Source organism: Rhodovarius lipocyclicus (assembly GCF_009900765.1).
GTDB classification, from domain to species: domain Bacteria; phylum Pseudomonadota; class Alphaproteobacteria; order Acetobacterales; family Acetobacteraceae; genus Rhodovarius; species Rhodovarius lipocyclicus.
In genome coordinates this window covers 1-50,966 of the sequence record NZ_JAAABL010000026.1, presented here as the reverse complement: position 1 = coordinate 50,966, position 50,966 = coordinate 1, and the positions used below count along the sequence as shown (strand labels likewise).

At 69.6% G+C, this 50,966-nt stretch carries 66 protein-coding genes and 1 pseudogene; 44 read left to right on the top strand and 23 right to left on the bottom strand.

Annotated elements, in window-relative coordinates; translation table 11 throughout:
• From GT007_RS15610 to rplQ, 28 genes are all read left to right on the top strand, one after another.
• The coding region (locus GT007_RS15610; RefSeq protein ID WP_457852343.1) for an EF-Tu C-terminal domain-related protein at positions 1 to 143 on the top strand (143 nt) is incomplete at its 5' end.
• 11 nt (positions 144 to 154) lie between these two features.
• Positions 155 to 463 (top strand): 30S ribosomal protein S10, encoded by a 309-nt coding sequence (gene rpsJ, locus GT007_RS15605; protein WP_127789263.1) that lies wholly within the window; start codon positions 155 to 157, stop codon positions 461 to 463.
• 13 nt (positions 464 to 476) lie between these two features.
• The gene (gene rplC / locus GT007_RS15600) at positions 477 to 1,160 is read left to right on the top strand and encodes a 50S ribosomal protein L3 (RefSeq protein ID WP_160122552.1); all 684 of its coding nucleotides are present in this window, start codon (positions 477 to 479) and stop codon (positions 1,158 to 1,160) included.
• A gap of 10 nt (positions 1,161 to 1,170) precedes the next feature.
• Complete coding sequence (rplD, locus tag GT007_RS15595) at positions 1,171 to 1,785, top strand: 50S ribosomal protein L4 (RefSeq protein WP_160122551.1); 615 nt, start codon at positions 1,171 to 1,173, stop codon at positions 1,783 to 1,785.
• Between the two features lie 32 nt (positions 1,786 to 1,817).
• Positions 1,818 to 2,114: a 50S ribosomal protein L23 gene (locus tag GT007_RS15590; protein ID WP_201451941.1), complete on the top strand. Its 297-nt coding sequence runs from the start codon at positions 1,818 to 1,820 to the stop codon at positions 2,112 to 2,114.
• 4 nt (positions 2,115 to 2,118) lie between these two features.
• Positions 2,119 to 2,952, top strand: coding sequence for a 50S ribosomal protein L2 (gene rplB / locus GT007_RS15585; protein ID WP_160122549.1), 834 nt, complete (start codon positions 2,119 to 2,121; stop codon positions 2,950 to 2,952).
• Between the two features lie 5 nt (positions 2,953 to 2,957).
• Entirely contained in the window at positions 2,958 to 3,236 is a 279-nt protein-coding gene (gene rpsS / locus GT007_RS15580; RefSeq protein ID WP_127789258.1) for a 30S ribosomal protein S19, read from the top strand.
• A 1-nt stretch (position 3,237) separates the two neighbouring features.
• Positions 3,238 to 3,627: a 50S ribosomal protein L22 gene (rplV, locus tag GT007_RS15575; protein ID WP_160122548.1), complete on the top strand. Its 390-nt coding sequence runs from the start codon at positions 3,238 to 3,240 to the stop codon at positions 3,625 to 3,627.
• Between the two features lie 3 nt (positions 3,628 to 3,630).
• On the top strand, positions 3,631 to 4,308 hold the full coding sequence (rpsC, locus tag GT007_RS15570; protein WP_160122547.1) for a 30S ribosomal protein S3: 678 nt from the start codon (positions 3,631 to 3,633) through the stop codon (positions 4,306 to 4,308).
• 11 nt (positions 4,309 to 4,319) lie between these two features.
• On the top strand, positions 4,320 to 4,742 hold the full coding sequence (gene rplP, locus GT007_RS15565; RefSeq protein WP_160122546.1) for a 50S ribosomal protein L16: 423 nt from the start codon (positions 4,320 to 4,322) through the stop codon (positions 4,740 to 4,742).
• A gap of 2 nt (positions 4,743 to 4,744) precedes the next feature.
• Positions 4,745 to 4,951 (top strand): 50S ribosomal protein L29, encoded by a 207-nt coding sequence (rpmC, locus tag GT007_RS15560; RefSeq protein ID WP_160122545.1) that lies wholly within the window; start codon positions 4,745 to 4,747, stop codon positions 4,949 to 4,951.
• Between the two features lie 19 nt (positions 4,952 to 4,970).
• Positions 4,971 to 5,276 carry a 30S ribosomal protein S17 gene (gene rpsQ / locus GT007_RS15555; protein ID WP_160122544.1) on the top strand — a complete coding sequence of 102 codons (306 nt, stop codon included), beginning with the start codon at positions 4,971 to 4,973 and terminating at the stop codon, positions 5,274 to 5,276.
• Positions 5,273 to 5,641 (top strand): 50S ribosomal protein L14, encoded by a 369-nt coding sequence (rplN, locus tag GT007_RS15550; RefSeq protein WP_160122543.1) that lies wholly within the window; start codon positions 5,273 to 5,275, stop codon positions 5,639 to 5,641. Before rpsQ ends, rplN begins: the two co-directional genes overlap by 4 nt.
• A 2-nt stretch (positions 5,642 to 5,643) precedes the next feature.
• Positions 5,644 to 5,964 (top strand): 50S ribosomal protein L24, encoded by a 321-nt coding sequence (gene rplX, locus GT007_RS15545; protein WP_160122542.1) that lies wholly within the window; start codon positions 5,644 to 5,646, stop codon positions 5,962 to 5,964.
• Complete coding sequence (gene rplE / locus GT007_RS15540) at positions 5,961 to 6,626, top strand: 50S ribosomal protein L5 (RefSeq protein ID WP_160122541.1); 666 nt, start codon at positions 5,961 to 5,963, stop codon at positions 6,624 to 6,626. The genes rplX and rplE overlap by 4 nt, the downstream gene beginning before the upstream one ends.
• A gap of 73 nt (positions 6,627 to 6,699) precedes the next feature.
• Complete coding sequence (rpsN, locus tag GT007_RS15535; RefSeq protein WP_160122540.1) at positions 6,700 to 7,005, top strand: 30S ribosomal protein S14; 306 nt, start codon at positions 6,700 to 6,702, stop codon at positions 7,003 to 7,005.
• Between the two features lie 11 nt (positions 7,006 to 7,016).
• Complete coding sequence (gene rpsH, locus GT007_RS15530) at positions 7,017 to 7,415, top strand: 30S ribosomal protein S8 (RefSeq protein WP_160122539.1); 399 nt, start codon at positions 7,017 to 7,019, stop codon at positions 7,413 to 7,415.
• A 13-nt stretch (positions 7,416 to 7,428) separates the two neighbouring features.
• Entirely contained in the window at positions 7,429 to 7,962 is a 534-nt protein-coding gene (gene rplF, locus GT007_RS15525; RefSeq protein ID WP_160122538.1) for a 50S ribosomal protein L6, read from the top strand.
• Positions 7,962 to 8,324, top strand: a complete 363-nt coding sequence (gene rplR, locus GT007_RS15520) for a 50S ribosomal protein L18 (RefSeq protein WP_160122537.1) — start codon at positions 7,962 to 7,964, stop codon at positions 8,322 to 8,324. Before rplF ends, rplR begins: the two co-directional genes overlap by 1 nt.
• Before the next feature lie 12 nt (positions 8,325 to 8,336).
• Complete coding sequence (gene rpsE / locus GT007_RS15515) at positions 8,337 to 8,963, top strand: 30S ribosomal protein S5 (RefSeq protein ID WP_160122536.1); 627 nt, start codon at positions 8,337 to 8,339, stop codon at positions 8,961 to 8,963.
• A complete protein-coding gene (rpmD, locus tag GT007_RS15510) occupies positions 8,956 to 9,144 on the top strand; it encodes a 50S ribosomal protein L30 (RefSeq protein WP_160122535.1) in 189 nt (62 codons plus the stop codon). The genes rpsE and rpmD overlap by 8 nt, the downstream gene beginning before the upstream one ends.
• 1 nt (position 9,145) lies before the next feature.
• Entirely contained in the window at positions 9,146 to 9,634 is a 489-nt protein-coding gene (gene rplO / locus GT007_RS15505) for a 50S ribosomal protein L15 (RefSeq protein ID WP_160122534.1), read from the top strand.
• A 103-nt stretch (positions 9,635 to 9,737) separates the two neighbouring features.
• Entirely contained in the window at positions 9,738 to 11,093 is a 1,356-nt protein-coding gene (gene secY / locus GT007_RS15500) for a preprotein translocase subunit SecY (RefSeq protein WP_160122533.1), read from the top strand.
• Positions 11,093 to 11,740 (top strand): adenylate kinase, encoded by a 648-nt coding sequence (locus GT007_RS15495; protein WP_160122532.1) that lies wholly within the window; start codon positions 11,093 to 11,095, stop codon positions 11,738 to 11,740. Before secY ends, GT007_RS15495 begins: the two co-directional genes overlap by 1 nt.
• A gap of 151 nt (positions 11,741 to 11,891) precedes the next feature.
• Positions 11,892 to 12,269 carry a 30S ribosomal protein S13 gene (rpsM, locus tag GT007_RS15490; protein WP_160122531.1) on the top strand — a complete coding sequence of 126 codons (378 nt, stop codon included), beginning with the start codon at positions 11,892 to 11,894 and terminating at the stop codon, positions 12,267 to 12,269.
• A 1-nt stretch (position 12,270) separates the two neighbouring features.
• Positions 12,271 to 12,669 carry a 30S ribosomal protein S11 gene (gene rpsK, locus GT007_RS15485; RefSeq protein WP_160122530.1) on the top strand — a complete coding sequence of 133 codons (399 nt, stop codon included), beginning with the start codon at positions 12,271 to 12,273 and terminating at the stop codon, positions 12,667 to 12,669.
• Positions 12,670 to 12,721: 52 nt separating this feature from the next.
• A complete protein-coding gene (locus tag GT007_RS15480; RefSeq protein WP_160122529.1) occupies positions 12,722 to 13,738 on the top strand; it encodes a DNA-directed RNA polymerase subunit alpha in 1,017 nt (338 codons plus the stop codon).
• Between the two features lie 19 nt (positions 13,739 to 13,757).
• Positions 13,758 to 14,177 (top strand): 50S ribosomal protein L17, encoded by a 420-nt coding sequence (gene rplQ, locus GT007_RS15475; protein WP_160122528.1) that lies wholly within the window; start codon positions 13,758 to 13,760, stop codon positions 14,175 to 14,177.
• Between the two features lie 76 nt (positions 14,178 to 14,253).
• Here the strand turns inward: rplQ and GT007_RS15470 are convergent, their stop codons facing one another.
• A complete protein-coding gene (locus GT007_RS15470) occupies positions 14,254 to 14,685 on the bottom strand; it encodes a hypothetical protein (RefSeq protein WP_160122527.1) in 432 nt (143 codons plus the stop codon).
• The gene (locus tag GT007_RS15465; protein WP_236571690.1) at positions 14,669 to 15,631 is read right to left on the bottom strand and encodes a Bug family tripartite tricarboxylate transporter substrate binding protein; all 963 of its coding nucleotides are present in this window, start codon (positions 15,629 to 15,631) and stop codon (positions 14,669 to 14,671) included. The genes GT007_RS15470 and GT007_RS15465 overlap by 17 nt, the downstream gene beginning before the upstream one ends.
• 97 nt (positions 15,632 to 15,728) lie before the next feature.
• Between GT007_RS15465 and GT007_RS15460 the strand changes: the two genes are divergently transcribed.
• A complete protein-coding gene (locus GT007_RS15460; RefSeq protein ID WP_160122526.1) occupies positions 15,729 to 16,265 on the top strand; it encodes a flavin reductase family protein in 537 nt (178 codons plus the stop codon).
• Here the strand turns inward: GT007_RS15460 and GT007_RS15455 are convergent.
• Complete coding sequence (locus tag GT007_RS15455; protein ID WP_160122525.1) at positions 16,262 to 18,169, bottom strand: phosphatidylglycerol lysyltransferase domain-containing protein; 1,908 nt, start codon at positions 18,167 to 18,169, stop codon at positions 16,262 to 16,264. The genes GT007_RS15460 and GT007_RS15455 overlap by 4 nt on opposite strands.
• Positions 18,166 to 19,776, bottom strand: coding sequence for a lysine--tRNA ligase (locus GT007_RS15450; protein WP_160122524.1), 1,611 nt, complete (start codon positions 19,774 to 19,776; stop codon positions 18,166 to 18,168). Before GT007_RS15450 ends, GT007_RS15455 begins: the two co-directional genes overlap by 4 nt.
• Positions 19,777 to 19,873: 97 nt before the next feature.
• On the opposite strand from GT007_RS15450, the gene GT007_RS15445 reads away from it, so the two are divergent.
• The gene (locus GT007_RS15445) at positions 19,874 to 20,509 is read left to right on the top strand and encodes a protein phosphatase CheZ (RefSeq protein WP_201451939.1); all 636 of its coding nucleotides are present in this window, start codon (positions 19,874 to 19,876) and stop codon (positions 20,507 to 20,509) included.
• Between the two features lie 7 nt (positions 20,510 to 20,516).
• Here the strand turns inward: GT007_RS15445 and GT007_RS15440 are convergent, their stop codons facing one another.
• Both GT007_RS15440 and GT007_RS15435 read right to left on the bottom strand, forming a co-directional pair.
• Positions 20,517 to 21,893: an ATP-binding protein gene (locus GT007_RS15440; protein ID WP_236571689.1), complete on the bottom strand. Its 1,377-nt coding sequence runs from the start codon at positions 21,891 to 21,893 to the stop codon at positions 20,517 to 20,519.
• 3 nt (positions 21,894 to 21,896) lie between these two features.
• Positions 21,897 to 23,084: a penicillin-binding protein activator gene (locus GT007_RS15435; protein ID WP_160122523.1), complete on the bottom strand. Its 1,188-nt coding sequence runs from the start codon at positions 23,082 to 23,084 to the stop codon at positions 21,897 to 21,899.
• Between the two features lie 17 nt (positions 23,085 to 23,101).
• Between GT007_RS15435 and rsmI the strand changes: the two genes are divergently transcribed.
• The 6 genes from rsmI (at position 23,102) to GT007_RS15405 (ending at position 29,038) form a co-directional block, all read left to right on the top strand.
• On the top strand, positions 23,102 to 24,001 hold the full coding sequence (rsmI, locus tag GT007_RS15430) for a 16S rRNA (cytidine(1402)-2'-O)-methyltransferase (protein ID WP_160122522.1): 900 nt from the start codon (positions 23,102 to 23,104) through the stop codon (positions 23,999 to 24,001).
• Between the two features lie 144 nt (positions 24,002 to 24,145).
• Entirely contained in the window at positions 24,146 to 25,561 is a 1,416-nt protein-coding gene (locus GT007_RS15425) for a transglycosylase SLT domain-containing protein (RefSeq protein ID WP_160122521.1), read from the top strand.
• A 75-nt stretch (positions 25,562 to 25,636) separates the two neighbouring features.
• Positions 25,637 to 26,287, top strand: coding sequence for a glutathione S-transferase (locus tag GT007_RS15420; RefSeq protein ID WP_160122520.1), 651 nt, complete (start codon positions 25,637 to 25,639; stop codon positions 26,285 to 26,287).
• The gene (locus GT007_RS15415) at positions 26,284 to 27,171 is read left to right on the top strand and encodes a VOC family protein (protein ID WP_160122519.1); all 888 of its coding nucleotides are present in this window, start codon (positions 26,284 to 26,286) and stop codon (positions 27,169 to 27,171) included. Before GT007_RS15420 ends, GT007_RS15415 begins: the two co-directional genes overlap by 4 nt.
• Positions 27,168 to 27,926, top strand: coding sequence for an FkbM family methyltransferase (locus tag GT007_RS15410; protein WP_160122518.1), 759 nt, complete (start codon positions 27,168 to 27,170; stop codon positions 27,924 to 27,926). The genes GT007_RS15415 and GT007_RS15410 overlap by 4 nt, the downstream gene beginning before the upstream one ends.
• 95 nt (positions 27,927 to 28,021) lie before the next feature.
• Positions 28,022 to 29,038 carry a Bug family tripartite tricarboxylate transporter substrate binding protein gene (locus GT007_RS15405; protein WP_201451938.1) on the top strand — a complete coding sequence of 339 codons (1,017 nt, stop codon included), beginning with the start codon at positions 28,022 to 28,024 and terminating at the stop codon, positions 29,036 to 29,038.
• 6 nt (positions 29,039 to 29,044) lie between these two features.
• Here the strand turns inward: GT007_RS15405 and GT007_RS15400 are convergent, their stop codons facing one another.
• The 3 genes from GT007_RS15400 to argH all read right to left on the bottom strand — a co-directional run bounded on the left by GT007_RS15400 (position 29,045) and on the right by argH (position 31,581).
• Positions 29,045 to 30,025 carry a Bug family tripartite tricarboxylate transporter substrate binding protein gene (locus tag GT007_RS15400; RefSeq protein WP_160122517.1) on the bottom strand — a complete coding sequence of 327 codons (981 nt, stop codon included), beginning with the start codon at positions 30,023 to 30,025 and terminating at the stop codon, positions 29,045 to 29,047.
• Between the two features lie 69 nt (positions 30,026 to 30,094).
• Entirely contained in the window at positions 30,095 to 30,217 is a 123-nt protein-coding gene (locus GT007_RS22820; RefSeq protein WP_268894557.1) for a hypothetical protein, read from the bottom strand.
• Positions 30,214 to 31,581 carry an argininosuccinate lyase gene (argH, locus tag GT007_RS15395; RefSeq protein WP_160122554.1) on the bottom strand — a complete coding sequence of 456 codons (1,368 nt, stop codon included), beginning with the start codon at positions 31,579 to 31,581 and terminating at the stop codon, positions 30,214 to 30,216. Before argH ends, GT007_RS22820 begins: the two co-directional genes overlap by 4 nt.
• A 168-nt stretch (positions 31,582 to 31,749) precedes the next feature.
• Here argH and GT007_RS15390 point away from each other — a divergent pair, with 168 nt between their 5' ends.
• Positions 31,750 to 32,190, top strand: a complete 441-nt coding sequence (locus GT007_RS15390; RefSeq protein ID WP_236571688.1) for a TlpA family protein disulfide reductase — start codon at positions 31,750 to 31,752, stop codon at positions 32,188 to 32,190.
• A gap of 87 nt (positions 32,191 to 32,277) precedes the next feature.
• The gene (locus GT007_RS15385; protein WP_160122515.1) at positions 32,278 to 33,456 is read left to right on the top strand and encodes an MFS transporter; all 1,179 of its coding nucleotides are present in this window, start codon (positions 32,278 to 32,280) and stop codon (positions 33,454 to 33,456) included.
• A gap of 4 nt (positions 33,457 to 33,460) precedes the next feature.
• On the opposite strand, the gene GT007_RS15380 is transcribed toward GT007_RS15385, so the two are convergent.
• Positions 33,461 to 33,763: a hypothetical protein gene (locus tag GT007_RS15380; RefSeq protein WP_160122514.1), complete on the bottom strand. Its 303-nt coding sequence runs from the start codon at positions 33,761 to 33,763 to the stop codon at positions 33,461 to 33,463.
• Between the two features lie 133 nt (positions 33,764 to 33,896).
• The gene (locus GT007_RS15375; RefSeq protein WP_160122513.1) at positions 33,897 to 35,132 is read right to left on the bottom strand and encodes an argininosuccinate synthase; all 1,236 of its coding nucleotides are present in this window, start codon (positions 35,130 to 35,132) and stop codon (positions 33,897 to 33,899) included.
• A gap of 130 nt (positions 35,133 to 35,262) precedes the next feature.
• Here GT007_RS15375 and sppA point away from each other — a divergent pair, with 130 nt between their 5' ends.
• From sppA to GT007_RS15360, 3 genes are read left to right on the top strand one after another with little or no spacing between them, the layout of a single operon-like run.
• Complete coding sequence (gene sppA / locus GT007_RS15370; protein ID WP_160122512.1) at positions 35,263 to 36,180, top strand: signal peptide peptidase SppA; 918 nt, start codon at positions 35,263 to 35,265, stop codon at positions 36,178 to 36,180.
• Positions 36,181 to 36,232: 52 nt separating this feature from the next.
• A complete protein-coding gene (gene ihfB, locus GT007_RS15365; protein WP_160122511.1) occupies positions 36,233 to 36,652 on the top strand; it encodes an integration host factor subunit beta in 420 nt (139 codons plus the stop codon).
• Between the two features lie 3 nt (positions 36,653 to 36,655).
• Positions 36,656 to 36,982, top strand: a complete 327-nt coding sequence (locus tag GT007_RS15360) for a LapA family protein (protein ID WP_160122510.1) — start codon at positions 36,656 to 36,658, stop codon at positions 36,980 to 36,982.
• Positions 36,983 to 37,003: 21 nt separating this feature from the next.
• Here the strand turns inward: GT007_RS15360 and GT007_RS15355 are convergent, their stop codons facing one another.
• The 5 genes from GT007_RS15355 to GT007_RS22815 all read right to left on the bottom strand — a co-directional run bounded on the left by GT007_RS15355 (position 37,004) and on the right by GT007_RS22815 (position 42,298).
• Positions 37,004 to 38,272 (bottom strand): beta-ketoacyl synthase N-terminal-like domain-containing protein, encoded by a 1,269-nt coding sequence (locus tag GT007_RS15355; RefSeq protein WP_160122509.1) that lies wholly within the window; start codon positions 38,270 to 38,272, stop codon positions 37,004 to 37,006.
• Positions 38,269 to 39,282: a beta-ketoacyl synthase N-terminal-like domain-containing protein gene (locus tag GT007_RS15350; protein WP_160122508.1), complete on the bottom strand. Its 1,014-nt coding sequence runs from the start codon at positions 39,280 to 39,282 to the stop codon at positions 38,269 to 38,271. The genes GT007_RS15355 and GT007_RS15350 overlap by 4 nt, the downstream gene beginning before the upstream one ends.
• A complete protein-coding gene (locus GT007_RS15345; protein WP_160122507.1) occupies positions 39,279 to 39,728 on the bottom strand; it encodes a 3-hydroxyacyl-ACP dehydratase FabZ family protein in 450 nt (149 codons plus the stop codon). Before GT007_RS15345 ends, GT007_RS15350 begins: the two co-directional genes overlap by 4 nt.
• 9 nt (positions 39,729 to 39,737) lie before the next feature.
• Positions 39,738 to 40,019, bottom strand: a complete 282-nt coding sequence (locus GT007_RS15340; RefSeq protein WP_160122506.1) for an acyl carrier protein — start codon at positions 40,017 to 40,019, stop codon at positions 39,738 to 39,740.
• A gap of 149 nt (positions 40,020 to 40,168) precedes the next feature.
• Positions 40,169 to 42,298 carry an acetate--CoA ligase family protein gene (locus GT007_RS22815; protein WP_160122505.1) on the bottom strand — a complete coding sequence of 710 codons (2,130 nt, stop codon included), beginning with the start codon at positions 42,296 to 42,298 and terminating at the stop codon, positions 40,169 to 40,171.
• A gap of 163 nt (positions 42,299 to 42,461) precedes the next feature.
• Here GT007_RS22815 and GT007_RS15330 point away from each other — a divergent pair, with 163 nt between their 5' ends.
• Complete coding sequence (locus GT007_RS15330) at positions 42,462 to 43,070, top strand: hypothetical protein (RefSeq protein ID WP_160122504.1); 609 nt, start codon at positions 42,462 to 42,464, stop codon at positions 43,068 to 43,070.
• On the opposite strand, the gene GT007_RS15325 is transcribed toward GT007_RS15330, so the two are convergent.
• Positions 43,067 to 43,543 carry a GAF domain-containing protein gene (locus GT007_RS15325; protein WP_160122503.1) on the bottom strand — a complete coding sequence of 159 codons (477 nt, stop codon included), beginning with the start codon at positions 43,541 to 43,543 and terminating at the stop codon, positions 43,067 to 43,069. The genes GT007_RS15330 and GT007_RS15325 overlap by 4 nt on opposite strands.
• Positions 43,544 to 43,693: 150 nt before the next feature.
• Here GT007_RS15325 and GT007_RS15320 point away from each other — a divergent pair, with 150 nt between their 5' ends.
• Positions 43,694 to 43,873, top strand: a complete 180-nt coding sequence (locus GT007_RS15320; protein WP_160122502.1) for a hypothetical protein — start codon at positions 43,694 to 43,696, stop codon at positions 43,871 to 43,873.
• A 55-nt stretch (positions 43,874 to 43,928) separates the two neighbouring features.
• On the opposite strand, the gene GT007_RS15315 is transcribed toward GT007_RS15320, so the two are convergent.
• From GT007_RS15315 to GT007_RS15300, 4 genes are all read right to left on the bottom strand, one after another.
• Positions 43,929 to 44,231, bottom strand: coding sequence for a hypothetical protein (locus GT007_RS15315; protein WP_160122501.1), 303 nt, complete (start codon positions 44,229 to 44,231; stop codon positions 43,929 to 43,931).
• 12 nt (positions 44,232 to 44,243) lie between these two features.
• Entirely contained in the window at positions 44,244 to 45,647 is a 1,404-nt protein-coding gene (locus GT007_RS15310) for an HlyD family type I secretion periplasmic adaptor subunit (protein ID WP_160122500.1), read from the bottom strand.
• 1 nt (position 45,648) lies between these two features.
• Positions 45,649 to 47,400 (bottom strand): type I secretion system permease/ATPase, encoded by a 1,752-nt coding sequence (locus GT007_RS15305; RefSeq protein ID WP_236571685.1) that lies wholly within the window; start codon positions 47,398 to 47,400, stop codon positions 45,649 to 45,651.
• A gap of 184 nt (positions 47,401 to 47,584) precedes the next feature.
• On the bottom strand, positions 47,585 to 48,007 hold the full coding sequence (locus GT007_RS15300; protein WP_160122499.1) for a GtrA family protein: 423 nt from the start codon (positions 48,005 to 48,007) through the stop codon (positions 47,585 to 47,587).
• A 174-nt stretch (positions 48,008 to 48,181) separates the two neighbouring features.
• Between GT007_RS15300 and GT007_RS15295 the strand changes: the two genes are divergently transcribed.
• The gene (locus tag GT007_RS15295; RefSeq protein ID WP_160122498.1) at positions 48,182 to 49,765 is read left to right on the top strand and encodes an ABC transporter substrate-binding protein; all 1,584 of its coding nucleotides are present in this window, start codon (positions 48,182 to 48,184) and stop codon (positions 49,763 to 49,765) included.
• A 251-nt stretch (positions 49,766 to 50,016) separates the two neighbouring features.
• Here GT007_RS15295 and GT007_RS15290 read toward each other — a convergent pair whose 3' ends face one another.
• Both GT007_RS15290 and GT007_RS22475 read right to left on the bottom strand, forming a co-directional pair.
• A complete protein-coding gene (locus GT007_RS15290) occupies positions 50,017 to 50,613 on the bottom strand; it encodes a glutathione S-transferase family protein (RefSeq protein ID WP_160122497.1) in 597 nt (198 codons plus the stop codon).
• Between the two features lie 218 nt (positions 50,614 to 50,831).
• Positions 50,832 to 50,966, bottom strand: a pseudogene (locus tag GT007_RS22475) (IS5/IS1182 family transposase); the annotation flags it as partial.

Sequence of the window (50,966 nt, the reverse complement as noted above, 5' to 3'; positions counted from 1 at the left end):
TTGAGATGGTGATGCCTGGCGACAACGTTTCGATGGACGTGACGCTGATCGCGCCGATCGCGATGGATGAGGGCCTGCGCTTCGCGATCCGCGAAGGTGGCCGCACCGTCGGCGCCGGCGTGGTGGCCTCGATCACGAAGTAAGGCCGCACGTCATGGACAGCCAAAACATCCGCATCCGCCTCAAGGCGTTCGATCACCGCGTGCTGGATGGCAGCACGCGGGAGATCGTGAACACCGCGAAGCGGACCGGTGCGCAGGTGCGCGGGCCCATCCCGCTGCCCACGCAGATTGAACGGTTCACCGTGAACCGTTCTCCGCACGTGGACAAGAAGAGCCGCGAACAGTTCGAGATCCGTACGCATCGTCGGCTGCTCGACATCGTCGACCCCACTCCGCAGACCGTGGACGCGCTGATGAAGCTCGACCTGGCCTCCGGTGTGGACGTCGAGATCAAGATCTGAGGGACGTGCCGCCATGGCCCACTACGGCCGAACTGGGCTGATCGCCCGCAAGCTGGGGATGACCCGGCTGTTCCAGGACGATGGCACGACTGTGCCCGTCACTGTGCTGCATGTGGATGACGTCCGCGTCATCGCGCAGCGCACCGAGGAGACTGACGGCTATGCCGCCGTTCAGCTCGGCTTTGGCAAGGCCAAGCCGAAGAATGTCTCCAAGCCCAACAAGGGCCACTTCGCCAAGGCTGGTGCCGAGGCGCCGATGAAGCTTGTCGAGTTCCGTGTGGCCGGCGACGCGCTGGTTGCCCCGGGTTCCAAGCTCTCTCCGGCGCACTTCCTGGCCGGCCAGCGCGTGGACGTTGTCGGCGTCACCAAGGGCAAGGGGTTTGCCGGCGCGATGAAGCGCTGGAACTTCTCGGGCCTCGAGGCGTCGCACGGCGTGTCCATCAGCCATCGTTCCCATGGTTCGACCGGTAACCGTCAGGATCCGGGCAAGACCTTCAAGAACAAGAAGATGGCCGGTCACCTCGGTGTCGAGCGCGTGACCACCCAGAACCTCACGGTCGCGGGTGTGGACGTGGAGAAGGGCCTTCTGCTCATCAAGGGTGCCGTTCCGGGCGCCAAGGGTGGCTACGTGCTGGTGAGCGACGCTGTGAAGCGCGCCCGTCCGGCCGATGCTCCCTTCCCGGCGGCGGTGGCCTGAGGATACGACGATGCAAGTGAAGGTCATCACCCTCGACAACGCCCCCGCTGGCGACATCGACCTGCCGGACGAGCTGTTCGCAGCCGCCCTGCGGGCCGATATCCTGGCGCGCGTCATCCATTGGCAGCTCGCCAAGCGCCGTGCCGGCACCCACAAGGCCAAGGGCATGGGCGAGGTTTCGGGCACCACCAAGAAGCCGTACAAGCAGAAGGGCACGGGCAACGCCCGCCAGGGCTCTTTGCGCGCTCCGCAGTACCGCAAGGGCGGCGTGGTGCACGGTCCGGTGGTCCGCGACCATGGCTACTCGCTGAACAAGAAGGTCCGCCGCCTCGGCCTCATCGCCGCCCTCAGCCAGAAGCAGGCTGACGGCAAGCTGGTGGTGCTGGAGGATGCCGGTTCCGTCGCCAAGACCGCCGAAATGGCGAAGAAGGCGAAGGCGCTGGGCTGGACGTCCACCCTGGTGGTGGACGCCGCGGTGAACCCCGAGTTCGACCGCGCGCTGCGCAACATCCCCGGCCTGCAGGCCCTGCCGACCATCGGTGCGAATGTCTATGACATCATGAAGCACGATGTTCTGGCGGTGACGCGCGCCGGCGTTGAAGCCCTGAAGGAGCGCCTGGCATGAGCACCGTCTCCAAGCCTGCCGCCCCCGCGCCGCTGTCGCGTGAGCTGCAGTATCTGACGATCATCGCCCCGGTCATCACGGAGAAGGCCACCGCCCTCTCCGAGAAGAACCAGGTGGTGTTCAAGGTCGCCATGGACGCTGACAAGCGCACGATCAAGCAGGCTGTCGAAGGCCTGTTCGGCGTGTCCGTCACGGCCGTGAACACGATCGTCGTCAAGGGCAAGTCCAAGCGCTTCAAGGGCCGTCCCGGCCAGCGTTCGGACTGGAAGAAGGCCGTCGTGTCCCTGGCCGAAGGCCAGAGCATCGATCTGACCACGGGGCTGGCGTAAAACCATGGCGCTGAAGCATTTCAATCCGGTCACGCCGAGCCTTCGCGGCACGGTTCTGATCGACCGCCGGGAGCTCTGGAAGGGCAAGCCGGTCAAGGCTCTCACCGAGGGGCAGCACAGCTCCGGCGGCCGTAACAATACGGGCCGTACGACCGTGCGGTTCCGTGGGGGCGGGCACAAGCAGGCCTATCGCGTGGTGGACTTCAAGCGCCGCAAGTTCGGCGTGTCCGCTGTCGTCGAGCGCCTGGAATACGACCCGAACCGCACGGCCTTCATCGCTCTGGTGAAGTACGCGGACGGCGAGCTGTCCTACATTCTGGCGCCGCAGCGCCTGAAGGTGGGCGACACCGTGATCTCCGGTGAGCGCGTCGACATCAAGCCGGGCAATGCCGCGCCCCTGGGCAACATCCCCGTTGGCACGATCGTGCACAACGTGGAGCTGAAGCCGGGTGCGGGTGCCAAGCTGGTGCGTTCCGCCGGCACCTTCGCCCAGCTCGTGGGCAAGGACGCTGGTTTCGCGCAGCTGAAGCTGAGCTCTGGCGAGCTGCGCTTGGTGCGCGGTGAGTGCATGGCCAGCATCGGCGCTGTGTCCAACCCGGACAACAGCAACCAGGAAATCGGCAAGGCCGGCCGCAAGCGTTGGATGGGCTTCCGCCCGCACAACCGCGGCGTGACCATGAACCCCGTCGACCACCCCCATGGCGGTGGCGAGGGTCGTACCTCCGGTGGCCGTCACCCCGTGACGCCTTGGGGCAAGCCGACCAAGGGTGCCAAGACCCGCAACAACAAGCGGACCGACGGGCTCATCGTCCGGCGCCGCAACGCCACGAAGGGCTGAGGGCAATGCCGCGCAGCGTATGGAAGGGGCCGTTTGTCGACGGCTACCTGCTGAAGAAGGCGGAGGCCGCGCGGGCCTCCACCCGCAACGAGGTTATCCGCATCTGGACGCGCCGTAGCACGGTGCTCCCCCAGTTCGTGGGCCTCACCTTCGGCGTCTACAATGGTAAGAAGTTCCTGCCGGTGCAGGTGACCGAGAACATGGTTGGGCACAAGTTCGGCGAGTTCTCGCCGACGCGTACCTTCGGTGGTCACTCGGCCGACAAGAAGGCGAAGCGGGGCTGATATGAGCAAGCCGCAGCATCCCCGGGGGCTCCCGGACACCGAGGCCGAAGCGATCACCCGCAACATCCGGGTCAGCCCTCGCAAGCTGAACCTGGTTGCCGCGATGATCCGTGGCCTGCCGGCGCAGAACGCGGTCGCGACGCTGACCTTCAGCAAGCGCCGTATCGCGCAGACCGTGAAGAAGACGCTCGAGAGCGCCATCGCGAACGCGGAGAACAACCATCAGCTAGACGTGGACCGCCTGGTGGTGGCCCGCGCCGAGGTGGGTCGTGCCATGGTGATGAAGCGCTTCCACGCGCGTGGCCGCGGCCGCGCCTCGACCGTGGAAAAGTGGTTCAGCCACCTCAAGATTGTGGTCGCCGAACAGGCGGTCAAGCAGGAGGCCGCGTAACCTATGGGTCACAAAGTCAATCCGATCGGCCTCAGGCTCGGTATCAACCGTACCTGGGACAGCCGTTGGTTCGCCGGCCGGGACTATTCCTCCCTGCTGCATTCGGACGTGAAGCTGCGTGAAACGCTGCATTCCCGGCTGAAGGGTGCGGGCGTGTCCCGTATCGTGATCGAGCGTCCGGCCAAGAAGCCCCGCGTGACGATCCATGCCGCCCGCCCGGGCGTCGTGATCGGCAAGAAGGGCGCGGACATCGAGGTTCTGCGCAAGGACCTGGCCCGGCTCGCCGGCGCCGAGGTCTCGCTGAACATCCTCGAGATCCGCAAGCCCGAGCTCGACTCCACCCTGGTGGCCGAGAGCATCGCGCAGCAGCTGGAGCGCCGCGTGGCCTTCCGCCGCGCGATGAAGCGCGCCGTGCAGTCCGCGATGCGTCTGGGTGCCCTGGGTATCCGGATCAACTGCTCCGGCCGTCTGGGCGGTGCCGAGATCGCGCGCATGGAGTGGTACCGCGAGGGCCGCGTGCCCCTGCACACGCTCCGTGCCGATATCGATTACGGCGTCGCCACGGCGAAGACCACCTATGGCACCTGCGGTGTGAAGGTCTGGATCTTCAAGGGCGAGATCATGGCGCATGACCCGATGGCGCAGGACAAGCGCGCCACGGAGCAGGCTCCGCAACGCTGAGGATGTGAAAAATGCTTCAGCCGAAGCGTACAACGTATCGTAAGGCCCATAAGGGCCGCATCAAGGGCGTGGCGAGGGGCGGGTTCTCCCTGTCTTTCGGCGGCTTTGGCCTGAAGGCCCTTGAGCCCGAGCGCGTGACGGCGCGGCAGATCGAAGCCGCCCGTCGTGCTATCACTCGCGCCATGAAGCGCCAGGGCCGCGTGTGGATCCGCATCTTCCCCGATGTGCCGGTCTCCACCAAGCCTGCGGAAGTTCGCATGGGTTCCGGTAAGGGTGCGCCCGAATACTGGGTGGCCCGCGTGAAGCCGGGGCGCATCATGTTCGAGATCGACGGCGTGAGCCAGGACACGGCGCGTGAAGCGCTGGGTCTGGGTGCGGCGAAGCTGCCGATCAAGACCAAGATCGTGACGCGCCTGGGTGGCGCGGAGGCGTAGAAATGACCAAGCCGACTGATCTGCGTGTCAAGAGCACGGACGAACTGGCAGCCATGCTGCTGGATCTGCGGAAGGAGCAGTTCAATCTGCGCTTCCAGCGTGCTACTGGCCAGCTTGAGGGTACGGGTCGCATCAAGGCGGTGCGGCGCGATATCGCTCGTGTGAAGACTCTCCAGGCCGAGCGCTCCCGCGCGGCCGCCAAAGCCTAAGGAAGAGGAGACCCCGGCCATGCCGAAGCGCGTCCTCACCGGGCGGGTAGTGAGCGACAAGACGGACAAGACGATCACCGTCTTGGTCGAGCGTCGCATCATGCATCCGCTCTACAAGAAGTTCATTCGGCGCTCCAAGAAGTACGCCGTGCACGACGATGCCAACCTGGCCAAGGAAGGCGACGTGGTGTCGATCGAGGAGTGCCGTCCCATCAGCAAGCGCAAGAGCTGGCTGCTGATCGCCTGCAACGGCGCCGAGGTGGCCCGTCCGGCCGGCTTCGAGCTGCCTGCGTCTGCCCCTGGGGCTGAAGGGGTCGCGGCATGATTTCCGTCGAGACGAACCTGGAGGTCGCCGACAACTCCGGCGCCCGCCGCGTGCAGTGCATCAAGGTGCTGGGCGGTTCCAAGCGGAAGGTTGCCTCCGTCGGTGACGTGATCGTCGTCGCCGTGCAGGAAGCCATTCCCCGCGGCAAGGTGAAGAAGGGTGAAGTGCAGCGCGCCGTGATCGTGCGCACCGCCTATCCCGTTCGCCGCGCCGATGGCAGCGCCATCCGCTTCGACAAGAACGCCGCCGTGCTGCTGAACAAGCAGAACGAGCCGATCGGCACGCGTATCTTTGGCCCGGTGGTCCGTGAACTTCGCGCGAAGAAGTTCATGAAGATCATCAGCCTGGCGCCGGAGGTGCTGTAACCATGGCCGCCAAGATCAAGAAGGGCGACAAGGTTCAGGTCCTGACGGGTCGTGACAAGGGCAAGCGCGGCGAAGTGCTGCGCGTGTTCCCGACCGAGGGCCGTGCGCTGGTTCAGGGCGTGCACATCGCCAAGCGGCATCAGAAGCCCGCTGGCATGGCGCAGCCGGGTGGCATCATCCAGAAGGAGGCTCCGATTCAGCTCTCCAACCTGGCGCTGATCGACCCCAAGTCCGACAAGCCCGTGCGCGTTGGTTTCAAGGTTCTGGAGGACGGCCGCAAGGTCCGCGTCTCCAAGGCTTCGGGTGAGGTTCTCGACGCATGAGCGGGACGAAGAAGGGCTCCGCTCCGGCGGGCAAGGACAAGGCCGGGGCGCCCGCCGAGGGCGGCCGTGGCCAGTACAACGTTCCCGCGGCGCCTGGCGCCGCGGCCGCGAGCGTTGGCGAGACGCGTCTGGCGAAGTTCTACCGTGAGGAAGTGCGCGCCAAGCTGCAGGCCGAATTCGGGTTCAAGAACCCGATGGAAGTGCCGAAGCTGACGAAGATCGTGATCAACATGGGCGTGGGCGAAGCCGCCGGCGACCAGAAGAAGCTGGACGCCGCCGTGGGCGACCTGGCGCTGATCTCGGGCCAGAAGCCGGTGCGCACGCGCGCCAAGAAGGCTATCGCTGGCTTCAAGATCCGCGAAGGTCAGGCCATTGGCACGAAGGTCACGCTGCGCAGCGCCCGGATGTTCGAGTTCCTCGACCGTCTGGTGACCATCGCGCTGCCCCGCGTGCGTGACTTCCGTGGCATCCCGGGCAACCGTGGTTTCGACGGCCGGGGGAACTACACCTTCGGCATGAAGGAACAGATCGTGTTCCCCGAGATCGCCTACGACAAGGTGGATCAGGTGCGTGGCATGGACATCACGTTCGTGACGACGGCCAAGACCGACAAGGAAGCGAAGGCGTTGCTGACGCACTTCCAGCTTCCGTTCACGAAGTAAGGCATTTGGAAAACCTCCCGGCCCGGATCAGTTGATCCGCCAGCCGGGAAAGGTTCCGGAGGATAGAACCGAAATGGCGAAGACTTCGTCCATCGAGAAGAACAACCGGCGCGCTGAGCTGTCGGCGACCCACGCGAAGAAGCGTGGGGCGTTGAAGGCCATCGTGATGGACCGCGATCTGCCGATCGAGGACCGTTTCGAGGCCACGCTGAAGCTGGCGCAACTGCCGCGCAATGGCGCGAAGGTGCGTGTGCGCCTGCGTTGTGAAGTGACGGGCCGGCCTCGCGGCAATTACCGCAAGTTCAAGCTCTGCCGTAATATGCTTCGCCAAATGGCGAACACCGGGCAGCTGCCCGGTGTCGTGAAGGCTAGCTGGTAAGGAATAGCCGCATGTCCATGTCCGATCCGCTCGGGGATATGCTCACCCGCATCCGTAACGCTCAGCATGCGCGCCAGTCGCGTTGCGTGGCTCCGGCCAGCCAGCTGAAGGCGGATGTGCTCGATGTTCTGAAGCGCGAAGGCTATATCCGGGCCTGGCGCAAGACGGACATCCGCACCGGTATCTCTCAGCTCGACATCGAGCTGAAGTATGCCGAGGGTGAGCCCGCCATCAAGGAGATTGCGCGCGTGTCGAAGCCCGGCCGCCGCGTCTATTCGAAGATCAAGGAGCTGCCGAAGTTCTACAACGGCCTCGGCATCCAGATCCTGTCCACGCCGAAGGGCGTGATGAGCGACGTCGAAGCGCGCGCTGCCAATGTTGGCGGCGAAGTGCTCGCCCGCGTGTTCTAAGGGAGGGGGAAGCATGTCGCGCGTCGGCAAATACCCCGTGCCTGTCCCGGCCGGCGTTACCGTTGCCCTTCAGGGCCGGACGCTGGTGGCGAAGGGCAAGCTCGGCGAATTGTCCCTCCCCCTCACGGATGAGGTGGATGTGGAAATCGCTCCCGGCACCGTGGCTGTGAAGCCGCGGGGCGAGGATCGTCGCAGCCGCACGCTGTGGGGTACCACCCGCAGTCTGGTGAACGGCATGGTGACCGGTGTGTCCACGGGCTTCACGAAGTCCATGGAAATCAACGGCACTGGTTACCGTGCGGCGGTGCAGGGCAGTGATCTGGTGCTGAACCTCGGTTACAGCCACGAGATCCGCTACCCGGTGCCCGCTGGCATCAAGATCACCTGCGAGAAGCCGACCGCCATCAAGGTGGAAGGCATCGACAAGCAGAAGGTTGGTCAGGTTGCCGCCGAAATCCGTGGCTTCCGCGGCCCCGAGCCCTATAAGGGCAAGGGCGTGAAGTACGACAACGAAGTCATCCTCCGGAAGGAGGGTAAGAAGAAGTAATGGCCCAGAAGCTCTCTCTGGAAGATCGCCGCCGGCAGCGCCTCCGCTTTCAGCTCAAGCTGAAGAGCGGCGGTCGTCCCCGCCTCTCGGTGTTCCGCTCCGGCAAGCACATCTACGCCCAGATCATCGACGACAAGGCCGGCCGTACGGTCGCCGCCGCGTCCTCGATCGAGAAGGACATGCGCGGCGCCCTGAAGACCGGGGCGGACAAGGATGCGGCGACCGCCGTTGGCAAGCTGGTGGCCGAACGTGCCCTGGCCGCTGGCGTCACGGCCGTGGTGTTCGACCGTGGGCCCTACCTGTATCATGGCCGCGTCAAGGCGCTGGCCGAGGCTGCCCGTGAGGGCGGCCTGTCCTTCTGAGGAAGCAGCGACATGGCACGTGAACCGCGCAGCGGTGGCGAACCGGGCGATCAGGAGAACCGGCGTGGCCGTGGCCGAGGCCGCGGTCGCGACGAGAACCGTCAGCCCGAGCGCGATCAGGACGACCTGAAGGACAAGCTGGTCACGATCAACCGCGTGGCCAAGGTGGTGAAGGGTGGCCGTCGCTTCTCCTTCGCCGCTCTGGTCGTCGTGGGTGATCAGAAGGGCCGGGTCGGCTGGGGCGCGGGCAAGGCCCGCGAGGTGCCGGAAGCGATCCGCAAGGCCACGGAGCGTGCCAAGCGCACGATGATCCGTGTGCCGATGCGTGAGGGTCGCACCCTGCACCATGACGTGATCGGCGACTTCGGCGCCGGCCGCGTGATCCTGCGGGCCGCCCCCCAGGGTACCGGCATCATCGCCGGCGGCCCGATGCGCGCGGTGTTCGAGAGCCTGGGCATTGGCGACGTCGTCGCCAAGTGCACGGGCACCACGAACCCGCACAATATGGTGAAGGCCACCTTCGCCGCGCTTGAGCGTGTGACTTCCCCTCGTGCCGTGGCGACCCGCCGTGGCAAGAAGGTGAGCGACATCCTCGGCGCGAAGAAGGGCGAAGAGGTGGTGGAGGCGGCCAATGGCTGACGAGACTGGTAAGGTGAAGGTGCGGCAGGTGGGTTCGCCCATCGGCCGCAAGCCCGGCCAGCGCGAGACGCTGATCGGCCTCGGCCTGAACAAGATGAACCGCGTGAGCGAGCTCGAGGACACCCCCAGCGTTCGGGGCATGATCCGCAAGGTCGCGCACCTGGTGAAGGTGGAGAGCTGAGATGAAGCTCAACGAGATCCGCGACAACGAGGGCGCCCGCCCGAAGTTCAAGCGCATCGGTCGCGGTATCGGCTCTGGTAAGGGCAAGACCGGCGGCCGCGGCGTGAAGGGTCAGAAGGCTCGTACCGGCGTGTCGCTGAACGGGTTCGAGGGCGGTCAGCTCCCGATCTACCGGCGTCTGCCGAAGCGTGGCTTCGTCAACCTGTTCCGCAAGGAATACGCGCCGCTGAACATCGGTGCGCTGGACAAGGCCATCGCCGAGGGCCGCCTGCCGGGCGACCAGGCGCTGACCGAGGAGCACCTGCGTGCCGCTGGCGTCGTGCGCGCCGGTGCCAAGCTGGCGGGCGTCCGCCTGCTGGGCCAGGGGCAGATCACCCGCGCCGTGACCATCACGGTGTCCGGTGCCTCCGCCACGGCCGTTGCGGCCATTCAGGCGGCGGGCGGCACGATCACCCTGCTGAACGCGCCGGCGGAAGCCAGCGAAGCTTGATGCGGACCCCCCGCGCTTTTTTGCGCGGGGTGGTGTAATAGGGGCGGCGCCCGGGATTCTCTCGGGCGCCGTATCTTTGAGAACTTCCGGGGATTAGGGACGCATGGCGTCAGCGGCGGAACAACTGGCGGGCAGTCTGAACCTGGGCGTCCTGGCCAAGGCGACGGAGCTGAAGAACCGCATCTGGTTCACGCTGGGCGCGCTCATCGTCTATCGATTCGGCAGCTATGTGCCGGTCCCTGGCGTCGATGCAGCCGTGATGGGTGAGATGCTCTCCCAGCATGGCGGCGGCATCCTGGGCATGTTCGACATGTTCACGGGCGGTGCCCTGGGGCGCATGACCGTGTTCGCGCTGAACATCATGCCCTACATTTCCGCCAGCATCATCATTCAGCTGCTGACCACCGCCATTCCCAGCTGGGAAGCCTTGAAGAAGGAAGGCGAGTCGGGCCGCAAGAAGCTGAACCAGTACACCCGCTACCTCACATTGCTGATCGCGATCGTGCAGGCCTATGGCATCGCCGTGGGGCTTGAGGGGATCCGCGGCAACACCGGGGCGGCGGTGGCCGATCCAGGCATGTTCTTCCGCTTCTCCTGCATGATCTCGCTGGTGGGCGGGACCATGTTCCTGATGTGGCTGGGTGAGCAGATCACGGCGCGTGGCGTGGGCAATGGCACCTCGCTGATCATCTTCGCGGGCATTGTGGCGAACCTGCCCTCCGCGCTGATCAGCACGCTGGAGCTGGGCCGCACGGGCGCGCTGTCCACCTTCTTCATCATCTTCTTCCTGGCAGCGGCGCTGGCCGTGATCGCGCTGGTGGTGTTCGTGGAGCGCGCGCAGCGCCGCATCCCCGTGCAATATCCCAAGCGCCAGGTCGGCAACCGGATGTTCGGCGGCGAGTCGACCCACCTGCCGCTGAAGATCAATACGTCCGGCGTCATTCCGCCGATCTTCGCCTCCTCCCTGCTGCTGCTGCCGGCGACCATCGCGGGCTTCTCGCAGGAAGCCACGGCGAACACCTGGGTGGAATGGATCGCGGCGCAGCTGGCGCATGGGCGTCCCGCCTACATGCTGCTGTACATGGCGCTGATCATCTTCTTCGCCTTCTTCTACACGGCCGTGGTGTTCAACCCGCAGGAGACGGCGGAGAACCTCAAGAAGAACGGCGGCTTCGTGCCGGGCATCCGCCCCGGGGCCAACACGGCCGAATATTTCGACCGAGTGCTGACGCGCCTGACGGTGCTGGGTGCGATCTATCTCTGCGTGGTCTGCCTGATCCCGGAGATCCTGATCTCGAACTACGGCGTGCCGTTCTATTTCGGCGGCACTTCGCTGCTGATCCTGGTGACCGTCACGATGGATACCGTGGCGCAGGTGCAATCCCACCTGTTCCAGCACCAGTATGAAGGCCTGATCAAGAAAGCCCGGCTGGGCGGCCGTGGCCCGAGGACGCGCTGATGAACCTGATTCTCATGGGCCCGCCGGGGGCGGGGAAGGGCACCCAGGCCAAGCGCCTGGAGGAAGCCTTTGGCTTGGTGCAGATCTCGACGGGCGACATGCTGCGCGCCGAGGTCAAGGCCGGCACCCCCATCGGCCTGCAGGCCAAGGCCATCATGGAGCGCGGTGACCTGGTGCCTGACGCCATCATCACCGCCATGCTGGCCAACCGGGTGGACCAGCCCGACGCGGCCCGTGGCTTCATCCTGGATGGTTTTCCGCGCACCGTGCCGCAGGCCGAGTCGCTGGACGCCATGCTCAAGGAGAAGGGCATCCAGATCGACCATGTGATCGAGCTGAAGGTGGATGACGCTGCCCTGGTGGAGCGCATCTCCGGCCGGTTCACATGCGCGAAGTGCGGCGAGGGGTATCACGATACCTTCAAGCCCACGAAGCAGCCCGGCGTCTGTGACGCCTGTGGCAGCACCGAATTCACCCGCCGCGCGGACGACAAGGCTGAGACCGTCGCCGCCCGCCTGGCGGCCTATCATCGGCAGACAGCGCCGCTGCTCCCCTTCTACGGGGCGCAGGGCAAGCTGAAGGCCGTGGACGGCATGGCAGAGATGGATCAGGTGACCGGGGAACTCTCGGCCCTGTTGCGGAGCTGACATGCAGTTGACTCTTTCCCCCCGCGGGTGTAGTGCGCCGCCTTCCTCCGGCATCGATGCCTCGGCGTCGTTTAGTCGCGTGAACCCGTATTCTCATGGTTGGTGCCGTGCCCACGGCCACCGCCGCCCTAACTGAGACAGGAGCAGGACAGTGGCGCGTATCGCCGGCGTGAACATCCCCACGAACAAGCGGGTGGAGATTTCACTGCGCTACATCTATGGCATCGGTCCCAAGAACGCGAAGGACATCTGCGAGCGCCTCGGCATTGCTGCCGAGCGCCGGGTGAACCAGCTGACTGACGACGAGATTCTGAAGATTCGTGAGCTGATCGACCATGATTTCCGCGTGGAGGGTGACCTCCGCCGCGAAGTGGCGATGAACATCAAGCGTCTGATGGACATGGCTTGCTACCGGGGCCTTCGGCACCGTCGTGGCCTGCCGGTCCGTGGCCAGCGCACGCACACCAATGCCCGTACCCGCAAGGGCAAGGCGGTGGCCGTTGCCGGCAAGAAGAAGGTGACGAAGTAATATGGCGCGTCCCGCTACCTCCTCTTCCCGTCCTCGCAAGAAGGAACGGAAGAACATCTCCTCTGGCGTCGCGCATGTGCTGGCCACGTTCAACAACACGATCGTGACCATCACCGACGCCCAGGGCAACGCGATCTCCTGGTCCTCCTCGGGCACCCAGGGCTTCAAGGGCTCTCGCAAGAGCACGCCCTATGCCGCCCAGATGGCTGCCGAGGACGCGGGCCGCAAGGCGCGTGAGCATGGCATGGAGACGCTCGAGATCATGGTGAGCGGCCCCGGTTCGGGCCGTGAGAGCGCCCTGCGCGCTCTGCAGTCCGTGGGTTTCTACGTGACCACCATCCGTGACGTGACGCCCATCCCGCACAACGGTTGCCGTCCCCGCAAGCGCCGCCGCGTCTGACCTTCGGGTCTGACCTGGCGGCTCGGCCGCGCAACCCTTCGGAGATACCGCAGTGCTGGACCGCAATTGGCGCTCCCTGATCCGGCCGGAACGGCTGGACGTGGAGCCGGGGCAGGACCCCACCCGTACCGCCACCATCATCGCGGAGCCGCTGGAACGCGGCTTCGGCATGACGCTTGGCAACGCGCTGCGTCGCGTGCTGCTGTCCTCTCTGCAGGGCGCGGCCGTGACGGGCATCCGCATCGACGGCGTGCTGCATGAGTTCAGCAGCATCCCCGGCGTGCGTGAGGACGTGACGGACATCGTCCTGAACGTGAAGCAGCTCGCCATCCGCATGCAGGTCGATGGGCCCAAGCGCGTCACCCTCACGGCCAAGGGCCCTGGGGAAGTGACCGCCGCCCAGATCCAGACCACCGCCGACATCGAGGTCGCGAACCCCGAGCTGGTGCTGTGCACGCTGGATGAGGGCGCGACCCTCAACATCGAGTTCACGGTCCAGGGCGGCCGCGGCTATGTGCCCGCCTCCCAGAACCGCCCCGAGGATGCGCCGATCGGCTACATCCCGGTGGACGCGATCTACTCCCCGGTGCGCCGCGTGGCCTATCGCGTGGAGCCCACCCGCGTGGGTCAGCAGACGGACTATGACCGTCTGGTGCTCGACGTGGAAACGAACGGCACCCTGGCGCCGGATGACGCGGTGGCTGTGTCCGCCCGCATCCTGCAGGACCAGCTGCAGCTGTTCATCAACTTCGATGAGCCGCGTGAGCGCGAGACGGCCAAGGTCGAGGACGACCTGCCGTTCAACCGCAACCTGCTCCGCAAGGTCGATGAGCTGGAACTGTCGGTCCGCAGCGCGAACTGCCTGAAGAACGACAACATCGTCTACATCGGCGACCTGGTTCAGAAGACGGAGCAGGAAATGCTCCGGACCCCGAACTTCGGCCGCAAATCCCTGAACGAGATCAAGGAAGTTCTCGCGTCGATGGGTCTGGGCCTCGGCATGTCCGTGGCCGGCTGGCCGCCCGAGAACATCGAGGATCTCGCCCGAAAGATCGAAGAGCCCTTCTGACGGGCCTAAGGAGAGTAGTATGCGACACGGTATGGGCAATCGGAAGCTGGGCGTCACCTCCGCCCACCGTCTGGCCATGTTCCGCAACATGGCGACCAGCCTTCTGAAGCATGAGCAGATCACCACGACTCTGCCCAAGGCCAAGGAACTGCGTCCCTATGTCGAGCGGATCATCACCCTCGGCAAGCGTGGCGGGCTGCATGCGCGCCGCCAGGCCATCGCGCAGATCCGCGACGAGGCGGTTGTGGAGAAGCTCTTCACCACCATCGCCGACCGCTATAAGGCGCGTGCCGGTGGCTACACCCGCGTGCTGAAGGCGGGCGTGCGCTACGGTGACGCCGCTTCCATGGCGGTGATCGAGCTGGTGGAGCGCGATGTGGCGGCCAAGGGCCTCGGCAGCGGGCCGAAGCCGGAAGTGGCGGAAGCCGCCGAGGCGTAAAGCCGAGGCAGTTGAAGGCCAGGGCGCAAGCCTGAACGTTCAGGGCGGCGGGGCAACCCAGCCGCCCTTTTCGTTGTCATTCCCAGCGCATCTGCGCTTCTAGCTGCGGGTTGAAGCCGCGCATCCCTTCCCGCAACCCCTCCGGCCAGGGGGAGCGCAGCGGCGGCACCGACAGGCTGTTGCCGTTGCCCACCCACAGCATCACCGCCACCTGCTCGGAATGCGGGTCATAGGCCAGGAAGGCCCGGTTCTCCCCCAGCCTGGCCCAGGAGGACAGCCAGCCGCCATGCCAGGCCAGCGGCGGGCCCTCGCCCCGCAGCGCGTCGCTCAACTGGCGCTGGCGCCCGGCGGACATCACGCGCAGCCGGGGCCCCACCGCCGGGTGCATGGCCAGTGCCGCCACGGGCTGGCCGGGCAGGGCCGCGAATTCCGGCGGGATCGCCACCTGCTGCGCCAAGGCGGTGCCGGGCAGCAGCGCCAGCAGGGCGCGCTTAGTCCAGGCGGACATTGGCGGCCCTCACCATCGCACCCATCTCCTCGCGCCCGCGCAGGACAAAGCCGCTGAACTCGTCCGGGCTGCTGCCCACGGGTTCGGCGCCCAGCCCCAGCAGGCGCTCGCGCACCGCGGGTTCCTCCAGCGTGGCGCGCAGGGCGGCGTAGATCGCCCCCAGCAGGGGTTGCGGCGTGCCGGCGGGGGCGAACAGCCCCACCCATTCGGACAGCTCCACCCCCGCCAGCCCCGCCTCGGCGAAGGTCGGCACATCGGGCCGCAGGGCGGAACGCTGGGCATTGGCCACGGCCAGGAAGCGCGCCCGCCCGCTTTCCACCACCGGCCGCGCGCTGAGCACGGTGATGAACACGCCGTCCAGCGTGCCGGAGGCCAGGTCCCGCGCGGCGTCGGAGCCGCCGCGATAGGGCACGTGCACCACCTCGATCCCAGCGCGTTCCATGAAGCGCAGCACGCCCATATGGCCGGCGGTGGCATTGCCCTGGGTGCCCAGCGAGATCGCCCCCGGCCGCGCCTTGGCCTGGGCGATGAACTCCAGCAGCGTGGCGGCCGGGAAGCCGGGCTTCACCGCCAGCGCCTGCGGGAATTGCGTGACCATGGAGATGGGCGCGAAGGCCGTCGCGTAGTCGAAAGGCAGGCCGCGCAGCAGCGCGGGGTTCACGATGTGGGAGGATGCGTCGAGCAGCAGGGTATGCCCGTCGGCGGGGGCGCGGGCCACTTCGCCGCCGCCGATCGAGCCACTGGCGCCGGTGCGGTTTTCCACCACCAGCGGCTGGCCCAGAAGCTCTCCCATGCGGGGCGCGATGGCGCGGGCGGCGCTGTCGGCCGCCCCGCCGGCCGCGAAGGGCACGAGCAGGCGGACAGGGCGCGTGAACAGCGGCTGGGCGAAGGCCAGCCCGGGGGTTGCCAGCCCGGCGGCCAGCAGGTTGCGGCGGTGCATCATCATGCTGCGGCAGTCGCCCCGGGGCGCGGCGAGGTCAAGTCAACGATACTGGCCTAATCAATGATTGAGCGCGCGGGGCGGCGGGTCCAGCCTCATCCCCATGACCCACCGCGACCTGCCGCTCGGCAAAGCCTATCAGCTGCTGGAACCCGGCCCCACCGTGCTGCTGGCCACAGCCGCGCGCGGCCGCCCCAACCTGATGACCATGTCCTGGCACATGATGATGGAGTTCGAGCCGCCTTTGATCGGCTGCGTCGTCAGCGGCGGCAACCACAGCTTCGCGGCGCTGCGGCGGACGAAGGAATGCGTGATCGCCGTGCCCTCCGTCGCGCTGGCGGAGCAGGTGGTGGGGGTGGGCAATTGCTCGGGCCGGGATACCGACAAATTCGCCCGCTTCGGGCTGACGGCGCTGCCCGCCGCCACGGTGAAGCCGCCCCTGATCGCGGAATGCTTCGCCAATCTGGAATGCCGGGTGGTGAACACCCGGATGGTCAACGCCTTCAACATGTTCGTGCTGGAGGTGACGAAAGCCTGGACCGACCCGGCGCTGAAGGAACGCCGGATGATCCACCACCACGGCTATGGCAGCTTCGCCGTGGATGGGGAGATGATCCGGCTGAAGTCCCGCATGCGTTAATGCCGGGCCATCAGCCGGTCCAGGTCCAGCTCCGCGTGGCAGGCGACATAGCGGCCCTCGCGCCCCGGCATCGGTAGGGCGGTCAGCCCGATATCGGCATAGATGCGCAGCCATTCCGGCCCCACATCCCAGAAGGCGGGCCGCACGCCCGCGCGCTCACAGGCGTCGCGGAAGCGCCAGATCACGCTCACCCGGTCGGCCAGGTCGCCCGCCGGGTCGCCATGCGCCACCCAGATGGGCTTCTGGCGGGAGAAGGCGACGCCCGCCCGCCCGGCCTCGCCCAGCAGCAGCCCATCGGCCTCGGGCGGCACGAAGCCGCGCCAGGTGGCCAGCAGGGTGCGGGCCGCGGCGTCATAGGGCAGGGCGCGGATGCGCGCGGGGCGCAGCAGGCGCGCGAGGCCCACCAGCAGCAGCACCCCGGTCAGCCCCACGGTGAAGCGCAGCCCGTCCGGCACCCAGCTCTCGAACACCAGCTCCCACCAGGAGCTGTCGCGCATCTCCGCCCGCCGCCCGACCAGGGCCAGGGCGATGCCGCATAGCACCACGGCGGCCATGGGCAGCATGGCCTGGCTGCTCAGGGGTTCCGTGCGCAGGCGCGAACTGCGGTAGAAGGCACCGCGCATGGTCGCCAGCAGCGCCGCGATGGCGGGGAAGGGCGCCCAGCCGAACCAAGCCTCGCCGCGCATCCAGGCGATGGCACCGCCCAGCAGCAGCACGATAATGGACAGCCACCACGCGATGGACAGCCGCCGCACCAGCCCATAGCCCAGCACCACCAGCGCCGAGCCCAGCACGGAGGCCGCGAATTGCGAGGCGATGGCCAGCGTCGCGCTGCCCCAGATCAGCCGGTACTCCCCGGTGGCCGGCAGCGCGCCCAGGAACAGCAGCAGCGCGCCCGCCAGCACCACCAGCGTGGCCATGGCCGGGGCCTCCAGCGCCTCAGCCCCGCGGGAGGCCTGGGTGAAGCGGGCCAGGATGTGCCGGCGCTGGCTGATCTCGAACCCCGCGAACAGGAAGCCCGAGATGAACAGCGGCGCGATATAGTAATAGAGGCGGAACACCAGCAGCGCGCCGATCACCTCCGCCGTGCCCATATAGGGGGCGAGGCCGATCAGGATCGCGGTGTCGAACACCCCGAGTCCCCCGGGCACGGAGGCCACGATGCCCAGCGAATAGGCCGCCAGATAGATGCCGATGAAGCGGATCAGCGTCAGCCCCTCGGCCGGGGGCAGCAGCACATAGAAGATGGCGGCGGTGACGGCCACATCCACCGTGGCCAGCATGGTCTGGGCCAGCGCCATGCGCAGGCCCGGCAGCTCCACCTCATGCCCGAACACGCGCACCACGCGGAAGAAGCGCGAGAGCACCACATAGGCCGCGACAATGATCCAGAGCGGGATGGCGAGGCTCTGCAGGGCCCAGCGCGGGATATGCCCGCCGGCCCAGGGCAGCACCTCCGGCTCCAGCACCAGCACCAGCCCGCCCAGCGCCATGCCGCCCAGCCCGAAGGTTAGGGAGGTGAAGCCCACCACCTTCGCGATCTCCAGCGCCGAATAGCCCCATGCGGAATAGAAGCGCAGCCGCACCGCGGCGCCCGAGACGGCGGTGAAGCCCAGATTATGCGCCAGCGCATAGCCGCAGAAGCTGGCCATCAGGCTGCGCGACCAGCTGGCCGGCTTGCCGGCGTAGATGGAACCCAGCTTGTCGTAGATGGCGAGCACCAGATAGGCCAGCACGGTCAGCCCCGCCGCCATCCACAGCGCGTGGTGGGAGATGGCGCCCATCGCGGTGCGCACCTGCTCCACCGACAGGGAGCGGAATTCCCGCTGCACCACGAAGATGGCGCCCACCAGCAGCGCCAGGCCGAACACCGTGGCGCCGTAGCGCTTGAGGGCTGCGATCACCTGTCGAGCGCCGCCCGCACCACGTCGATGGTGCGCGGGATGCCATAGGCCGCGACGACCGAGCCGAAGCGCGGCCCCTCATCGGCGCCCAGCAGCACCTGGTACAGCGCGTTGAACCAGCCGCGCCCCACGCCCATGGAGCCGTCCTTGTTGGGCACCGCGAAGGGCTCGCGCCGGCCCGCGTCGTAGATGATGTCCTGGATGGCCTTCGCGCGCTCGGCGCCCGCCGGCATGTCCTCGATCGCGTATTGCGCGTCGCTCAGGCGCAGGATCAGGTCCTCCAGCCCTTCGCGTTCCTCGGGGGTCGGCGGGCGGGGCTTCAGGCCGGGGCGGACGAAATCCGCGCAATAGGCCACCGCGCGCTCCACCAGCACATCCAGGAAGGGGTGGGTCGCGGGCGAAGCCTCGGGCGCGTAGTTGCGCACGAAGGCCCAGAGGTCGTCCGGCGTCTCCGCCGCGCTGACGGCGGCCAGGTTCAGCAGGGTCTGGAAGGTCAGCGGGCTGGCGGCGGTTGCCGGCACCGCGCCGCCATGGATGTGCCAGGCGGGGTTGGCGGCGGCGTCGGGCATCGGCAGGGCGCGGGTGCGCTCCGCGTTCTGCAGATATTCGTCCACCGCGCGCGGGATCACGTCGAAGAACAGCCGCTTGGCGCGCGTCGGCTGGTTGTACATGAACTGGCTGAGGCTCTCGGGCGGGGCGTAACGCAGCCAGTCCTCGATGGTCAGGCCATTGCCCTTGGACTTGCTGATCTTCTGGCCCTGGTCATCCAGGAACAGCTCATAGGTCAGGTTCAGCGGCGGCTCGCCGCCCAGCGCCCGGCAGATGGCCGAGGACAGGCGCACGCTGTCGATCAGGTCCTTGCCCGACATCTCATAGTCCACGCCCAGCGCGAACCAGCGCAGCGCCCAGTCGGCCTTCCACTGCGCCTTGCAATGGCCGCCGGTGACCGGGGTTTCCCAGCGGCGGCCCTCATCGTCCTTCCACACCAGCGTGCCGTCGGCGCGCACTTCCTCCATCGGCACCTGCATCACCACCCCGGTCTCGGGGTGGATGGGCAGGAAGGGGGAATAGGTGGCGCGGCGGTCGGGGCCGAGCGTCGGGCGGATGATGTCGCACACCTGCTCATGGATCTCGGCCATGCGCAGCAGCGCCGCGTCGAAGCGCCCGCCGGTGTAGTATTCGGTCGAGGAGCCGAACTCGTATGCGAAGCCGAAGGCGTCCAGGAAGCTGCGCAGCCGGGCGTTGTTGTGCTGGCCGAAGCTGGGGTGGGTGCCGAAGGGGTCGGGCACGCGCGTCAGCGGCTTGCCCAGGGCCGCCTGCAGCAGCTCCTTGTTCGGCACGTTGTCGGGCACCTTGCGCAGGCCATCCATGTCGTCGCTGAAGGCGAGCAGGCGGGAGGGCAGGCCGGTGATCTGCGTGAAGGCGTGCCGCACCCAGCTGGTGCGCGCCACCTCGCCGAAGGTGCCGATATGGGGCAGGCCGGAGGGGCCATAGCCCGTCTCGAACAACGCCTCCGTTTTCCCGGCCTTGGCCAGGCGGTCGGCGAGCTTGGCGGCCTCCTCAATGGGCCAGGCCTTGATGGAGCGGAGTTCTGGATGGGCGGACATGCAGGCGGGAATGGCGCAACCCCCGGCCGGGGTCAATGCGGCAAAGCCCGCGCACCGGCGGCAACCAAACGTTCATGGAGGCAGGCTAGGACAAGGCATGACCTTTTGCCCGGAGCCGCCCATGCACAGCCAGGCCCAGCACGCCCCGGATATCGCCGGCCAGATCCGCGCCGAGATCGCGCCGCTGTTCGGCGAACTGCGCAGCTTCGTGGACCGCCGCATCGCGGAGCTGAGCGCCGAGGTCGCCGCATCCTCCCAGATGGCGGACATGGCGGAGGAGAACATCTCCGCCAAGCTGGGCCAGGTGCATGAGCAGATCGCCCAGCTGGTCGCCATCCCCGCCGCCAGCACCCGCAACAGCGGGCTGGAGCTGGAGGCGGTGGTCCAGGCCACCGAGACCGCCGCCAACACCATCATGGAGGCCACCGAGGCCATCCAGGACTGGATCACCAGCGGCCGGAAGGACGAAGCCTCGATCGAGGCGCTGTCGGAACGGGTGAACTCCATCTTCGAGGCCTGCAGCTTTCAGGACGTGACCGGCCAGCGCATCCGCCGCGCCATCCAGCACCTGCAACAGGTGGAGACGATGCTGGAGCAGATCGTGCCCGGCTCGACCCTGGCGGCCGCCCTGCCGCAGGTGGAGGTGCGCAACGAGCGCAGCACCGTCAGCGAGGCCGCCCAGGCGCAGCCCGACATGTCGCAGGCGGATATCGACGCGCTGTTGAACGGGTAGGGGCGCGCTACTCCGCCGGCAGCCACACCTTGAAGCACGCCCCCTGGCCGGGCTCGCTTTCGATCAGCAGCTGGCCGCGGTGCCGGTTCACGATGTGCTTCACGATCGCCAGCCCCAGCCCGGTGCCGCCGCTGGCGCGCCCGCGCCCGGCATCCACGCGGTAGAAACGCTCCGTCAGGCGCGGGATGTGCTCCTTGGGGATGCCCGGCCCGTCATCGGTGATGCTGAGCAGCACGCCCGGCCGGTTCGGCAGCCGGGCGCCGCCGGTCACGCGGCTGGCCGCGATGCGCACCAGACCGGCCGGCTTGCCGTGGCGCAGCGCGTTCTCGATCAGGTTGCGCAGCACCTGGGACAGCTGGGTGGCATCCGCCTGGGTCACGGGCAGGGTCTCGGGGGCCGAGACCTCCAGCGTCGCGCCGCGCGCGATGGGTTCCACCGCCGCCACCTCCGCGCGGATCAGCGCCGAGAGATCGGCCTTGCCCTGGGGCGGCTGGTGCTCCGTCAGCTCGATGCGGGACAGGCTCAGCAGGTCGTCGATCAGGCTTTTCATCCGCTCCGCCTGGCTGGCCATGATGGTCAGGAAGCGGGCGCGGGCCTCGGCATCGTCCTCGGCGGGGCCTTGCAGCGTCTCGATGAAGCCGATCAGGCTGGCAAGCGGCGAGCGTAATTCATGGCTGGCATTGGCGACGAAATCGGCGCGCATGCGCTCCACCGCCCGGGCCTCCGTGCGGTCGGACAGCACGATGACCAGCCGCCCGCCATCGGACAAGGGCGGGTCCATCGGGATGCACTGGGCCACGATATCGCGCTCCACCGGCACCGGCAGGCGCAGCTCGGTGATCTGGGCCTGGCCTTCGGTCAGGGCGCGCTCCACGGCGGCCGACAGGGCCGGGTGGCGCAGCATGGCGCCGAGGTCCCCGCCCGAGGGGGTTTCGCCCCGCGTACCGAAATGCTGGCGCGCGGCGGCGTTGGCGCGTAGCGGCGCCCGGTCCTCCCCCAGCACGATCAGCGGGTCCGGCAGGCGCTCCACGATGGTGGCGTCGGCGGCGCGCAGTTGGCCTTCGCGCTCGGCGCGCGCTTCCAGGCTGCGGGCCAGGCGCAGCAGGGCTTCCTCGATATCGGTCACGGCCGGCAGGCGCGGGGCGTGGAAGGGGGCCGAGAGCGGGTCCCCCTGCTCGGCGGCCAGGCGCAGGGCATCGGCCAGGCGCTGGATGTTCATCAGCCAGAACCAGGCCAGCGCCACCGACATGGCCAGGATGGCCAGGCAGGCGAGCGCCGCCTCGCCGGGGCGGATGCGCTCGGTGGCCAGGAACAAGGCCTGCACGGCCAGCGGCATGGCGCCCAGCAGCGCCGCCGTGCGCAGCAGCCGGCCCAGGGGCAGCACGGGCTAGCTGCCGGCCGCGGCGGGGACGGGCGCGGGTTCGCGCAGCGCCGGTTCCGCGTTGCGCCGCACCTCCAGAATGGCCAAGCCTCGCGCCAGCTCGCCATTCGGCAGCAGGCGGATGGGGCCGTCGGCGCCCTGGAAGGCCTCGCCGACCGGCAATTCGCGCCCGCCCTCACGCGCCGCGCGGCTGGCCAGGGCCGCGCCGTCATAGGCGGTGCCAGCCAGCCGCGCCGGGCGGCTGCCGAAGGCCGCGTTGTAGCGGTCGTCGAAGCCCGCGCGCACGGTGGGGTCCGGGCCCACGAACAGGGCGCCGGCCAGGGCGGGTTCCTGCGCGATGGAGCTGTCGCCCACCCACAGCTGCGTGCCGATCAGGCGCGGCATGGGATTCAGCCCGCTGCCCGCCAGCCCCTGGGCCAGCGCGCGGGACTGCACGCCCGACACGCCCAGCACCACCGCCTGCACGCCCCCCGCCGCATTGGCCGCGGCCAGGAAGGCCTGCAGCGCGGCCTCGGTGCCCGCGCCGCGATAGAGCTGGACCACCGGCGGCTGCATGCCGGCGGCGCCGGCGGCGTCACGGATGGCGGCGGTCAGGCGGCGGCCGAACTCATCCTCCTGCGCCAGCACACCGATGCGCTGCGCCCCCTGGGCCGCCTGGACGATGCGGCGGCCGACCTGGCTGGGGGTCACGCCCAGCACATACACGCCCTGGCCGGCCTGGGATTCGTCGCTGGTGAAGGCCAGCATCGGCACGCTGGCCGCGCGCGCGGTGCGGGCGGCGGCGGCGGTTTCGCCCAGCGTCAGCGGGCCGACCAGCACGGTCGCACCCCCGGCCAGCGCCTCACGCGCGGCCTCTGCGGCGCCGGTGCTGGTGGAGCGCGTGTCCTGCGGCAGGAACTCCACCCTGGGGTCGGCCTGGTCGAACAGCGCCAGCTGCGCCGCGTTCAGCATCGCCTGGCCCAGCGCGCCGTTGCTGCCGGACAACGGCAGCAGCAGCCCCACCCGGTTGCGCGCCGCCTGCGGGGTGGCGGGCAGGGCGGGGGCCTGGGCCGGGCCGGGCTGCCAGCCCAGCTGGGATTGCGGGCCCGGCTGCCACACCGGCGCCGGCTGGCGCACTTGCGGTGCGCAGCCGATCAGGGCCATCAGCATCAGCATGGGCAGGGCGGCCCGCGCCAAGGGGTGCCCCCAGGACATCGGAGCCAGATTCCCACATGCCGGATACCGAGTTGGACGACGCATCAAGAACTCCCCTTCCGCCCGGCGGCCTCGCCCTGGTGGCGACGCCGATCGGCAACATGGATGATTTCTCCCCCCGCGCCGTGGCAACCCTGGCCGGGGCGGAGGTGATATTGTGCGAGGACACGCGGGTTACCCAGAAGCTGCTTGTCCGTCACGGGCTTTCCATACCGCTTCGTCCTCTCCACGACCACAACGAGGACGATGAGATCCCTGGCATTCTGGTGAAATTGCGGTCTGGGGCGAAGGTTGCGCTCGTCAGCGACGCGGGTACACCCCTGGTCAGCGACCCGGGCTTCCGGCTGGTGCGGGCGGTGATCGAGGCGGGGCTGCCCGTTACCGGCATTCCGGGGCCGAGTGCCGCGGTGCTGGCGCTGACCCTGTCGGGCCTGCCGCCGCATCCTTTCATGTTCCAGGGCTTTCTGCCGCCGCGCGCCGGGCCCCGCCAGGCCGCCATCGCGCGGATCAAGGCGATGGAGCAGGCCGGGCTGTCCGCCACGCTGATCTTCTATGAGGCGCCGCACCGGGTGGCCGAGACCCTGGCCGCCCTGATCGAGGGGCTGGGCCCCGAACGCCCCGCCGCCCTGGCCCGCGAACTGACCAAGCGCTTCGAGGAAGTGCGGCGCGGCACCCTGGCCAGCCTGCTGGCCGGCGCCGAGTCCGACCCGCCGCGCGGGGAGGTCGTGCTGCTGCTGGGCCCGCCCGAGGATGCCGGGCAGGGCGCCGAGGACCTGGACGCGGCCCTGCTGGCGGCGATGGCTGGTATGTCCCTGCGCGATGCCGCGGCCAGCGTGGCCTTGGCGCAGGGACTGCCGCGCAAGGCCGTCTATGCCCGGGCGCTGGAGCTGGCGCGGGAGAATCCACGCACGGATTGATTCGCGATGTTGCATAGTGGGGGCATGTTTCGATAAGAATGAGTCACTTTTCCGGGTTATCCGGGGGGGATCGCCTGTCCCGAGTGGTTCCCATGGGGGTGGGGGCCACCGACCATCCTGGGGCAGGCCAGGGGAGTGTTCTGGATGCTCGATGTTTTTCGTGCTTCTGCTGTCATTGGCGGCAACGCCGCGCGCATGGGTGGCCCCGCCAGGGCCGGCCTGGCACTGGTGGTGCTGGCGGCGCTGAGCGCCTGCGGCAGCCAGCAGGCCGCGACCGGCCGGCGGCCCGTGGCGCATGTCGCGCAGACGCGCCCCTATGATCCGCCGGGGCCGCCGAGCGACCCCTGGGGCCCGTGGATCCGCGAGGCATCCCGTCGGCACGATGTGCCCGAGCGCTGGATCCGCGACGTGATGCGCCAGGAAAGCGGCGGGCGTTCCGCCGCCACCAGCCCCGTGGGCGCCATGGGGCTGATGCAGGTCATGCCCGGCACCTACCGCGAATTGCAGGCCCGTTACGATCTGGGGGACGACCCCTACCACCCCTATGACAACATCATGGCGGGTGCGGCCTATCTGCGGGAAATGTACGACCTGTACGGCTCGCCGGGCTTCCTGGCCGCCTACAACGCCGGCCCGCGCCGGCTGGAGAACTACCTCTACAACCGTGGATCCCTGCCGCAGGAGACGCGGAACTACGTCGCGCGCTTGGGCCCCAGCGTGATCCGCCACAGCCCGGTGCGCCGCGCGGCGCCCGAGGTGTACGCGGCGGCCGAGATCCCGGTGAACGTGCCGCCCGGCCCGCGCCGGATGGATTCCAGCACCATGGCGGCCCTGGCCGCGCAGCGCGCCATCCGCGACCAGGGCGCCCAGTACGCCCGCGCGCCGGACCCCGAGCCCACCATCGCGCCCGTGCGGGTGGCCTCCGCGGCGCCCGCCGCGCGCGGCCCTGTGGTGGCGATGGAACCGATCCCCGATGGCTCCACCCCCGGTGGCGCCGCGGCCCTGGCCGAAAGCGCCTCCCGCGCTTCCTCCGACGGCAGCGCGGCCTATACGGGCGGCAGCGCGCTGGCGGGCTATACGCCCCCGTCGCAGACGATCATCGCCGGCCGGATGGACCCGATCCCCGATGGCAGCACGCCCGAGGGTGCCGCCGCCCTGGCCGAAAGCGCCGCCCGTACCGAATCCACGCGGGCCCCGCAGCTGGCCATGGCCCCCCCGGCGCCGCGCGGCGGCTTCGCTCGCAGCCTGGGCTTCATCGGCACCGCGCAGGCCGCGACCATGCCGACGCTGAGCCCCGCCCTGCGCCCGGCCGTGGCCACCACCCAGTCCAGCTGGGCCATCCAGGTCGGCGCCTTCAACGACGAGCGCCAGGCGCGCGCGGCCGCCGAGACCGCGCGTTCCTCTGGCGGCCGGGTGGATGTGCAGCCGGTGCGGGTGGGCCGTTCCACCCTGTTCCGCGCTCGCATCATCGGCCTGTCGCAGAACGGCGCCCAGCAGGCTTGCGACCGTGCCCGCGGCCGTGGCCCCTGCATGGTGCTGAGCCCCGACGCCCAGAGCTGAGAGCCCCGCGTCCGGCTCTGTTGAGCCCTCCGGCGCCGCGTGCCATCAAAGGCATGAGGTTACGGAGGGTTTTCCATGTCTGACGGCCGGTTGTTCATCGGTAACAAGCGTTATTCCTCCTGGTCGCTGCGGGGCTGGCTGGCCGTGCACCTGGCCAAGCTGGATGTGGAGGAGGTGGTGATCCCCCTCGCGGGCGGTTCCACCCCCGCGATCAAGGAGGCCACGCCCGCCGGCCTGGTGCCCTATCTGGAGCACCATGGCGCCCGCGTGTGGGAGAGCCTGTCGATCATCGAATATTGCTCCGAGCACGCGGCGCTGTGGCCGCTCGCCCCGGTGCCGCGCGCCATGGCGCGCTCGGTGGCGGCCGAGATGCATGCGGGGTTCCGTGAGCTGCGCATGGCCATGCCGATGAATCTGGGCCGCGAATTCCCCGGCCAGCGCCGCACCCCCGGCGCCCTGGCCGATATCGCGCGCATCGAGGCGCTGTGGGCCGAATGCCTGGAGATCTCGGGCGGGCCCTATCTGTTCGGGCTGGACATCAGCGGGGCGGACATCATGTTCGCGCCCGTCGTGTGCCGCTTCCTGACCTGGCAGCCGGAACTCTCCGAGACCTCGCACCGCTATATCGAGCAGATGCGCGGCCACCCGCTGATGCACCGCTGGTATGAGGAAGCGCTGGCCGAGCCCGAGGCCTGGCAGCTGGACAAGTACGAGAACCCGGCATGAGCATCGCCCTCGCGCTCGACCACCTGGGCGTCTGCGCCCGGGAGCTGGGGCCGCTGGTCGCGGCCTATGAGAAGCTGGGCTTCGCGCTGTCGCCCATCGCGCAGCAATCGGGCAAGCGCCGGCCGGACCTGCCGGTGGAGCGGTTCGGCACCGGCAACCGCTGCGCCTTCCTGCGCCATGGCTATATCGAGCTGCTGGCGATCCTGGACCCCGCCCTGTTCGACAACCAGCTGGGCGGCTTCCTGGACCGCTATGCGGGGCTGCACATCCTGGCCTTGGGTGTGGCGGATGCCGAGGCCAACCTGGCCCGCATGCAGGCCGCCGGCATTCCCATCCCCGGCGTCGCCTGGCTGGAACGGCCGGTGGAGGCGGGCGACCCCCGCCGCGCCCGCTTCGCCCGGCTGCCGCTGCCCGACGCGCCCGAGGGGCGCATCCAGCTGATCCAGCACATGACGCCGGAGCTGGTCTGGCAGCCGCGCTGGATGGACCATGCCAACAAGGCCGACGCGCTGCTGGCGCTGGTGATGGCGGCCGAAAACCCGGCCGAGACCGCCACCCGCTTCTCCCGCTTGTCGGGCGTGCCCTTCGAGCCGGACCCGGCGGGCGGCTTCCGCCTGCGTTTCCCGGGCGCCGAGCGCGTGGCCGGCCCCGAGTCGCCGAAGCTGGAGACGGTGGTGCGCATCCTGGAGCCCGCCGCCCTGCCCAGCGTGCTGCCGGGCGTGACGGCGCCAGCGCTGCCCTTCATGGCCGGTATGGTGCTGCGCACCAGCGACGGCAACGCGGCGGTGCGCGCCCTGGGCCTGCCGCTGGTGGAAACCCCGGATGGCGGGCTGATGGTGCCGCCGGATCATGCGGGCGGCGCCGCCGTGGTGTTCCTGCCGTGAGCCATGCCACGGTTGGGGCAGCCGCGGTCGGCCGCAGCGTCCGGCTCTATCACGCCCCGGCGCGGCGGGCGGCGCTGGATGGCTTCTATGCGCGCTTCGTGAAGGCGGGTGGCCTCGCCTTCGATGTCGGCGCGCATGTGGGGGACCGGGCGGCGTGTTTCGCGCGGCTGGGCGCGCGGGTGGTGGCGGTGGAACCGCAGCCCCGCCTGGCGCGGGCGCTGCGGATGATCCTGCGCGGGGCCGATGCCACGCTGGTGCGCGCCCTGGTGGGCGAGGCCCCGGGCGAGGCCACCCTGCACCTGAACACCGCCAACCCCACCGTGGCCACCGCCAGCGCCGAATTCATCGCCGCCGCCGCCGGCGCTCCTGGCTGGGAGGGCCAGAGCTGGGACGCCACCCTGACCCTGCCGGTGACGACGCTGGACGCGCTGATCGCCGAATACGGCGAACCCGACTTCATCAAGATCGACATCGAGGGCTTCGAGGCGGCGGCGCTGGCCGGGCTCTCCTGCCCCGTGCCGGCGCTGAGTTTCGAGTTCACCACTATCCAGCGCGATGTGGCGGTGGTGGCGCTGCGGCGTTGCGTGGCGCTGGGGTACCGGGCCTTCAATGCCTCGCTGGGGGAAAGCCTGGAGATGGCGCACCCCGCCGCCCTGGACGCGGCGGCGTTGGAGGCCTGGCTGCTGGCGTTGCCGATGGAGGCGAACAGCGGGGACATCTACGCGGCGTTGGATCGGCACGCATTGAATCGTTGAATGGCTAATTGACTCATATTCTGGCGTGAAAATATAAACCACGGATGTGGTGCGGGATTTCCGCGCCGCCGTGTCACACCCGAAGGGAGCCGATCATGGCCCGCCAAGCACCGCCCGCCGTCACCCTCCTTCCGCGCCGCCGCCAGGCGCTGGGCCTGATGGCGGCGATGGGCTGTGCCGTGGGGCCTGCCTGGGCCGATGAGGCCTGGCCGTCGCGTCCCATCAAACTGGTGGTGCCCTGGCCCCCGGGCGGCCCGACCGACGTGTTCGCCCGCGTCGTGGCGCGAGAGCTGGCGTCGCGGCTCAACAACCCGGTCGTGATAGACAACCGCGCCGGCGCCACCGGCACGCTGGGCGGGCAGTATGTCGCGCGCAGCCAGGCGGATGGCTACACGCTGCTGTTCGCCAACACCACGGCCGTGATCGGCAGCATCGCGGCGCTGGGCGACGCGCCCAAGCCCTTCGACCCGCTGCGCGATTTCGCCCCGCTCGGCCTGCTGGTGGAATCGGCGGTGGTGCTCTGGGCCCACAGCTCCACGGGGCTGGCGAATTTCGGGCAGCTGCTGGCCCGCGCCCGCGACCGCGCGCAGCCGCCCGTCTCCTTCGGCACCACCGGCAGCGGGGCGGTCTCCGAGCTCGCGGTCGAGCAGTTGGCCCGGCATTTCGGGCTGGATCTGCTGAAGGTGCCCTATCGCGGCACCGCGCCGCAGGTGGCCGACCTGGCCGCGGGCCATGTGCAGATCGGCTCCGCCGACTATCCGGTGGCGGAGGGGCATTTCCAATCCGGCCGCCTGCGGCCGCTGCTGGTGATCGGCAAGCACCGCCTGCCGGAACTGCCGGACGTGCCGACCAATGCGGAATTCGGCATCACCGAACCGGATTTCACGATCTGGAACGGTGCTTTCGCGCCGGCCGCCACGCCCGCGCCCATCCTGGCCCGGTTGCGGCAGGAGCTGGAGGCGATCTCACGCGGGGAGGCCTTCCGCGCGGTGGCGGAAGGCAAGGGCAACCGGGCGACCTTCGTCACCGGGGAGGCCGCGACCGCCCGCCTGCGGGCGGAGCTGGAAGGCCGGCGGGCCTTCGACCAGCAGGCGGGGCGGGCGCAGGGGTAGCCCCGGCTACTCCATCCTGGCGCCGGAGATCCGCACCATCTCCTGCCAGGTCGGCCGTTCGGCGCGCACCCGCTCCCATACGGCTTCGGGCGTGCTGCCCAGCGCCTTCGCCCCGGCCCGCAGCACGCGCGCCTGCACGTTGGGGTCGCGGCCGATCTCCTGCATCAGGGCGCTGGCGCGCTGCACGATGGGGGCGGGCACATTCGCCGGGAAGGCGAAGGCGCACCAGCTTTCCACCTGGAAGTTCGCCACCCCGGATTCCGACAGGGTGGGCACATCCGGCAAGGTGGACCAGCGCTCGGCGCTGGAAACGCCCAGCGCGCGCATGCGTCCTTCCTGGATGATGGGGATGTAGCTGGCCAGATTGTCCAGCGCGAAGGTCAGGTCGCCCGCCAGCATGGCGGGGGTGATCTGCGCGGCGCCGCGGAAAGGCACATGCTGCCCATCCAGCGCCAGCCGCTGGCACAGGTAGGACCCCGACAGATGCGCCGTGGTGCCCACCCCCGGGCTGCCATAGCTGACGCCGCCCTGCCGCCCGCGCGCCCATTCCACGAATTGCGCCAGATTGGTCGCCGGGCAATGCGCCGTGGAGACCACCAGCACATTGGGCAGTGACCAGTGCATGGAGATCGGCTGCAGCTCGCGGTCCGGGCTGTAGGGCATGCGGGCGTAGAGGTAGGGGTTGATGGTCCAGCCGCCGACCGTGACCGGGCCCATGCTGTATCCGTCCGGGTGGGCCTTGGCCAGCGCGTCGGTGCCGATATTGCCGCCGGCGCCGGGGCGGTTCTCGATCAGGAAGGACTGGCCGGTCTTGGCCTGGAGCTGTTCGCAATACAGCCGCGTCAGCACATCGGTGGAGCCGCCCGGGGGCCAGGGCACGATGACGCGCACGGGCTTTTCGGGCCACTGGGCCTGGGCGGCGGCCAGGCCGGGGACGATCACGGGAGACGATAAGACGCTGGCCAGCGCGCGGCGGCGAGTAAGCATGTAGTTTCCTTCCCGACTTGGATTATTGCCCGCCAGAGTAGCGGCCGGGGCCGGGAAGGAAAGGGGGGATTACCGCGACGGATAAGGCCGCGGATACACCACCTGGTCCGCCGGGCCCGGCGGGCGGGGCGGGCCCGCGCGGCCGCAGGCGGCCAGCAGGGCCAGGGCGAGCAAGGCCGACAGCAGTCTCATGCCAGTTTCTCCTGCCATTCCTTGACCATGCGGGCCACGTTGGTGGGGGCGGTGCCGCCGAAGCTGGTGCGGCTGGCGGCGCTCGCCGCCGGGCTTAGCACGCCGAACACGCTGGCGGTGATGCGGGGCTCCACCTCCTGCATCTCGACCAGGGTCAGGCCCGACAGGTCCACGCCCATCTGCTCGGCCTTGGCGACCAGGCGGCCGGTCACGTGGTGGGCGTCGCGGAAGGGCATCTTCAGCTCCCGCACCAGCCAGTCGGCGAGGTCGGTCGCGGTGGAGAAGCCGGCGCCGGCGGCGGCGGCCATGCGGGCCAGGTCGGGCTTCATGTCGCGCACCATGGCGGCGGTGGCGGCCAGGCACAGCGACAGGGACTGGGCGGCGTCGAACACGCCTTCCTTGTCCTCCTGCATGTCCTTGGCATAGGTCAGGGCCAGGCCCTTCATCACCGTCAGCAGGCCGACCAGCGCGCCGTTGATGCGCCCGGTCTTGCCGCGCACCAGCTCCGCCGCGTCCGGGTTGCGCTTCTGCGGCATGATGGAGCTGCCGGTGGTCAGCCCGTCACCCAGGCGGATGAAGCCGAAGGCGGGGCTGGTCCAGATCACGATCTCCTCGGCGAAGCGCGACAGGTGGGTCGCGCAGATCGCGCAGGCCGAGAGGAATTCGAGGGCGAAGTCGCGGCTGGCCACGCTGTCCAGGCTGTTGCGGGTGGGGCGGTCGAAACCGAGGGAGGCCGCGGTCATGTGCCGGTCGATCGGGAAGCCCGTGCCGCACAGGGCGGCGGCGCCCAGCGGGCACTCGTTCATGCGGGTGCGGGCATCGCGGAAGCGGCCAAGGTCGCGCGACAGCATTTCCGTATAGGCCAGCATGTGGTGGCCGAGGGTGGTGGGCTGGGCCGGCTGCAGATGGGTGAAGCCCGGCATCAGCGTGCCGGTGTGCTCGGCGGCGACGGAGACGAAGGCGCGCAGACAGTCCTCGATCTGCTCCGCCAGCCCATCCAGCGCGTCGCGCACCCACAGGCGGAAATCGGTCGCCACCTGGTCGTTGCGGCTGCGGCCGGTGTGCAGGCGCTTGCCGGCCTCCCCGATGCGCTCGGTCAGGCGGGCCTCGATGTTCAGGTGGATGTCCTCCAGGGTCTCGTCGAAGGGGAAGCGGCCCTCGGCGATTTCCTGGGCGATGGATTCCATGCCCTGGCGGATGGCGGCCTCGTCATCGGCCGAAATGATCCCTACATGAGCCAGCATGCCGGCATGGGCGAGGCTGCCCCGGATGTCCTGCTGCCACAGCTTGCGGTCGAAGCCGATCGAGGCATTGATCTCACGCATGATGGCGGAGGGGCCTTCGGCGTAGCGGCCCCCCCACATCTGGTTGCCGGCACCGTCGTGATTGGGGATGGACACTGGAAGATGCACCCTTCGCAAGTTTTGCAAGCCATGCGCCGGAGGACGGCGCTGGGAGCGGTTCTAGCCATCCCCTTCGCCCCGCGTCCAGCGGGTGCGGCCTATCCGGCCGGGATTGTCACTGGCAACGGGTTGCAGAAGATCCGCCCCGGGCGGCGCCCGGCGCCCGATTTCGCCTTTCTGGAGGCTGACGGCACCAGCCGTTCCGCGAAGGATTTCCAGGGCAAGGCACTGCTGATCAACCTGTGGGCCACCTGGTGCCCGCCTTGCGTGGCGGAAATGCCCTCGCTGGACCGCGCGGCGGGCCTGCTGGCGGGCGAGGGCTTCGTGGTGCTGCCGCTGTCCTCCGACCGGGGGGGCGCGGCGCAGGTGCGCGGCTTCTATGAGCGCACGGCCGTGCGGCACCTGCCGGTGGCGCTGGACCCGCGCGGGGCGGCCGCCCGGGCCTTCGGCGCGCGGGGCCTGCCCACCACCGTTATCCTCGGGCGCGACGGCGAGGAAGTGGCCCGCGCCGAGGGCGATGTCGCCTGGGATGACGCGGAGGTGTTGGCGATGCTTCGGCGCCTGGCGTAGCGAGGCGGCGCCAGCCCCCCTAGACTGCCCCCACCAAGGGGCGGAACCGTGCAGCCAGCGACCAGAATCATGTTCCTCGCCGCGTCCATGACGGCGATTTCCCAGCTGCACCGGGCCTCGCTCAGCGCGCTGGGACCGGATGTGGCCAGGGATCTGGGCATGCCGCCGGCGGCGCTGGGGGCGGCGGGGGCGGCCTTCTTCTTCGCGCTGATGGCAGGGCAGATCCCGGTGGGCATCGCGCTGGACCGCATCGGCCCACGCCGGCTGACGCTGTGGCTGGCGCCCGCCGCCGTGGCGGGGGCGGCATTGCAGGCCTTCGCCCACGACGCCACGCAGCTGTGGCTGGCGCGTTTCCTGATGGGTATCGGCTGTTCGGCGGCCTTCATGTCCCTGGTGGTGCTGTGCACCAGCTGGGCCAAGGGGGCCGAGAGCACGCGCCTGCTGACGCGCGGCTTCGCCCTCAGTCAGATGGGGCTGGTGGTGGCGGGGCCGCCGCTGGCCATCCTCGCGGTCTGGAGCGGCTGGCGCGGGGCGCTGCTGGCCACGGCGCTGGTGACGGTGGCGGGGACGATCTGGTGGTGGCGGGACGCGCGCGATGCGCCGGAGGGCACGCCCCCCCGCCAGGTGCGCGAAACCCTGCTGGAGGCCTTCATCGGCCAGTTCACCGTCTGGGCCACCCCCGGGCTGGGGCGGCTGCTGAGCATGCATTCCGTGGGCTACGCCGCCGCCGCCACGGTGCTGACGGTCTGGGCCGGGCCCTATCTGCGGGATGTGCAGGGGCTGGACGCCACGGGGCGCGGCTGGGTGCTGCTGGCGATGGTCGCGGGGCTGCCCGCCGGGCTGCTGCCGCTGCCGCGCATCGAACGCGCCCTGGGCGGGCGGCTGCGCACGGTGGTGACGGGCGCGCTGAGCAGCGCCGCCCTGCTGGCCGCGCTGGCGCTGGTGCCGGGCCTGCCGCTGTGGGCGGCCACGCTGCTGCTGGTGGGGCTATGCGTCACCAGCGCCTATCCGGTGCTGGTGGTGGCGGAAAACCGCGCCCTGTTCCCCGACCACATGGCCGGGCGCGCCGCGACCACCCTGAACCTGGCCCAGGTGCTGGGCAGCGCCGCTTTGCCGCTGGGGGTGGGCTGGGTGGTCGGCGCCTGGCCGGAGGTGGGGGGCATGCGCCCCGAGGCCGCCTATCGCGCCGGCTTCGGGCTGATCGCCTTCTGCCTTGTGCTGGGCGTCTCGGGCTATGCCTACCTGCCGCGCGGGCGGGGCAGGTAGGGCGCTACTGGACCTGGCGCGTCGTGCCGTCGGGCATGTGCTCCAGCACCACGCCGCCGCCATTGTAGGCACCGTCGCCCACGCGCTGGGTGGGCAGGGTCACGCCCGCCAGAGGCTCCGCGGGGCTGGGGCGGCCCAGCACCAGGGTCGGGGCGGCCGGGGGCACCGGCACCGGGGCGGGCGCCGCCATCGGCGTCATCACCGGGTGGTTCATCGGCAGGTTGGGGGAGGGCCCGCCGCTCTGCGCCTGCGCACCCACGGCGCCCAGGCTGAGGACGCCGGCCAGGATCAGCGTGTATCGGGACATGTGCGTCTTCCTCTCAGTGCGTGTCATGAGAGAAGAACGCCGGCCGGCCCTGCGGGTTGCCCCGCCGGGGAGGGGACACAAAAAAAGGGAGGGCCAGGGCCCTCCCTTCCGCATCCGGACCAAGGCCCGAAGGTTACAGCGCGCCGCCCTTGCGGCCCGCCATCGCACCCAGGCGCAGGCGCAGCGCGTTCAGCTTGATGAAGCCCTGGGCGTCGAACTGGTCGTAGGCGCCCTGGTCGTCCTCGAAGGTCACGTGCTTCATCGAGTACAGGCTGTTCGGCGACTGCCGGCCCGTCACGATGGTGTTGCCCTTGTACAGCTTCAGCCGGACGGTGCCGGAGACGCTGGCCTGGCTCTCATCCACCATCGCCTGGATCATCCGGCGTTCCGGCGAGAACCAGAAGCCGTTGTAGATCAGCTCCGCGTACTTGGGCATCAGGCTGTCCTTGAGGTGCGCGACCTCACGATCCAGGGTGATGCTCTCGATAGCGCGGTGCGCCACGTACAGGATGGTGCCGCCCGGCGTCTCGTAGCAGCCGCGGGACTTCATGCCGACGAAGCGGTTCTCCACCAGGTCCAGCCGGCCGATGCCGTTGGCCTTGCCCAGCGCGTTCAGCTTGGTCAGCAGCGTGGCCGGAGACATCCGCTCGCCATTGATCGCCACGGCGTCGCCGCGCTCGAACTCGATGGTGATCTCGGTGGCCACATCGGGCGCGTCCTCGGGGCGGATGGTGCGCTGCCAGACGATCTCCGGCGGCTCGTCCCAGGGCTCCTCCAGGATCTTGCCCTCGCTGCTGCTGTGCAGCAGGTTCGCGTCCACGCTGAACGGGGCCTCGCCGCGCTTGTCCTTGGCGATGGGGATCTGGTTCGCTTCCGCGAATTCCAGCAGCCGGGTGCGGCTGGTCAGGTCCCATTCGCGCCAGGGCGCGATCACCTTCACGTCCGGCTTCAGCGAGTAGTAGCCGATCTCGAAGCGGACCTGGTCGTTGCCCTTGCCGGTCGCGCCGTGGCTGACGGCATCGGCGCCCACCTTCTCCGCGATCTCGATCTGGCGCTTGGCGATCAGCGGCCGCGCGATCGAGGTGCCGAGCAGGTAGCAGCCCTCATACAGGGCATTGGCGCGGAACATCGGGAAGACGAAGTCGCGGGTGAATTCCTCGCGCAGGTCGTCGATGAAGATGTTCTCGGGCTTGATGCCGAGCAGCAACGCCTTGTCGCGTGCCGGGCCCAGCTCCTCACCCTGGCCGAGGTCGGCGGTGAAGGTCACCACCTCGCAACGGTAGGTGGTCTGCAACCATTTCAGGATCACGCTGGTGTCGAGCCCGCCGGAATAGGCGAGCACGACCTTCTTCACATCCTTCACGCGCATCTCGGCCTCAACTCCTGCCAGAAGTGGCGCGCATAGCCCTGGGCGGGCGGGCTGGCAACCGGGGCAGGCGCGCAGAGGCCTTTCCATGACAGGGGTGGCAACCTTCGGGGGGAAAGACCATTCTGCCGCCATGACTCTTGAAGCCGATCTGTTGCTGGACCGCCGGCGCCTGAAATCCAGGCTGTTGCGCTGGCGCGTGCTGGCCGTGTTGCTGGGCGCGCTGGCGCTGGGGGCGCTGCTGCCCGGCGGGATGTCCCATGGGCTGGTGCCCGGGCTGGGGGGCGATTACGTCTCCCGCCTCGAGATCCGGGGCACCATCACCGAGGACCGGCGGGTGCTGGAGGCGCTGGAGCGCGTGCGGCGCGACGACAATGCCCGCGCGCTGATCCTGGCCATCGACAGCCCGGGCGGCAGCGTGGTGGGCGGGCAATCCCTGCATGACGCGCTGCGCCGGCTGGCCGCCGACAAGCCCGTGGTGGCCGTGATGGGCACCACCGCGGCCAGCGCCGGCTACATGATCGCGCTGCCCGCCAGCCGCGTCTTCGCGCGGGAGGGCAGCGTCACCGGCTCCATCGGCGTGCTGCTGCAGAGCTTCGAGGCGAGCGAGCTGATGGCGCGGCTGGGCGTGCGGGCGGAGACCATCGCCTCCGGCATCCTGAAGGACCAGCCGAGTCCCTTCCGGCCCCTCAGCCCCGAAGGGCGCGCGGCGCTCGAATCCGTCGTGCTCGACATGCAGTCACAATTCGTCACGATGGTGGCCCAGGGCCGCCATTTGTCCGAGGAAAGAGTGCGGGAATTGGCGGATGGCCGCGTGTTTTCGGGCCGCCAGGCCTTGTCCGCCGGGCTGATCGACGCCCTGGGCGGCGAGCGCGAGGCCAGGGCCTGGCTGGCCGAGAGCCGCGAGATCCCCGAGGATCTGCCCGTGCGCACCCTGCGCAGCCGCAGCTGGTCCGAGCGGATGCTGGATGCGGGTGCCGAAAGCCTGGGCCAGGCCCTGTTCCGTGCGTTTTTCGGTGAGGGCGGCCTGCGAGCCGCGCTGCAACATTGACATGCTGTAAGCCATGCGCCAGCGTTTTAGTCCATGATTGAGAGCGGTTCGCATGCGCGCGGCACCCGGTGGGTGGCTGGCGATTTCGCGCTTGGCGAGGCCGTTGCGGTCTCGGGTATGCAACTCGGGGGAAGCCATGACCAGAAGTGAACTCATCGCCCAGCTTGCCGCCGAGAACCCGCATCTGCGGCACTCGGATGTGGAAGCGATCGTGACGACGATTTTCGAAGAAATCACCGCGACCCTGTCCGAGGGACGGCGCGTGGAACTGCGTGGCTTCGGCGCGTTCTCCGTGAAGCGACGCGATCCGCGCACGGGCCGCAACCCGCGCACCGGCGAGTCGGTGGAGGTGTCCGGCAAGGCCGTGCCCTTCTTCAAGCCGGGCAAGGAGCTGCGCGAGGTGGTGAATGGCGGCCCGCCGCAGGCCGGCGCGCCCAAACCCCCGGCCCGGCCCGCCAAGACCAAGGCCTGACCCATGCGCTGGCTGCTGTTGCTGCCGTTTCTGCTGCTGCTGGCCCTGTTCGCCGCCAGCAACCGTGAGGATGTCGCCCTGCGCCTGTGGCCGCTGGATGCCAGCCTGGCCCTGCCGCTGTGGCTGGCTGTGCTGGGCACGGCCGGGCTGTTCCTGATCCTGGGCTCGGTGCTGGGCTGGGCCGCCGCCGTGCCCGCGCGGCGCCGCCTGCGGGAATTGCAGCGCGCGGCGAATATCATGGAAGGCGAACTGGTGGCGCTGCGGCGCGAACAGGAAGCCGCGCCGGAAGGCAGCCCCCAAGCCAGCAAGTTGCCGCAGCTGGCGGGGTAAGGGTTGAGAGGGGCTTTGCCCCTACAGCCCCACCCCCACCGCCACGCACACATTCTGCCCGCCGAAGCCGAAGCTGTTCGACAGCGCGGCCTTCACGCCACGCACGGCCCGGGCCTGGTTCGGGATCACGTCCAGCCCCAGCGCCGGGTCGGTATCGTCCTGGTTGATCGTCGGCGGCAGCATCTGGTCGCGCAGGGCGAGCAGGCAGATCACCGCCTCGATCGCGCCGGCGGCCGACAGCGTGTGCCCGATCATGCTCTTGGTGGAGGAGGTGGGCGGTGCCACCTCGCCGAACACCATGTGGATGGCCAGGGCCTCGGTCTTGTCGTTCTCGGGCGTCGAGGTGCCGTGGGCGTTGATGTAGCCGAACACCTCCGGCGGCAGGCCGGAATCGGCGATGGCGTCCTGCATCACCCCCGCCACCGGCACCGCGTCCGGTGAGGAGCGGGTGCGGTGGAAGGTGTCCGCGCGCTCGCCCACGCCCAGGATCTCGCCCAGCACGGTGGCGCCACGCGCCAGCGCGTGCTCCATCGTCTCCAGCACCAGGGCCCCGGCGCCATCGCCCATGACGAAGCCGTCGCGCGTCAGGCTGAAGGGGCGGCTGGCGGCGGCGGGGGCATCGTTGCGGTTGGACAGCGCGTGCAGCAGCGCGAAGCGGATCAGCGTCTCGGGCGTCATGGAGGCCTCGGCGCCGCCGGCCAGCGCCACCTGGGCCTCGCCGCGCCGCAGCGCCTCGCAGGCCAGCTGGATGGCGGTGCCGCCGGAGGCGCAGGCGGTGGTCACGGCCTGCGGGATGCCGCGCGTGCGGTAACGCCGGGCCAGCGCCACGGCGGGGGAGAACAGCTCGCCGCCCGCCACCAGTTCAGGGTGCCGCGCGCCGGCCAGCACCATGGCGGCGCCGTCCGGGCCCTCGGCCCCGGCGCGCAGGGCGGCGCGGGCGGGCCATTCGATCTCGATGGGCGGCATGCCGAGGCAGAGCGGCCCCGGAATGGGCCCCGAGAGCCCGGCCTGGGCCAGGGCCTCGTCGAAGGCGAGGGTGCCCAGGGCCGCCACGCGCTCGCCCGCCGGCAGGGGGCGGCCCGGCAGGTCGCCCGGCAGGTCCACGCAGGCACCGAAGCGGGTGCGCATGCCGGTGGTGTCGAAGCGCGTGATGTCCCGCACGCCGGAGCGCCCGGCCCGCAGCCCGGCCCAGCTTTCGGCCAGCGTCATGCCCAGCGCCGTCATCAGCCCCATGCCGGTGACGACCACGCGCGGCCGCCCCAGATGGTCGGTCAAAGCCACGTCCTTCATGCCGGCAGCCCCTTCACGCGCGCCGCGAATTCCCCGTGGCGATGGCCGAAGCCGGTCACCACGCTCTCCTGCCCCGACAGGGCGGCGAGCGCCACCGCCATCGGGAAGGCCGCTTCCATCAGGTGCCCGGTGGCGTCGGCCACCGCGCGCGCCTCGCCCGGCCCGCCGAACGGGGCGGCCGAGAGGGTGGCGGGGCTGTCGCTCAGCGCGGCGAGGCGGGCATCGCGGCCGGCCGCGTCGCCCATGTCGGTGCGCACATCCTCCAGCAGGGCCACGGGGCGGGCGCCGCGTTCCAGCGCGGCCGCCAGCGGCTCCAGCACCAGGAAGGCGGCACCGCTGCCGGGCACCAGCTTCTCGCGCCGCGCCGTGGGCGCCCAACTGCCCTGGTGCAGCCAGGGGGCGTAGGTCAGCAGATTGTCCCAGCGCCCGGCGATCCAGGCGGCCCCCACCAGCATCAGGCGGGAGGTGCCGGAGGCCACCCGGGCATGGGCCACGCGCAGGGCCTCGGCGCCCGCCGCTTCCTCACCCAGGAAGGTGCGGGAGGAACCGGCGACCCCGTGCAGGATGGAGATCGACCCCGCCAGCAGGTTGGACAGCTGCGCCAGGAACAGGGTGGGGCGCAGCCCCTCGCCCAGGCGCTTGTTCAGCCAGGCCTCGCGTTCGGCGGGCGGGATATCCTGGATCTCGGCCAGGATGGCGGCGTCCAGAGCGGTGTCGCGCTCACCGCCGCCGGCCGCGACCATCAGGTCCATGCCGGCCACCAGCTCCTTCGCGCCGGCATCGGCGATGGCCAGCCCCGCGGCATAGGTGCCCAGCCGCTGCCAGCCTTCCATCTGCCGGAACTCGCGCCGGGGGATGTGCTCCTCCAGCTTCAGCGGCGGCAGGGGGTGGATGGGGAAGGGGGCGAAGCCCGTCTCGTCCAGCACCGGGGCATTCGGCCAGGCGCTGTGGACCTCACGGCCCTCACCCAGGCAGGAGACGAGGCCGAGCCCCGTGATGGCGACGGTCATGGCAACCCCAATTCTGTGCCGCGTGCCCGCACCAGGGCGGCGAGGCTCGCCTCGGGGAAGGGCAGGGTGCGCAGCGTGTATTCGGCATCCGCCACCGGCTTGCCGGCGGCATCCTTGATGCGCCCCGCCAGCACGGCATAGCCGGAGCCGTCATGGACCAGCTTCGCCTCGATGGTGATGGCATCGCCCGGGCGCAGCATGCCGCGCATCTTGGCCTCATTCACCTTGGCCAGCAGGGGCATGCGCTCGAAGCCGAGGCGCGCCACCATCAGCCAGCCGCCCGCCTGGGCCATGGTCTCGATCATCAGAACCCCGGGCAGGATGGGAAAGCCGGGGAAGTGGCCCTCGAACACCGGGCTTTCCAGGGGCAGCGTGGCGGCGGCCGACAGCGTTTCCGCATCATGGGCGATGATGCGGTCGATCATGGCGAAGCGTTCGAGGATCATGGCGGGCGTTCAGCCCTTGGCCGCGACCAGCTCGTCGATGCGGTCGGCCAGGCCCTTCATGATGAAGAACTGCTCGGCCGGGGCCTTGCCGGTGTTCACCTGTTCGGTCCAGGCCTCGACCGGCACCTTGATGCCGAATTCCTTGTCGATCGCGAAGACGATGTCCAGGAAGTCCAGGCTGTCGATGCCCAGGTCGTTGATGACATGCGCCTCAGGCGTGATGGTGGCGCGGTCCACATTCGCCGTTTCGGCGATGATGTCGGCGATGCGGTCGAAAGTATCGGCGGCCATGAGGGGCTGCTCCCTGGCAAAGGCTTGGGTGTTTGGTAGAGCCGTTTGGCCCCTAAGGCTGTGCTTGTCCAGCGCAGGGGGCGTTGCGAGAGGGCTCCGCCCCCTCGCGCTCCGCTTTGCGCCCCCCGGCAGGAGCCTTTCGGCTCCCTTCACCCCCCCAGTTTCATCAACCCATCCAGTGCCACGCTGCCACCGGGCAGGCAGACCAGCGGGTTGATTTCCGCTTCTTCCAGCCTGTCCCCCAAGGCCGCCGCCAGTTCCGAGAACCGCGCGATGGTGCCCGCCACCGAGGCGATATCCACCTTCGCCGCCCCCCGGAACCCATCCAGCAGCGGGAAGGACCGCAGCGAGCGCAGCATCGCCTCCGCCCGTTCGGGCGTGACCGGGGCGATGTCCAGCGCCACGTCCTTCCACAGCTCCGCCTGCACGCCGCCGAGGCCCACCAGCACGGTGGTGCCGAATTGCGGGTCCCGCCGGGCGCCGAGGATGAGTTCGGGCCCGCGCTCCGCCATCTTCTGCACCAGCACGCCCGCGATGCGCGCCTGCGGGGCATGGGCGCGGACGGAGGCCATGATGGCGTCGAAGCCCGCTTGCACCGCCTCGGCATAGGCCAGGTTCAGCTTCACGCCGCCGACCTCGGTCTTGTGGGCGATGTCGGGGCTGTCGATCTTCAGCACCACCGGGTAGCCGAGGCGTTCGGCGGCCGCGACCGCTTCCTCGGCGGTGGCGGCGCGGATGTCGCCCATGGCCGGCAGGCCGGCGGCGGCGAAGGCGGATTTGGCCTCGGCCTCCATCAGCGTGCGGGCGCCGGGGGGGATGGCGGCGGCGGCGGCCTGGGCGGCCGGTCCGGGCGGAGCGGCCTCGGGTAGCGCGCCGTCATGCCAGCGGTGCCAGATGCTGATCGCCTTCATCAGCCGCCGCATGGAGCGGAACAGCGACAGCTCCGGCGCCGTGTCCACGGCGTAGGGGCCGGCGCCCTCCAGGCTTTCCGGGATCCAGGCGATGCAGATGGGCTTGCCGGCCTCGGCGGCCAGGGGGCGCATCGTGTTCATCCGGTTCGGCGTCGCGGTGGGGGCCGGGTTGTGATAGACGACCGGCATCACCACCACGCCGTATTGCGGGTCCGCCAGGATGGCGCGCATGCAGGCGTCGTACATGGCCGGGTTGGTGGCCACCTGCGCCGTCAGGTCGCAGGGGTTGCGGGGGCTGCCGAAATCCGGGATCGCGGCGCGCAGCACCTGGGCGGTGGCCTCGATGGGCTGCGGCAGGTCCAGGCCGATATACTCCGCATGGTCGGCCGCCAGGATGCCCGCCCCGCCCGAGGGCGTGGCGATGGCCACCCCCCGGGCCTTGGGCGGCGGCGCCTTGGCCAGGAAGCCCGCGGTTTCCAGCAGCCCGTCGAAATCCTCCACCTCCAGCATGCCGGCGCGGCGGAAGGCGGCGGACCAGGCGGCGGTGCTGCCCGCCATGCTGCCGGTGTGGCTCATGGCGGCCTTGGCGCCGGTCTCACCCCGGCCCAGCTTCAGCACCACGATGGGCTTGCCGGCATCGCGCGCCAGGCGGCCCAGCTCGAACAGCTTGGCGCCGCTGCGCAGGCCCTCGACCACCAGCGCGACGGAGCGGCATTCGGGCAGGGTCAGCTGGAAGGCCGCCAAGTCGCACACGTCGAGGTCGGTGGCATTGCCGGCGGTGGCCATGTGGCACATGGCGAAGCCGCGCTCGGCCGCCTGCATCAGCGCATAGCCCAGCGCGCCGGATTGGCTGACCACGCCCACGCCCCCGGCCGGGGCCGTCATCTTCACATAGTCCGGCATGAAGGTGGCGCCGAGGCGGGCCACATGGTTCACGAAGCCCAGGCAATTGGCGCCGAGCAGGGGGATGCCCAGCGCCCGGGCACGCTCGCGCAGCGCCTCCTCCTCCTCCGCGCGTTCGGGCAGGTCGGTCTCGCCATAGCCGGAGGCATAGATGGTCAGCCCGCCGATATTGCGGCGGGCGGCGGCCTCCAGGCTCGGCACCACGCCGGTGCGGGGCATGCAGAGCACAACGCTGTCCACGCCCTCCGGCAGGTCGTCGATGGTGGCGACGCAGGGGAAGCCGTGCAGCTCCTGCCCCGCGTATTTCGGGTTCACGGCGTGCACCGGGCCATCGAAGTGGCGCATGTTGGTGATGGTGCGCGCGCCGAAGCTGGTGGGCTCCGCCGAGACACCCACCACGGCGACGGAGCGCGGGGCAAGCAGGCGGCGCAGGCTGGCCGGATCACGCGGACGAGCGTCGTACAAGATTTTCCCTCCCGATGTCTTTGCGCACCACGCTACGCGAGCGGCGGGGAAGTGCAAGCGCTCGCATTCGTGTGGGCGGGGGGCGCGGCGCGTCATGCAATCAGGCCATGCGGCGGTGGGCCGGGCCGGGCCATACTCTCTCCGAACCCGGAGGGCCCCTGGCATGGCCAATATCGAGTTGCGCGTGCTGGACACGCGGATCGGCGCCCGTTTCAAGCGGCCCCGCCCCAGCGACATCATCGTGGGCACGACGACCCCGCTGTCGAGCCTGGTCACCCGCATCGGCGCGGCACTGGGCAGCAACAAGCTCAGCCGCCTCAGCATCTGCTGCCATGGCTATGAGGCCGGGGTGGCGGATGAGCGGGCGGCCATGTCCTATATGGGCGGCGGCTTCGGGCTGCAGCTGGGCAGCACGGATCTGACCTGGAGCACCGTGTCGGATTTCGCGGCGCTGGCGCCGAATTTCGCGGCGCGCGCGATGCTGGATGTCTATGCCTGCGCGGCGGCGGCCGATTCCTCGGACGGCACGGGCTTCACCGGCAATGGCCGGGCGCTGATGCGCGAACTGGCCGGGCATACGGGGGCCACCGTGCGGGCTTCGGATTCCATCCAGACCTACACGGCGGGGGTGGTCGCCCGCACCTTCCTGGGTATCACCTACGCCACCGAATATGAGGGCGTGGATTTCGGCGAGTGGGAGGGGGCGGTGTGGCTGTTCCACCCCGATGGCTCCCGCAGCCGGGACCGCAGCCCGGGGCGCGGGGTGGCCTAGATCAGCAGGGCAGGCGCCGCGCAGGCGGCCAGCGCCATGGCGGGGGCGGCCATCGCGGGTTGGTAGTGCCCAGCCCCGGCCAGCAGGTTCACCGTGCCGACCACCCGCCCATCCCACAGCACCGGCAGGTTCAGCACGCTCTCGCAGCCCAGGGACAGGATCAGCTCGTGATCGGCGAAGGTCGCGCGGATATCGGCCGCGTCGTAGCCGATGAAGGGCTCTCCCCGGCGCAGCAATTGCCGGGTCCAGGCGGTGTCGCGCACCTGCTTGCGGCCGCCGACCGGATATTCGGCGGGGCGAGAGCTGTAGATGCGGGCGTTGAACCCCGCCGCCGCGTCGTGGCGCATCACGGTGAACAGGCGGTGGCCGGGGTGGCGGCCCAGCGCCTGCTGCAAGGCCAGGAACAGCGGGGCGGGTTGGCCCGGCCGGGCCATGGCGGCCGTCAGGGCCAGGAAATCCGAAGCGTCAGCCATGGCGGCCCTCGGCGGGTGGTTTCATATATGCAACATTCACGAATTCGTGATGAAGGGAACGGCTTCCTGTGGTTGGCAAGCGTGTGGCCCTCCACGGTATTGTGAATTGACAGTACGGGGGTGTCATCAGTGCGCGTTTCCAACCCAGCCTTGCCTGAATTGAGCGAGGACGTCTCCTCCTCTCCGCAAGCGATCCAGGCCTGCATCGCCAGCCTGGCGGCGGAGGCCTTCGAACTGGGCCATACCCGGGCAGCCAAGGTGCTGGCCCAGGCGGCGGCCCTGCTGGCCCAGGCCGAGGTCTGGGAGAAGAGCAAGCCGCCCAGGGGCTGAGGCAGGGGTTGAAGCGGGGGCTGAGGCGCCCCCAGGGGCTGCCCGCCGCTGAGCCTCAGCGGCCCCCGAAGGTGAAGGCACCCGGCATGGCGGCCGGTGCCTCGCCGGCGGGCGTGGCCCCCGCTTGGGCGCCCGGCTGGGCCGGGGCGTCCTTCAGCTTCGCCTCGATCTGGCGCACCAGCGCGGCCAGCGCATTGGCCATGGCCGGCAGTTGCACCAGCGGCACCATCATCTGGCCCGAGGGCTGGGCCTTTCCGTCCGGCCCCAGCTGCGCCAGCGTGATGCGCGCCACGCCGTAATGCACGGAGGCATCCATGATGCCATCGGCGAACACGGCCGGCTTATCGGTCAATGACACTCGCGATCTCCCTCACTGTTCCCGAAAGGCCCGGGTCATGCTGTCCCGGATGGGCTGGGTCATGTAGCGCCAGAAGCTGCGCTGGCCCAGGATGATGTGCCCTTCCACCGGCATGCCGGGCACCAGGAACACGCTGGGCAGGCGCGCCAGCTGTTCCGCGTCGATGGTGATATAGGCGCGATAGAAGCTCTGCCGCGTCTGCTGGTCCTGCGTCACGTCCGCCGCCACCCAGGTGACATGGCCGTGCAGATAGGGGACCAGCCGCTGGCGGAAGGCCGGCAGGCGGATCTCGGCCTGCAGGCCCGGGTGCACCACGTCGATGTCGATGGGCTGCACGTTCACCTCGGCCACCAGCCGGTCCTGGGCGGGCACCAGGTCCATCACCGGGTCGCCGCCGCGCAGCGCCGCCCCTTGGGTGAAGGCACGCAGGTTCACGATGGTGCCGGCCTCGGGCGCCGTGATCTCGCGGCGGTCGGACACGTCCTCGGCGGCGCGCTCGCGCTCCATCGCCTCAGCGAGGCGCGAAGCCACGTCGCGGCTTTCGGTGTTCACCTCCTGCAGGCGCTGGTCGATCAGCTGGCGGATGGTCTGCCGGGCCTCCGCGATGGCGGCATTGGCGCGCAGCATCTGCGATTGCAGGTCCACCACCTGGCCATCGAGGCCGGCGGCGGCGCGTTGCAGCGCCAGCAGTTCCGGCAGGCGGGACAGGCCCTGGTTCACCAGGCCGCGCCGCATCTCCTCCTCCTGCCGGATCAGCACCAGCTGGCGGCGGGTGGCGACGAGCTGGCCCTCCGCGCTCTGCAACACCGCCTGCTGCTGGTTCACCCGGGTTTCCAGCACGGAAAGCTGGCTGTCCAGGCTGGCCGCCCGGGCCTCGAACAAGGCGCGCTGGCCCACGATCGCCTCCCGCGCGCGGGGGTGGGTGCTGTTCAGCAGTTCGGGCGGGAAGGTGATCTCGCGGCGGCGCTCGGCCTCCGCGTCCAGCCGGGCATCCTGGGCCAGCAGCTGGAAGCGCTGGGCGCGCAGCGCCTCCAGCGTCGCGGAGGACTGCACGTCATCCAGGCGCATCACCACCTGGCCGGCCTGCACCGTGTCGCCGTCGCGCACCAGGATATCCCGCACGATCCCGCCTTCGAGATGGGAGAGGGTGCGCCGCGTGCCTTCCACCTTGATGACGCCGGAGGCGATGGAGGCCTCGGCCAGCGGGGCCAGGGTGGCCCACAGCATGAAGCCGCCGAAGAAGCCCACCATCACGACCAGGCCCAGGATGACGGGCATGCGGGTGCGCGGGCGCGGCGCGTCCAGGATGGGGTCGAAGGGCAGGTCGATGGGGCCGCGCCGGGCGAGGGCCGGGGTGGGGGCTTCCGGCCGGGGGGCGGGGGCCTCGCCCTCGGGGCGTTCGATCACGTCACTCATCTCAGGCGACCCCTCCCATGGCGGCTGGCGGCGGGGCCTCGGTGGGGCGGGGCGGGGCCATCAGGCGCTTCAGCACCTCGGCGCGCGGGCCGAACATCTCGATCGCGCCATCCTTCAGCAGCAGCACCTTGTCCACGCCCTGCACCAGGGCGGGGCGGTGGCTGACCAGCACCACGGTGGTGCCCATGCCCTTCAGCGTCTCCAGCGCGCGGGTCAGCGCGGCCTCGCTGTCGCCGTCCAGGTTGGAGTTCGGCTCATCGAGGACGATGAATTTCGGCCGGCCGAACATGGCGCGCGCCAGCCCGATCAACTGCCGCTGCCCGCCCGACAGGAAGGTGCCGCCATCCCCGATCTCGGTGTCGTAGCCCTGGGGCAGGCGCAGGATCATCTCATGGCAACCCGCCAGCCGCGCGGCCTCGAACACGGCCTCGGGCGCGGAATCGCCCATGCGGGCGATGTTCTGGAACACGGTGCCGTCGAACAGCTCCACATCCTGCGGCAGGTAGCCGACATGGCGGCCGAAATCCTCGCGCTGCCACATGAACACGTCCGCGCCATCCAGCCGCACGGTGCCGGTGCTGGGCTGGGCCACGCCGATCAGCATGCGGATCAGCGTGGTCTTGCCGGCGGCCGACGGGCCGATGATGGCCAGGGAATCGCCCGGCGCGAGTTCGAAGGCCACCCCCTTCACCATCGGCATGTTCTGGCCGGGGAAGGCGAAGCTCGCGCGCTCCACCGAGAGTTGGCCGGTGGGGGTGGGCAGGGCCATGCCCTCCGGCCGCAGGCGCGGCAGGGCCAGGAAGGTCTGCAGCCGGCGCCAGGCCTGGCGGGCGGCCACCAGGGATTTCCAGCCGCCGATCAGCTGTTCGACGGGCGCCAGCGCCCGGCCCATGATGATCGAGGCCGCGATCGACCCGCCCGAGGTCAGTTCCTGTTGCAGCGTCAGATAGGCGCCGAGCCCCAGCACCGCGATCTGCACCGACAGCCGGATGAACTTGGTGCTGCCCATGATCCAGGCCGCGCGGTCGGCCGCGGCGCTGGCCGGGGGCAGCATGCGGGTCACGCCCTCTCGCCAGCGAGCCAGCACGGCGGGCAGCATGCCCATGCTGTCGATGACCTCCGCGTTGCGGGCGATGGCATCCGCCCGGCGCTGGTTGGCCATGGCGGAGACGTTCGCCTCCTTCAGCAGGTTGGAGGTGATGACCTCATTCAGCAGGGTCAGGCAGAACAGCAGCACGGCGCCGCCGAGCGCCACGAACCCCATGATGGGGTGCAGGGCGAAGATGAAGGCCAGGTAGATCGGCACCCAGGGCACGTCATAGATGGCCAGCATGGCGGGGGAGGAGATGAAGCCCCGGCACACCGCCAGGTCCCGCAACGCCTCCATGCGATAGGGGCGGCCGCGCAGATGGGATTCGAGGGCGCGGGCGAAGCCCTCGGGCGCCACCTTGGTCTCCATCCATTGGCCCAGCCGCTGCATGATGGCGCCGCGCACCGCGTCCAGCACCGCCAGCACCAGGATGGCCACCACCGCGATGATGGTCAGGTACAGCAGCGTGTTCAGGTTGCGGGTGGCCAGCACCCGGTCGAACACCTGCATCATGTAGATGGAGATGGTGAGCTGCAGCAGGTTGGAGACGCCGGAGAAGGCGCCCACCAGCACGAAATGCCCGCGGCAGGCGGCCACCGCCTTGGCCAGCGGGGTGTCCTTCAGCGGGTTGGGCAGGAACAGCCCTGGGCGAGGCGGCATCATGGGCGCTGCCTCCCGCTCAAGCATTCATGCTGTGCCATGCCCAATCCCTTCCAAAATGCGCGCCGAGCCGGGGCGCTCTGTCCCGGCCGGCTTTACCGGTGCTGAAGTTCCTGCCCGCTGCCAGAAGCAGCGCCGCACGGCAATGTTCCGAATGATGAATAGCAGGCCGAACGGTCTTTGCGCGTCATGCTTTGTCTGCCGCGGGTTGGCGGAACACGAAGCGCCGGGACAGGCCGAAATTGATGAACATGCCGGCCAGCGACCCCGCCGCCACCCCCAGCACCGGCCAGCGCGCCACCGCCTCGGTCGTCGAGAGCAGGGTGGCGTAGGTGCCGTAATTGGCCGCGAAGCCCAACAGGTTCAGCGCCAGGAACAGCCCCCATTGCCGCGCCACCGGCGCGCCCCGCGCGGCGGAGCGGAAGGTCCAGGCCCGGTTCAGCGCATAGGTGGCGCTGGCCGCCGCCACATAGGACAGGATGCGCCCGCCATAAGGCCCGGACCCCAGCGCCATCACCACCCAGAGAACCCCGGCATCCACCAGGAAGCCCACCGTTCCCACCACGCCGAAGCGGAAGAACTGGGCGATCAGCGCAAGACGTGCATGCATGCTGTTCAAATAGCCGCCCGGGCCGCGCCGCACAAACCAAGGCTGATCATTGCGGTGCCGCGCGCGCGGCTGCACGCTTGGCCCAGGTTGCCTCGGCCTCCTCCATTATCGCCTTTCCTTCGGGAACGTCCTGGGCGAAGCTGCCGGCAATCACATGAAAACAGGGAGTTTAAGATGAAGCGTCGAGACCTGTTCGCCGGTTCCGGCGGGCTTGCCGCGGCCAGCCTGTCGGCCCCGGCCTCCGCCCAGCCGGCCAATGCCCGGCGCGTCACCCACATTCCGCAGGCGAACCTGTCCACCCTCGATCCGTTCTGGACGACGGCCTACATCGCCCGCAACCATGGCTACATGGTCTATGACCAGCTCTATGGGCTGGACCTGGACTTCAAGCCGCAGCCGCAGATGGTCGAAGGCCATGTGGTGGAGAATGACGGGCTGCTCTGGCGCTTCACCCTGCGCGACGGCCTGAAATTCCATGATGGGGAGCCGGTGCGCGGGCGGGACTGCGTGGCCTCCATCCAGCGCTGGGCCCGGCGCGATGCCTTCGGCCAGGAATTGCTGGCGCGGCTGGCGGAATTCCGCATCCCCAGCGACAAGGTGTTCGAGATCCGGTTGAACCGGCCCTTCCCGCTGATGCTGGACGCCTTCGCCAAGGTCACGACGCCCGTGCTGTTCATCATGCCCGAGCGCGTGGCCCAGACCGACCCCTTCACGCAGATCACCGACGCCACCGGCTCCGGCCCCTTCGTGTTCCGCCGCGACGAGTGGAACCCGGGCGTGCGCGCGGCCTATACCAAGAACACGGCCTATGTGCCGCGCAGCTCGGGCGCCGTCAGCCAGACCGCCGGGCCGAAGATCGTGAACTTCGACCGCGCCGAATGGCACATCATCAACGATCCCTCCACCGCCTCCGCCGCGCTGCAATCGGGCGAGATCGACTGGTGGGAGCAGGCGACCGCCGACCTCTACCCGCTGCTCCAGCGCAACCGGAACATCGTGGTCGAGATCGCGGACATCATGGGGCTGATCTGCACCTTCCGCCCCAACCACCTGACCGAGCCGTTCAACGACGTGCGCGTGCGCCGCGCCGTCGTCACCGCCTTCAACCAGATGGACGTGATGACCTCCGTCATCGGCAACGCGCCCGAATGGAAGAAGGACCGGGTGGGCTTCTTCGCGCCGGCCTCGCCGCTCGCCTCCGACATCGGGCTGGATAATTTCAAGCAGTCCATCGACCAGGCACGGCGGGAGCTGGAAGCCGCGGGCGCCATCGGCAAGAAACTGGTGCTGATGAACGCGACGGACCTCGCCTCGATCAACGCCGCCGGGCTGGTGGGCGCGGACCTGTTCCGCCGCATGGGCTTCGACGTGGAATACGTCGCCACCGACTGGGGCAGCGTGATCAACCGCCGTGCCTCCAAAAGCCCGCTGAGCCAGGGCGGGTGGAGCGGCTTCTTCACCTTCTGGTCCGCGATCGACCATTGGAACCCGGCCGGCCACAACGCCCTGCGCGGCAATGCCGACCGCGCCTGGTTCGGCTGGCCCGACATTCCCGAGATCGAAACCGCGCGCGACGCCTGGTTCGACGCGCCCAACCTGGCCGCCCAGCAGGCCGCGACGCGCGAGATCCAGCGCGCGGCCTTCGACAAGGTGCCCTATGTGCCGGCGGGACAGTACTTCCAGCCGACCGCCTATCGCCGGTCGCTGACCGGGGTGCTGAAGGGGCCGCCGCTGTTCTGGAATATCAAGCGAGCCTGACGGGGAGCGGGCGCCACCCAGGGGGCGCCCGCTCCCTGGACCCCCGGCAGGAGCCGAAAGGCCCCTGCACCCCATCCGTTTGGCGCTGGTCCTCGGCAGGGGTTTTCGCTTGATTTTAATAGTGAAAATGGCGCCTCGCCTGCCAAGGTAAGGCGCCAAACTCATGGGTTCAAAGGGTTGCTACAACCCTTTGCGGGGGTGCCGGGGGCGGAGCCCCTGGCCGGGGTTCGGGGGCAAGGCCCCCGTTCCTCTCAGCCCACCGGCATCGTCTTCGCCATCGCCGGCAGAGCCAGCACCTTGGCGTACCAGGCCGCGAGTTTCGGGTGGCCCTCGCGCCACGCTTCATCCGGGTAGCGGAAGTCGAGGTAGCCGAGTGCGCAGGCGATGGTGATCTCCCCGATCGTGGTCAGTTCGCCCAGTTGTTCCGCTTCGGCTTCCAGCGCCTCCACCGCGCGTTCCACCTTGCCGCGCTGGGTGGCGATGTATTCGCGCCGTCCCTCATCCTGCGGCAGGGCGATTTCGCGCCGGCGGGGCTGGCTGGCGTCGAGGATACCGTCGCCCAGCGCCTGCAACTGCAATGCCTTCCAGCGTGCGGGGCCGGGGGGCGGGAACAGCTTGGGCGCGGTGCCCAGGCTGTCCAGATACTCGCAGATCACCGGGCTGTCGTAGAGCACCGTGCCGTCATCCAGCACCAGGGTGGGGATCTTGGCGAGCGGGTTGAGCGCCGCCAGCGCCGGATTCGTGGTCCGCAGGCCGAGATCGGTGAACTGCCCGTCGATGCCGCGCAGGATGGCGCAGATCATCGCCTTGCGGACATAGGGGCTGGCGCCGGAATAGGAGAGTTTCATGGGGCGTTTCCGTGTTGATCCGGGAACTTTCCCCGCAGGCGCGCGATCCGGCAAGCGGGGGCGGCCTTGTTCGCGGAGGGAACGGGGGCGTCGCCCCCGTAAACCCCCACCAGAGGGCGCCGCCCTCTGGACACCCGGCAGGACCATAGCGGCCCTGCACCCCAGGGAATTGGCACCCAGCCTTTCCATTTGATTTTTATAGGGCTTGTTGAGATTCCACGTGACTGTATGACGGCTGCGGCGAGATAGATCATGGCGGCGAATGAGCTGTCTGTTTTGTCGCTACGCAGTGCGATCCGTTTGAATTCCTTGAGTTTGGCGAAGAAGTTCTCAATGAGATGACGCCAGCGGTA

Coding starts and splice junctions, on each gene's coding strand:
- rpsS (WP_127789258.1), top strand. CDS start 2,958: ATGCCGCGCAGCGTATGGAAGGGGCCGTTTGTCGACGGCTACCTGCTG.
- GT007_RS15325 (WP_160122503.1), bottom strand. CDS start 43,543: ATGGCTGACGCTTCGGATTTCCTGGCCCTGACGGCCGCCATGGCCCGG.
- GT007_RS15405 (WP_201451938.1), top strand. CDS start 28,022: ATGGCCCGCCAAGCACCGCCCGCCGTCACCCTCCTTCCGCGCCGCCGC.
- GT007_RS15305 (WP_236571685.1), bottom strand. CDS start 47,400: ATGATGCCGCCTCGCCCAGGGCTGTTCCTGCCCAACCCGCTGAAGGAC.
- GT007_RS15380 (WP_160122514.1), bottom strand. CDS start 33,763: ATGTCCCGATACACGCTGATCCTGGCCGGCGTCCTCAGCCTGGGCGCC.
- rplV (WP_160122548.1), top strand. CDS start 3,238: ATGAGCAAGCCGCAGCATCCCCGGGGGCTCCCGGACACCGAGGCCGAA.
- rplR (WP_160122537.1), top strand. CDS start 7,962: ATGGCCCAGAAGCTCTCTCTGGAAGATCGCCGCCGGCAGCGCCTCCGC.
- rplO (WP_160122534.1), top strand. CDS start 9,146: ATGAAGCTCAACGAGATCCGCGACAACGAGGGCGCCCGCCCGAAGTTC.
- sppA (WP_160122512.1), top strand. CDS start 35,263: ATGACTCTTGAAGCCGATCTGTTGCTGGACCGCCGGCGCCTGAAATCC.
- rplB (WP_160122549.1), top strand. CDS start 2,119: ATGGCGCTGAAGCATTTCAATCCGGTCACGCCGAGCCTTCGCGGCACG.
- rpmD (WP_160122535.1), top strand. CDS start 8,956: ATGGCTGACGAGACTGGTAAGGTGAAGGTGCGGCAGGTGGGTTCGCCC.
- GT007_RS15355 (WP_160122509.1), bottom strand. CDS start 38,272: ATGAAGGACGTGGCTTTGACCGACCATCTGGGGCGGCCGCGCGTGGTC.
- GT007_RS15460 (WP_160122526.1), top strand. CDS start 15,729: ATGACCCACCGCGACCTGCCGCTCGGCAAAGCCTATCAGCTGCTGGAA.
- GT007_RS15400 (WP_160122517.1), bottom strand. CDS start 30,025: ATGCTTACTCGCCGCCGCGCGCTGGCCAGCGTCTTATCGTCTCCCGTG.
- rpsC (WP_160122547.1), top strand. CDS start 3,631: ATGGGTCACAAAGTCAATCCGATCGGCCTCAGGCTCGGTATCAACCGT.
- rpsH (WP_160122539.1), top strand. CDS start 7,017: ATGTCCATGTCCGATCCGCTCGGGGATATGCTCACCCGCATCCGTAAC.
- GT007_RS15375 (WP_160122513.1), bottom strand. CDS start 35,132: ATGCGCGTGAAGGATGTGAAGAAGGTCGTGCTCGCCTATTCCGGCGGG.
- GT007_RS22820 (WP_268894557.1), bottom strand. CDS start 30,217: ATGAGACTGCTGTCGGCCTTGCTCGCCCTGGCCCTGCTGGCCGCCTGC.
- rpmC (WP_160122545.1), top strand. CDS start 4,745: ATGACCAAGCCGACTGATCTGCGTGTCAAGAGCACGGACGAACTGGCA.
- rpsJ (WP_127789263.1), top strand. CDS start 155: ATGGACAGCCAAAACATCCGCATCCGCCTCAAGGCGTTCGATCACCGC.
- ihfB (WP_160122511.1), top strand. CDS start 36,233: ATGCGCGCGGCACCCGGTGGGTGGCTGGCGATTTCGCGCTTGGCGAGG.
- rplD (WP_160122551.1), top strand. CDS start 1,171: ATGCAAGTGAAGGTCATCACCCTCGACAACGCCCCCGCTGGCGACATC.
- secY (WP_160122533.1), top strand. CDS start 9,738: ATGGCGTCAGCGGCGGAACAACTGGCGGGCAGTCTGAACCTGGGCGTC.
- GT007_RS15450 (WP_160122524.1), bottom strand. CDS start 19,776: ATGTCCGCCCATCCAGAACTCCGCTCCATCAAGGCCTGGCCCATTGAG.
- GT007_RS15465 (WP_236571690.1), bottom strand. CDS start 15,631: ATGATGATGCACCGCCGCAACCTGCTGGCCGCCGGGCTGGCAACCCCC.
- GT007_RS15425 (WP_160122521.1), top strand. CDS start 24,146: ATGCTCGATGTTTTTCGTGCTTCTGCTGTCATTGGCGGCAACGCCGCG.
- rplP (WP_160122546.1), top strand. CDS start 4,320: ATGCTTCAGCCGAAGCGTACAACGTATCGTAAGGCCCATAAGGGCCGC.
- GT007_RS15435 (WP_160122523.1), bottom strand. CDS start 23,084: ATGTCCTGGGGGCACCCCTTGGCGCGGGCCGCCCTGCCCATGCTGATG.
- GT007_RS15385 (WP_160122515.1), top strand. CDS start 32,278: ATGACGGCGATTTCCCAGCTGCACCGGGCCTCGCTCAGCGCGCTGGGA.
- GT007_RS15420 (WP_160122520.1), top strand. CDS start 25,637: ATGTCTGACGGCCGGTTGTTCATCGGTAACAAGCGTTATTCCTCCTGG.
- GT007_RS15310 (WP_160122500.1), bottom strand. CDS start 45,647: ATGAGTGACGTGATCGAACGCCCCGAGGGCGAGGCCCCCGCCCCCCGG.
- GT007_RS15350 (WP_160122508.1), bottom strand. CDS start 39,282: ATGACCGTCGCCATCACGGGGCTCGGCCTCGTCTCCTGCCTGGGTGAG.
- GT007_RS15470 (WP_160122527.1), bottom strand. CDS start 14,685: ATGTCCGCCTGGACTAAGCGCGCCCTGCTGGCGCTGCTGCCCGGCACC.
- GT007_RS15340 (WP_160122506.1), bottom strand. CDS start 40,019: ATGGCCGCCGATACTTTCGACCGCATCGCCGACATCATCGCCGAAACG.
- GT007_RS15300 (WP_160122499.1), bottom strand. CDS start 48,007: ATGCATGCACGTCTTGCGCTGATCGCCCAGTTCTTCCGCTTCGGCGTG.
- rplE (WP_160122541.1), top strand. CDS start 5,961: ATGAGCGGGACGAAGAAGGGCTCCGCTCCGGCGGGCAAGGACAAGGCC.
- GT007_RS15290 (WP_160122497.1), bottom strand. CDS start 50,613: ATGAAACTCTCCTATTCCGGCGCCAGCCCCTATGTCCGCAAGGCGATG.
- rplQ (WP_160122528.1), top strand. CDS start 13,758: ATGCGACACGGTATGGGCAATCGGAAGCTGGGCGTCACCTCCGCCCAC.
- rpsK (WP_160122530.1), top strand. CDS start 12,271: ATGGCGCGTCCCGCTACCTCCTCTTCCCGTCCTCGCAAGAAGGAACGG.
- GT007_RS15445 (WP_201451939.1), top strand. CDS start 19,874: ATGACCTTTTGCCCGGAGCCGCCCATGCACAGCCAGGCCCAGCACGCC.
- GT007_RS15360 (WP_160122510.1), top strand. CDS start 36,656: ATGCGCTGGCTGCTGTTGCTGCCGTTTCTGCTGCTGCTGGCCCTGTTC.
- GT007_RS15330 (WP_160122504.1), top strand. CDS start 42,462: ATGGCCAATATCGAGTTGCGCGTGCTGGACACGCGGATCGGCGCCCGT.
- GT007_RS15495 (WP_160122532.1), top strand. CDS start 11,093: ATGAACCTGATTCTCATGGGCCCGCCGGGGGCGGGGAAGGGCACCCAG.
- rplC (WP_160122552.1), top strand. CDS start 477: ATGGCCCACTACGGCCGAACTGGGCTGATCGCCCGCAAGCTGGGGATG.
- rpsQ (WP_160122544.1), top strand. CDS start 4,971: ATGCCGAAGCGCGTCCTCACCGGGCGGGTAGTGAGCGACAAGACGGAC.
- GT007_RS15345 (WP_160122507.1), bottom strand. CDS start 39,728: ATGATCCTCGAACGCTTCGCCATGATCGACCGCATCATCGCCCATGAT.
- rplN (WP_160122543.1), top strand. CDS start 5,273: ATGATTTCCGTCGAGACGAACCTGGAGGTCGCCGACAACTCCGGCGCC.
- rplF (WP_160122538.1), top strand. CDS start 7,429: ATGTCGCGCGTCGGCAAATACCCCGTGCCTGTCCCGGCCGGCGTTACC.
- rplX (WP_160122542.1), top strand. CDS start 5,644: ATGGCCGCCAAGATCAAGAAGGGCGACAAGGTTCAGGTCCTGACGGGT.
- argH (WP_160122554.1), bottom strand. CDS start 31,581: ATGTGGGGGGGCCGCTACGCCGAAGGCCCCTCCGCCATCATGCGTGAG.
- rpsE (WP_160122536.1), top strand. CDS start 8,337: ATGGCACGTGAACCGCGCAGCGGTGGCGAACCGGGCGATCAGGAGAAC.
- rpsN (WP_160122540.1), top strand. CDS start 6,700: ATGGCGAAGACTTCGTCCATCGAGAAGAACAACCGGCGCGCTGAGCTG.
- GT007_RS15415 (WP_160122519.1), top strand. CDS start 26,284: ATGAGCATCGCCCTCGCGCTCGACCACCTGGGCGTCTGCGCCCGGGAG.
- rsmI (WP_160122522.1), top strand. CDS start 23,102: ATGCCGGATACCGAGTTGGACGACGCATCAAGAACTCCCCTTCCGCCC.
- GT007_RS15295 (WP_160122498.1), top strand. CDS start 48,182: ATGAAGCGTCGAGACCTGTTCGCCGGTTCCGGCGGGCTTGCCGCGGCC.